The following is a 56,309-nucleotide window of genomic DNA, read 5'->3' as shown; positions in this document are numbered from 1 at the left end:
TAGGCGTTGACGTCGCTGTCATCATAGCGGACGTCGCTGAGCACCTCGATCGTCGGCGCCGGACCGGTCTTCGCCAGGCGGGCGAGACGGCGATAATCCTCGGCGGCCAGTTCGATGCCGGGGACGGCGGGCGTCTCGCCGCGTCCGAACAGATAGCCTTCGCCGTGGAGCAGCTTACCGTCGCGATAGCTCTGCGTGACATAAGCAACCGCGCCCTCGGCCTTCAGAAAGGCGTCGAGCTTCTGCGCGAAGTCGAGCCGCTTCAGCCGGCGATCGGCGCTTTCGGGATCATGCTCGGGCTGCACATAGACGTCGAGCTTGGCGATGTCCTCGCCCGACAGGCGGCGAAAGGGCGCGGTGCCGGGTTCGTCGCCGGTGCCGGGCAGCGAGACCATCACGATCTTGCCGCGCAAAGCCCCACGCCATTTGTCGAAATCCCGCTCGCGCTTCATCGGCGCGACGATCACGGGCGCGGTGACCGCGCCGTTGGTCGCCGGCGTCCAGGCGATCGGAATGGCGGTCAGTTGCAGCGGCCGGGGCGAGACCATTCGCACGCTCGCCCGCTCGATCGACCAGCCGCGCCCGAAAGGAAAGCCCTCCTTATGGACGTTCTTCAGGCCCCATTTGGCGAACTGCTCGGCGGTCCAGCCTTCCGCGGTGCGCATCGCGGGGCTGTTGGTCATGCGCGGGCCGATCACATCGGTCAGATGCTGGGCGGTCTGCATCACCTGGCTGTGATTCATGCCTTCATCGATGATGCGATTGGCGGCGACGCGATCCTGCGCAATGGCGCTGGTGACGGGCAACAGGGCGACCGCCGCGACTGCGGCGAGCAAATATGGGCGCATAGGACAGGAAACCCCCGAAACATTCCGTTATGGGTCAGAGGCTATGTCCCGATCGCTGGACATGCAAGCAACCGGATCAACCGCAATCCGCAGAAAACGTACAAAACGGCGTTGACAGGCGCGGCGAGCTTCGGCATTGGGCCCGCCTCGCTCCGGTGGAGCGACACCCCGGAAGGGTGGCCGAGTGGTTAAAGGCAGCAGACTGTAAATCTGCCCGCGTGAGCGTACACTGGTTCGAATCCAGTCCCTTCCACCATCCCCGCCTATCGGCTAGGGTCGATCACGGCGCTGGATATGAGCGGGTATAGCACAATGGTAGTGCAGCAGCCTTCCAAGCTGAATACACGGGTTCGATTCCCGTTACCCGCTCCATCCCTTCCGATCCTTATCGACGATGCGGGCGCATTCCCAGCATGGCGAGTGCTTGACCAACAAGGCAATTCCCGCCACTGCCGCCTCGCCCTGATACGGACGAGAAAGATTTTACCCATGGCATCGGTCGATTTCGACATCCCTCACGAACTGGGTCAGGCCGAAGCGCGCCGCCGGATCGAACAGGGCCTGCCCAAGCTGGAAGCGCATATTCCGGGTGGCGGGCAGGTCCAGTCCGAATGGCCCGCCGACGACCGGCTAATGCTGACCATCATCGCCATGGGGCAGACGGTGAAGGCCGACATGAACATCGCCGACCGGGCGATCACCGGCACGGTGGCGATCCCCATGATGCTGTCGATGATGGCCGGGCCGATCAGCGAATTCGTGAAGACCAGCGCGGAGAAGATGCTGGCCAAGGCTTGAGGTCGAGAATTCGGCCGTAGCGACGACAGCGACAGGCCAACGCGGCGCCTATCTTGAAGATGGCGGGGTTACGCCCATCTACAGACCTCCTTCCCTCTTGGAGAAAGGAGGTGCGAAATGAAGCTGATCACTTGGCTGCTCACGCACCATGCCGTGAAACTTGCCCCCTCCTTGGGGAGCCGATCGTTACCCGCGGCACAAGCCTGTACCTGGGCAGGGTCTGACGATAACTACGCCGCTTAAGGCTAGGGTACACATCGAGGGGAGCGGGACGCCGCCCCCCTCAACTGTTGGACGCTAAGGCCCCGCTTACCAAATTGCGTTAGGGCTTGACCGCATGCCCGAGACACCTGTCCTGCCTAGCCGCCCACCCCGCCCCATTTCGGCGGTGACGCATGGCGTGGGGCTGGCAGGACTGGCGGGGTCGCTGGCCTGGATCGCGATCGCGCGGTGGCAGCATCTCGACGGACCCTATGCGGCGCTCGTCCATCTGCTGGCGGTGGGCCTGCCGATGATCCTCTGGTCGCTAATGGTGGACAAGGTCCATCGCCATCCCTCGACCGGGATCGACTGGGCCCATCCCCGCCCCGCCCGCGAGACGCTGGACATCAGCCTGACCAAGCTCGTCGGCCTGTGGGCGACCTTCGCCGTGATCGGGATCATCTATGCGACGGGGCGCTTCTATTGGCGGGGCAATTTCGCCTTTGCCATGTGGTGTTTCGAATGGATAGCCCCGGCGCTGTTCCTGCTGTCCATTCCCTATGTGCTGTGGCTCGACCGGCGGCTGGTCGCCCCCAAGGACGGTGCCTGGATGCTGGGCGCCTGGCTGGCCGGACAGAAGGGCATCGAGGCGGAGGCGATCTACGCCCATTTGCGCGCCTGGGGGGTGAAGGCCTTCTTCCTGGCCTTCATGCTGGCGGTGGTGCCCGGCGGGTTCGGCAACTTCGTGCGCGGCGATCTGTCCGCCGTGCTGCACGATCCGGTGGCGCTGGCCAATTGGCTGATCACCTTGATGTTCGTGATCGACGTCGCCTTTGCGACCGTCGGCTATATGCTGACCATGCGGCCGCTCGACGCGCATATCCGCTCGGCCAACCCTTATGCGGCGGCGTGGATGGCGGCGCTGATCTGCTATCCGCCGACGATCATGATGGCCGATGGCGGCCCGCTCGATTACCGACCGGGGACCGCCGAATGGAGTTACTGGTTTGCAGGGCATCCGATCCTGCTGGCGGCGATCGGTGCGGTGCTGGTGGCGCTGACCGCCATCTATGCCTGGTCGACGGTGGCGTTCGGCATCCGCTTTTCCAACCTGACCCACCGCGGGATCCTGACCCACGGACCCTATGCCGTGTCGCGTCACCCGGCCTATCTGTCGAAGAACCTGTTCTGGTGGATCGCGATCATCCCCGTGCTCTCGACCGGGACCTGGGTCGATGCGGCGCGGAGTACCATCCTGCTGGGGGCGGTCAGCGGCGTCTATTACTGGCGCGCCAGGACGGAGGAGCGGCATTTGTCGGCCGATCCGGCCTATCGGGAATATTCGGAATGGATGGCGCGGTACGGGTTGGTACCGCGCTTCTTTGCCTGGTTGGCAGGGCGTCGAGGTTAGCGCTTCCCTTAGCCTTCGACTTCGGCACGATGCGCCGAAGTTTATCCTGAGCGGAGTTTGAGGATGTATCCCTCCACCCGTTCAGGCTGAGCGAAGTCGAAGCCCATGCTACGCCCTTAGAAACTCGCTTCGTCGTAAACCCGCGCTATGTCCCCGCCCCACTCGCCATGATAGCGGTCGAGCAGCACCTGCGCTGGCACCTTGCCCGAGCGGACGATCTCGCGCAGCGGGTCAAGGAAGCCGGTCTCATTATCGCCGGCCGCGTTCAACCGCGCCCGCGCCGCCAGCCCGGCATGGGCGATGTCCAACACCTCGCCGGCAATATCGCGCAGCCGCCCGCCGCCCGGCAGCGGCGCATCCAGCGCCAGTTCGGGGACCGAATCGCGCAACGCCTGCCGCTCGTTCAGCGACCAGCCCTTGACCAAATCCCAGGCCGCATCGAGTGCGGCATCGTCATAGAGCAGCCCGACCCACAGTGCCGGCAGCGCGCAGATGCGGCTCCAGGGGCCGCCATCGGCACCGCGCATCTCAAGGAAGGTCTTCAGCCGCACCTCGGGGAAGGCGGTCGACAGATGATCGTTCCAATCCTCCATCGTCGGCAACTCACCCGGCAGGACCGAAAGCTCGCCCTTCAGGAAGTCGCGGAACGACAGCCCCGCCGCGTCGATATATTTGCCATCGCGGTAGACGAAGTACATCGGCACATCGAGCGCATAGTCGGCATAGCGCTCATAGCCGAAACCATCCTCGAACACGAAGGGCAGCATGCCGGTGCGTGCGGGGTCGGTGTCCGACCAGATATGGCTGCGGAAGGACAGCTTGCCGTTAGGCTTGCCCTCGGTAAAAGGCGAATTGGCGAACAGCGCGGTGGCCAGTGGCTGCAGCGCCAGGCCGACGCGGAACTTCTTCACCATATCGGCCTCGGACGCATAATCGAGATTCACCTGGATCGTGCAGGTGCGCAGCATCATGTCGAGGCCGAGCGAGCCGACGCGCGGCATGTGCCGCAGCATGATCGCATAGCGCCCCTTGGGCATGATCGGCAGCTCGGCGCGAGTCTTGTCCGGCCACATGCCCAGCCCCAGAAAGCCCAGGCCCAGCTTGTCGCCCGCGGCCTTCACCTGCGTCAGGTGACGGCCGGTCTCGGCACAGGTCTCGTGCAGATTGTCGAGCGGCGCGCCCGACAGCTCGAACTGGCCGGCGGGCTCCAGGCTGATCGAGCCGTCCGCACCGGTCAGCGCGATCACGTTGCCGCCCTCCAACACCGGCGCCCAGCCATATTGCTCCAGCTCGCCCAAGAGTGCGCGGATACCCGCCGCTTCGTCGTAAGAGGGGGCGTGATGATCGCCCAGCGCATAGACGAACTTCTCATGCTCGGTGCCTATCCGCCAGCGATCGCTTGGTTTTTCGCCCTTTGCGAAGCTGGCGATCAGCTGATCGCGCGACTCGATGATGGCGCCCTTGGCGGTGCTCGCGGTCTTGGTGCTCATGAACCGCGCCTTACGCGGGCGGGCGCGAGGATGCCATAGGCTGAATCAACCCCAGTCGCCCGCCGCCGCCATCCAGAGCGATACGGCCGCCGCCGCCGCCGTATCGGCGCGCAGGATGCGGGGTCCCAGACCGATGCCAATGGCGGACGGGAGCGCGCGGATCGCCTCGCGCTCCTCGCTATCGAAACCGCCCTCCGGCCCGATCAGGATGGCCGCCGGCCCCTGATGCGCGCGCATCGCCTCCAACGCAGGCAGCCCGCCATTCTCGTCGGCAAAGAACAGCGCGCGTTCCTCAGGCCAGTCGCGCAGCAGCGCGGGCAGCTTCACCGGCTCGGCCACTTGCGGAAGCGCGGTCCGCCCACATTGCTCCGCCGCCTCGATCATATGCGCGCGCAGCCGCTCGGTATTGGGCTTGTCGACCACGGTGCGGCGAGTGACGACCGGGACCAGACGCGCCACGCCCAGTTCGCATGCCTTTTCCGCCAGCCAATCGACCCGCCCCTTCTTCAACGGCGCGGCGCATAGCCACAAATCCGGCACCGCCTCGCGCTCGCGCAACCGTTGGGTCACGTCCAGGGTCAGGTCGCGCTTTCCCACCGAGGCCGCGACGCCCAACCATTCGCCCGTCCGGTCGTCGAACAGCTTGACCGGATCGCCGACCTTCGTCCGCATCACCGACACCAGATAATGTGCGGCCGGACCATCGATGCGGATCGGCCCCTCGGCCAGTATCTGATCGACGAACAGGCGGGGGGTGGATTGCGGCGGCCAGGCGGGAGTAGCGGGCATGGGCCCCGCTTACACGCCTCGCGCACGCCATGCCACTTTTGCCGCTCGGTGCGTTTTCGGTTCAGGAGGTAACGATGGCGAAACATTATCAAGAGGAGCTGGAAGCGCTGCAACTGGCGCTGGTCCGCACCCAGATGGCGATGGCCGGATCGAGCGAGCGGGTCGTCATCGTGCTGGAGGGACGCGATGGGGCCGGTAAGGACGGGACGATCAAGTGCATCACCGAGCATCTCTCGGTCCGTGCCACCCGGGTCGTGGCGCTCCCCAAGCCCTCCGACCGCGAACGCACCCAATGGTATTTCCAGCGCTACGCCACCCATCTTCCGGCTGCGGGCGAAATCGTGATCTTCAACCGCAGTTGGTACAACCGCGCAGGCGTAGAGGTCGTCATGGGCTTTTCCACCGCCACCGAGCAGGAAGCCTTTCTGCGCGATGCCCCCGATTTCGAGCGAATGCTGGTCGAAAGCGGCATCAAGCTGGTCAAGATCTGGCTCGACATCTCCAAGAAGGAGCAGGAAAAGCGGCTGGAGGCGCGGCGCACCGATCCGCTGAAAGCGCTGAAGGTCTCGGACATGGACAAGGTCGCGCAGGCCAAATGGGCCGATTATTCGGCGGCACGCGACACGATGCTGATCCGCACCCATACGCCGTTCGCGCCGTGGCACGTGGTCCGCGCCGACGACAAGAAGGACGCGCGGATCGCGATCATCCGCCACATCCTCCACCGCATCGCCCCGCCCGACATTGCCGCCGACGTGCCGCTGCCCGATCCGGACCTGCTCTTCCCGTTCGACATGGCGGCGCTGGAGGATGGGCGGCTGGCGAAGTAGCGAATCTTTCGTGGCGGCGGCGCAGGGACATTAGGCCGATCTTTACCGGCGAATGGTCTTATCGGGCGGAGACTCCCTGCGTCGAGGATTATGCCGAATGCCGCCTTCTTCCCCTCGGATCGCTGCAACGCTGATCGTCCGGAACGAGGCCCGCTGCATCGCGCGTTGCCTGAACAGCGTCGCGCCTTGGGTCGACAAGATGGTGGTGCTCGACACCGGTTCCACCGACGACACCGTGGTGATCGCGAAGGCCGCCGGGGCCGAGGTGCATCACCTGCCCTGGCCGGACGACTTCGCCGAGGCGCGCAACCACGCTCTCGCCTGCGCCGATGCCGACTGGAACCTGATGCTCGACGCCGACGAGTGGATCAGCACGGGCGGCGAGGAACTGCGTCGCTGGTGCGCGGGGCCGCCACGCCTGGGTTTCGTCTGTATCGAGAATTATGTCGACGGTAGCCCCGATCCCACGCGGTGCTGGATTCCGCGATTGTTGCCACGCGGCGTCCATTATGAAGGGCGCATCCATGAACAGGTCGCCTCTTCCCTGCCCCGTGAACGTATTCCCGTACATGTCGGCCATGATGGCTATCTCGCCCAGCAAAAGGCGAAAAAGCGCGACCGCAATCAGGCGCTGCTGCTGCGCGAACTCGCCGAGCAGCCGGAAAACCCCTATCTGATGTTCCAATTGGGCATGGAAGCCCAAGGGCAGGCCGATTTCCAAACGGCATGCGATTATCTGGGACAAGCCTTGGCCAGAGCCCCGCGCGATGCCGGTTGGCGGCATGCGTTGGTGGTCAGTGCCATTCCGCTGATGTCCCATGCAGGCCGGCTGGCCGACGCGATCGCGCTGGCCGATGCCGAATTCGGACAATGGCCCGATTCGCCTGACTATTTCTATGTCCTGGGGGACGTCCTGTTCGATCAGGCTGTGGCCGATCCAGCACAAGCGGTCGACCATTGGCTGCCCATGGCACAGGGGGCCTGGGAACGCTGTCTCACCATCGGTGAACGCCCTGACCTGGACGGCAGCGTTACCGGGCGTGGCAGCTATCTGGCGCAGCAGAGTCTGGACATCGTCCGCTCGCAACTCGCGACGCTGGCCGCCTAGCGCCGTCGGCGGACGAGCCACCACAATAGGCCCAGCCCGATCAGCGCCAGCAGGACGACACCGCCCACCATCCCCGCCACGCGCAGGATCGCCCAGAACAGCGCCTCGACGAAACGCCCGACCGCGACCGACAGGCCGATCACTGGAAAAGAGGCCCACAGCCCGTCACCGCCCCGTCATAGCGGCAGGCGGCCCCTTGCGCCACGCGGGTCAGCGCAGAGGCGCGATCATCGCCTTCACGCTATCGATGGGCAGTGACATCAGCGCCGCAGCACAATCGTCGATGCCATAGGACAGGAACACCCGGCCGTCATGGGCCGCCAGCCCCGAACAGAATTCGAGACCCCGTTTTTCAAAGAAGAACGGCTCCGACAGCCCCGTCACACGCCAGTCGCGGGCGATGCGGACGAAGCGATGCGGATAAAAGGGGCCTGCGGAGAAGCTGGCCTTGAGCTGCCGACAGGCGAGATGCGCGACGCAGAGCCAGCCATCCTCCCACGGAATGAGCTGCGACGATCCCGACCATCCGACCAACGGGCGGATCGGCTGATCGGTCTGGTGGATCAATTGCAGCGCGTCGTCTGTCACCTGATACACCTCCATCCTGTCCAGCCGATAGAGCAGGGCCAGCCGATCCTCCTCGACCGCGGGCATCCAGTTCTTCTCGCGCGCGCAGCCATGAGGTGACGGCAGCGAGAGCGACCGACCGATCGCGCCATCGTCGACGGGGGCGATCGCCATGACGTTGCTGCTGCCCTTCCAATTGGGCTTGCTGGCGCCGCGCGCATCGGGCGCCACCTGATCGGGGCCGAGACGGCAGGCGCTCCAAAGTCCGTACACCATATCCTTCCAGAAGAAGAGCCGTGGATCCTCAAAGCCATTGCGCGCATCGGGCGACGCGGCCTTGGCCTCGTCATCGTCCAGCCGGACGGCGGAGCGGACTCCCAGATCCTCGTCATAGCCGAGCAGCCAGTTATCCGACGACAGCCGCTCAATACCGCCGGGTACGATATAGGCGCCGTCCGCCAGCATCCGGTAATTGGGGCTGCGCACCATGACGGTCCAGGGCCCTTCCGCCCGGTCCGGCGTGCGCAGGATCGTGGGATTGCACAGCCGTTCGACACCCTCGATCCGGATTTCCTGGTGGCGTGCATCGTGTTGCTTGATCAGGCACGTCGCGCGCGCGACGATCGACGCTTCCTTCATTTGCCCGAGCCGGAAACGGCCATGCCGCCCGATCCGCCGAATCAATCCCCGCATCATCATTCCCCATTGTCGCGATCGGGCACCGAGCGGGGCGGATCGCGATTCCTCGCCCCGCCTAGCGCATCGGCGATGCCCGGCGAGATGGCTTTGTCATCGGCCAACGCCGCGATTGACCAGCGTTGATACAGATGCCGCCGCACCCGAACCCCCTTGCATGGCCCGACCGGCCCCCATAGGCCCGGACCATGACGATCGAGATCGTACCCGATAGCGAGCATAAGGGACTGGTCGGGCGGCTGCCGCCCCGGTGGCGTGGACTGGCGTTGCTGGCGCGGTTCGATCGACCGATCGGCTGGTGGCTGCTCTTCTGGCCCGGTGCCTGGGCGATCGCGCTGGCCGGCGGACTACCGGAACGCTGGCCGATGCTGCTGTGGTTCCTGGTCGGTGCGATCGCGATGCGGGGCGCGGGCTGCGTCTTCAACGACATTGTCGACCGCGACCTGGATGCCAAGGTCGCGCGGACGCGGGCACGGCCGATTCCCTCGGGGCTGGTGTCGGTAAAGCTCGCCGCGATCTGGCTGGTCGTGCTGTGCCTGATCGGGCTCGTCGTCCTGGTGCAGTTGCGCCCGCTGGCCGCGATCGTCGCGCTGGTCAGCTTGGCGCCGGTCGCCGCCTATCCCTTCATGAAGCGGATCACCTGGTGGCCGCAGGCCTGGCTGGGCATGGTGTTTAGCTGGGCCGCACTGGTCGGCTGGGCGGAGATTGCCGGGGCACTGACCACGCCGCTCTGGCTGCTCTATGCCGGATCGATCGCCTGGGTGATCGGCTATGACACCATCTATGCGCTTCAGGATCGTGAGGACGATGCATTGATCGGCGTGCGATCCTCCGCACTGCGCATGGGCGCGCATGTGAAGCCGGGGGTCGGAGCCTTCTACCTCATCGCCATCCTGTGCTGGGCGGCGGCGATCTGGCTGGTCCGGCCGGACGTGCTGGCGGTCGCCGCGCTGATCCCGGTGGCGCTGCATCTGGGCTGGCAGGTCGTGACGCTGAAACCCGACGACGGCGCGGGTGCGCTCTACCGGTTCCGGTCCAATCGCTTTGCCGGGTTGCTGATGGCGTTGGCCTGCGCGGTAGTGGGGAGTTCGATCTGAATCCTCCCCGCACGGGGTGCGGTGCTGATCTCGCGCAACGCTTTGGCGGGTTGTCGCGTTTGCCAAACTCCGCCACATCTCAAGGTCGATGACCGTAGCCACGCCCGCCACCCGCTCGCTTGCCGAAAGCCATCGTTCGATCGCGATCCCGGAGGGCGCGTCCTTCCTGCGGCGGTTGTTCGCCTTTGCCGGACCCGGTTATTTGGTCGCGGTCGGCTATATGGACCCGGGCAATTGGGCGACCGACATCGCGGGCGGATCGGCCTATGGCTATGCTTTGCTGTCGGTCATCCTGCTATCCAACATCATGGCGATGATCCTGCAGGCGCTGTCGGCGCGGCTGGGCATCGCCGCGGGCCTGGACCTCGCCCAGGCGTGCCGCGCGGCCTATTCCAGGCCGGTCTCGCGCATCCTGTGGCTGCTCTGCGAGATCGCGATCATCGCCTGCGACTTGGCGGAGGTGCTGGGCACCGCCATCGCGCTGCAATTGCTATTCGACCTGCCTTTGGTCTGGGGCGTAATCATCACCGGGCTGGACGTGTTCCTGATCCTTGCGCTGCAACGATACGGCTTTCGCAAGATCGAGGCGTTCATCATCGCGCTGCTGATGATCATCGGCGGCTGTTTTCTCTATGAATTGATCGCCTCGCGTCCCGATCCGGGATCGGTGCTGGCCGGTTTCATCCCCACGACGCGGATCGTGACCGATCCGGCGATGCTCTACATCGCGATCGGCATCTTGGGAGCGACGGTGATGCCGCATAACCTGTACCTCCATTCCTCGGTGGTACAGACGCGCGCCTTTGGTCTCACGACCGAGGGCAAGCGCGATGCCATCAAGATGGCGACGATCGACAGCACGGTCGCCTTGTTCTTCGCCTTCTTCATCAACGCCGCGATCCTGATCGTTGCGGCTGCCACCTTCCATGTTGCGGGCCGCACCGATGTGGCGGAGATCGACCAGGCCTATCGCCTGCTCGCCCCGATGCTGGGGGTCGGCGGGGCCAGCGTGGTGTTCGGCGTGGCGCTCCTCGCCTCGGGGCAGAATTCGACCGTCACGGGCACGCTGGCCGGGCAGATCGTGATGGAGGGATTCCTCGACCTGCGCCTTGCCCCCTGGCTGCGGCGGCTGATCACCCGCGGGCTGGCCATCATTCCCGCCGTACTGGTGGTCGGTGCCAGCGGACAGGCGGGCGCGACGAAACTGCTGGTGCTCAGCCAGGTGATCCTCAGCCTGCAGCTCCCCTTCGCGGTGGTGCCCTTGGTCCGCTTCACGGCGGACAAGGGGATGATGGGGCCGTTCGCCAGCCCGATCTGGCTGCGCATTCTGGCATGGATCATTGCCGCAGTGATCATCGGCCTCAACCTGACCCTGTTGTGGGGGCTGGCGACGGGCTGATCCCCTTTCGCGGATGCGAAGGAATGCCGCGTGACTTCACTTCCCGCGCGGCTAAGCTGGCGATGACTGGACCCATAGGGATCGCCGAATCAATGACGACCACGATCACCACCCTGCATGTCGATGATACCGGGCCGCTGGCCGACGCCATCGTCGATACGCTGGTGCACCGGATCGGCAAGGATGCCGCCAATGCCCGCCCGCATGACTGGCTGGCCGCGACTATCCTGACCGTCCGCAACGACATTATCGAGCGCTGGATGGCCTCTACCCGCGAAGCCCATGCGGCGGGCGCCAAGCGCGTCTATTATCTCAGCCTGGAGTTCCTGATCGGGCGGCTGCTGCGCGATGCGCTGTCCAATCTGGGGGTAATGGCGCAAGTGGCGGGCGCGCTGCTATCGCTGGGCGTCGACCTGGCCGAGCTGGAGGAGATGGAACCCGACGCCGCGCTCGGCAATGGCGGCCTGGGACGGCTGGCGGCGTGTTTCATGGAGAGCCTCGCCAGCCTCGACCTGCCCGCCTATGGCTATGGCATCCGCTATGTGAACGGGATGTTCCGTCAGCGGATCGATGACGGCTGGCAGGTCGAACTCCCCGAAACCTGGCTGAGCCACGGCAATCCCTGGGAGTTCGAGCGGCGCGAGAGTGCCTATTTCGTCGGCTTCGGCGGCGAGGTGGTGGGCACCGAGACCGGCGCGGTCCACTGGAAACCCGCCGAAGCGGTGGAGGCGATCGCGGTGGATACTCCCGTGGTCGGCTGGCGCGGCAAGCGGGTCAACACGCTGCGGCTGTGGACCGCGCAGGCGATCGACCCCATCCGGCTCGACCGGTTCAATGCGGGCGACTATACCGGCGCGCTCGCCGGACAGTTGGCAGCGGAGACGCTGGTCCGCGTCCTCTATCCATCGGACAGCTCACCTGCGGGCCAGGAGCTGCGGCTGCGGCAGGAATATTTCTTCTCCTCGGCCTCGCTCCAGGACATCGTCCGGCGGCATATCCAGTATTTCCACGATATCCACACCCTGCCCGACAAGGCGGCGATCCAGCTCAACGACACCCATCCGGCGGTCTCGGTTGCGGAACTGATGCGGCTGCTCATCGATCATCACGATCTGGGCTTCGACGAGGCGTGGGACATCACCCGCCGCACCTTCGGCTATACCAACCACACGCTGCTGCCTGAGGCGCTAGAAAGCTGGCCGCTCCACCTGTTCGAGCGGTTGCTGCCGCGTCACATGCAGTTGATCTATGCGATCAATGCCAAGCTGCTACGCGAAGCCCGCGCGATGGAGGGCGTGGACGACCGCGCCATCGCCGCGATCAGCCTGATCGACGAGGGCGGCGAGCGGCGCGTCCGCATGGCCAACCTGGCCTTTGCGGGCAGCCACAGCGTCAACGGCGTCGCTGCGCTCCATACCGAGCTGATGAAGAAGACGGTCTTTGCCGACCTCCACCGCCTATATCCGACGCGGATCAACAACAAGACCAACGGCATCACCCCGCGCCGCTGGTTACAGCAATGCAATCCGCAACTCACCGCGCTGATCCGCGAGGCGATCGGGCCAAGTTTCGAGGATGACGCCGAAAAATTGATAGCGCTCACGGAATTCGCGCAGGATGCGAATTTCAGGGAACGCTTTCTGGCGATCAAACGTTCCAACAAGGTGGGGCTGGCAAATTATCTCAAAGAGACGACCGGGTTGCGCGCGGACCCTGATGCGTTGTTCGACGTCCAGATCAAGCGCATCCACGAATATAAGCGCCAGTTGCTTAACATCATAGAGACGGTAGCGCTCTACGATCAGATCCGCAGCCATCCCGAGCGGGACTGGACACCCCGCGTGAAACTGTTCGCGGGCAAGGCGGCGTCGAGCTATCACAATGCCAAGCTGGTCATCAAACTGGCCAATGACGTGGCGCGCCGGATCAATTCCGACCCCAGCGTCGGCCATCTGCTGAAGATTGGTTTCGTCCCCAATTATAATGTCAGCCTAGCCGAGAAGATCATCCCCGCCGCCGATCTGTCCGAACAGATCTCGACCGCAGGCATGGAGGCGTCGGGCACCGGCAACATGAAGTTCGCGCTGAACGGTGCTCTCACCATCGGCACGCTCGACGGCGCCAATGTCGAGATCAAGGAGCATGTCGGCGACGATCATATCGTCATCTTCGGCCTGACCGCCGACGAGGTCGCCGCCCAGCGCCGCGACGGCTACAACCCGCGCGCGGTGATCGAGGGCAGCCCGGAACTGCGCCAGGCCGTCTCCGCCATCGCCTCGGGCGTGTTCTCGCCCGACGATCCCGGCCGTTATGCCGGGTTGATGGGCGGGCTGTACGATGGCGACTGGTTCATGGTCGCCGCCGATTTCGATGCCTATGCCGCCGCGCAGCGCAGCGTCGACGCCCGCTGGCAGGACCAGGCGGGCTGGGCGACCTCGGCCATCCACAATGTCGCGAAAGTCGGATGGTTCTCCTCCGATCGCACCATCCGGCAATATGCCGAGGAAATCTGGAACGTGATGTGAAGCCACCCCGTGCCGCTCTGGATGCCCTGATCGAGGGCCGCAACGCCGATCCGTTCGCGTTGCTGGGACCTCATGAAGGGCCGGGCGGTACGTTCCTGCGGGCGCTGGTGCCGGGCGCGGAGGAGGTCGCGGCCTTCGACCTGTCCGGTACGTCCCTGGGTGAATTGCAAAGCGTCGATCCGCGCGGCCTGTTCGAGGGAGCGGTCGAAGGCCCTGCCCAGCCGGTGAAGTACCGCGCGCGGGGCCACGGGGCGGAATGGTGGATCACCGATCCGTACAGCTTCGGCCCTGTCCTGGGCCCCCTTGACGATTTCCTGATGGGCGAAGGCAATCACTTCCGCCTGTACGACAAGATGGGCGCGCACCTGATCGAGCATCAGGGCGTGGCAGGTGTGCACTTCGCGGTCTGGGCCCCCAATGCCGAGCGGGTCGCGGTCGTGGGCGACTTCAACGACTGGAATCCCGGCCGCCATGTCATGCGCCGCCGTCTGGACGTCGGGGTGTGGGAAATCTTCATCCCCGATATTGGCGAGGGCCGCGCCTATAAGTTCGCGATCACCGGCCCGCATGGCGCGGAACAGCCGATGAAGGCCGACCCCTTCGCCTTCGCCGCCGAGCTTCGCCCCAAGACCGCCTCGATCACCACCGCCCCGCCCCAACATGTGTGGAAAGACGCGCCCCATCGCGAGCATTGGGCTACAGTCGATCCGCGACGCGTGCCGATCAGCATCTACGAGGTTCACGCCGGATCTTGGGACCGCGACGAAAATGGCTGGTATCTGAGCTGGGACGCGCTGGCGGAGCGACTGATCCCCTATGTTGTCGAGATGGGGTTCACCCATATCGAATTCCTGCCCATCTCCGAGCATCCCTACGACCCCAGCTGGGGCTATCAGACGACCGGGCTTTATGCGCCATCGGCACGGTTCGGCGATGTCGAAGGCTTCTCGCGCTTCGTCGACGGCGCACACCGGGCGGGGATCGGCGTGATCCTCGACTGGGTGCCCGCCCATTTCCCCACCGACGCGCATGGCCTGTCGCATTTCGACGGCACCGCGCTCTACGAGCATGAGGACCCGCGCCAGGGTTTCCATCCCGACTGGAACACCGCCATCTATAATTTCGGGCGGCGCGAGGTGGCGAGCTTCCTGGTCAACAATGCGCTGTTCTGGCCCGAGCGCTATCATATCGACGGGCTGCGCGTCGATGCCGTCGCCTCGATGCTCTACCGCGATTACAGCCGCAAGGACGGCGAGTGGGTGCCCAACGAGCAGGGCGGCCGCGAGAATTGGGAAGCGGTCGAGTTTCTCCGCCAGGTCAACCGCCAGGTGTACGGCCAGCATCCCGGCGTCTTCACCGTCGCCGAGGAATCCACCGCCTGGCCCGGCGTCTCGGCGCCCGCGCATGACGGCGGGCTGGGCTTCGGGTTCAAGTGGAACATGGGCTTCATGCACGACACGCTCCAGTACATGGCGCGCGAGCCCGTGCATCGGCGGCACCATCACGGCGAGATCCTGTTCGGCCTCCACTATGCGTTCGACGAGAATTTCGTCCTGCCGCTCAGCCATGACGAGGTGGTGCACGGCAAGGGCAGCCTGCTGACCAAGATGGCGGGCGACGACTGGCAGAAATTCGCCAATCTGCGCGCCTATTATGCCTTCATGTGGGCCTATCCGGGCAAGAAGCTGCTCTTCATGGGCCAGGAATTCGCCCAGCGCGAGGAATGGTCGGAAAGCCGTGCGCTCGACTGGCATCTGCGCGCCAGCCACGCGCATGAAGGGGTCCGCTCGCTGGTCCGCGACCTCAATCATCTCTATCGCGACACGCCCGCGCTCCACGCCCGGGATTGCGAGCGCGAGGGGTTCGAGTGGCTGGTCGCCGACGACAGCGCCCATTCGGTCTTCGCCTGGTTGCGCAAGGCCCCGGGCGAGAAGCCGGTCGCCGTCATCGCCAATATGACGCCGGTCGCGCGCGCGCCCTATCGCCTGCCGCTGCCGCATGACGGCCGCTGGACCGAGGTGCTCAACTCCGACGCGACCCAATATTGGGGATCGGGGCTGGGCAATATGGGCGGCGTGGATGCGACCGATGGTGCGGCCTGGGTGACGCTACCCCCGCTGGCCACCGTCATCTTACGCTTCGACGGCTGACACGCCATCAGATTTTACCTGGAATACCAACGCGCCGATCAAGCGTTGCGACACTAACATACGGACAGGAGACGGAAAATGGACCTGAGGCGCGGACAACCGCTGGCGCGCGATGCCATGGCCTATGTGCTGGCGGGCGGCCGCGGCAGTCGCCTCATGGAAATGACCGATACCCGCGCCAAGCCCGCCGTCTATTTCGGCGGCAAGGCGCGGATCATCGACTTCGCCCTGTCCAATGCCATTAACTCGGGTATCCGCCGCATCGGCGTCGCGACCCAATACAAGGCCCACTCGCTGATCCGCCACCTTCAGCGCGGCTGGAACTTCCTGCGCGACGAACGTAACGAGAGCTTCGACATCCTCCCCGCCAGCCAGCGGATCAGCGAATTCCAATGGTATGAAGGCACCGCCGATGCGGTCTTTCAGAATATTGACATCATCGAGAGCTATGCGCCCGAATTCATGGTCATCCTGGCAGGCGACCATGTCTATAAGATGGACTATGAACTGATGCTCCAGCAGCATTGCGACAGTGGTGCCGACGTCACCGTCGCCTGTCTGGAGGTCACCCGCGCCGAGGCGAGCGCATTCGGCGTGATGCATGTCGATGAGACCGACCGCATCGTCGCGTTCGTCGAAAAGCCCGCCGATCCGCCCTCCATCCCCGGCAACCCGGACGTGTCGCTGGCGTCGCTGGGCATCTATGTCTTCCGCACGTCCTTCCTGTTCGAACAGCTCCGCCGCGATGCCGCCACGCCCGGCTCGAGCCGCGATTTCGGCAAGGACATCATCCCCTATCTGGTCGAGCACGGCAAAGCCCAGGCGCACCGCTTCTCCGCCTCCTGCGTCCGCTCGCATGACGAACCCGGCGCGTACTGGCGCGATGTCGGCACGGTCGACGCCTATTGGGAGGCCAGCCTCGACCTGACCGATGTGGTACCGCAGCTCGATCTGTACGACCGGAGCTGGCCGCTCTGGACCTATGCCGAGATCACCCCGCCTGCCAAGTTCGTCCATGACATCGACGGCCGGCGCGGATCGGCGGTGGCCAGCCTGGTCGCGGGCGACTGCATCGTGTCGGGGTCGTCAATCCACCGCTCGCTGCTGTCCACCGGCGTGCGCACCCACAGCTTCGCGATGCTCGACGAGGCGGTGGTCCTGCCCTTCTGCCATATCGGGCGCGGCGCGCGGTTGCGACGCGTGATCCTCGACCGCGGCGTCAAGATTCCCGACGGGCTGGTGGTCGGCGACGATCCGGTGCTCGACGGACAGCGTTTCCGGCGGACCGACAAGGGCATCTGCCTCATCACCCAGCCGATGATCGATCGTCTGGCCAACTGAAAGTCCCCATGACCCTCTCCGTCCTGTCGGTCGCCTCGGAGGCGTTCCCGCTCATCAAGACCGGCGGCCTCGCCGATGTCGTGGGCGCGCTGCCCGAGGCGCTGGCGCCGCACGATATCGCCGTGACCACGCTGATCCCTGGCTTCCCCAAGGTGATGCGGGCGATCGGCGAGGATGCGCCCCGGGTCCATCACTGGACGCATATCATCGGCACCGACGCGTGGCTGCGCGAGGCGATGATCGGCGCGCACCGGTTGCTCGTGATCGAGGCGCCACAGCTCTGGGAGCGCGAGGGGCTTCCTTATGTCGATACCGCCGGCAACGATTGGCCCGACAATTGGCGGCGGTTCGCGGTGCTGGCGCGGGCGGGGGCGGACCTCGCCTCGGGCGCGGTGCCGGGTTACGAGTTCGACCTGCTCCATGCGCATGACTGGCAAGCGGCGCTGGCCCCGGCCTTCCTTCATTACGCACCCGGCCCCGGCAAGGTCGCCAAGAGCATCGTCACCATCCACAATATCGCCTTTCAGGGATCGTTCGCCGCGCACCACTTCCCCGATCTAGGCCTGCCGCCGGAAGCATGGTCGGTCGACGGCGTCGAATATTATGGCCAGATCGGCTATCTGAAGGCGGGCCTGCGCACGGCCGACGCGATTACCACGGTCAGCCCGACCTATGCCGAGGAAATCCACCGCGTGCAGTATGGCATGGGGCTGGAAGGTTTGATCGCCGCCCGCGCCGAGTGCGTCAGCGGCATCGTCAACGGCATCGATCCCGCCATCTGGAGCCCCAAGGCCGACGCCGCCCTGCCCGCCCCCTTCACCGTCGCCACGCTGGACGACCGCATCGCCAACAAGCGCGCGGTGGAGAAGGCGTTCGGGCTGGACGAGGATGACAGCCCGATCTTCACCGTCATCAGCCGCCTGACCTGGCAAAAGGGCATGGACGTGCTGGTCGAGGTGATCGACGATCTTGTCGCGCTCGGCGGACGGCTAGTGGTGTTGGGCACCGGCGACCCGGCGCTGGAGATCGCCTTCGCCACCGCCGCGCTGCGCCATCCGGGCCGCGTCGCGGTGCGGATCGGCTATGACGAGCCGGTCTCGCATCTGCTCCAGGGCGGGTGCGACGCGATCGTCATCCCCTCGCGCTTCGAGCCGTGCGGGCTGACCCAGTTGTATGGCCTGGCTTATGCTTGCGTCCCCGTGGTCGCGCGGACCGGCGGGCTGGCCGATACGATCATCGACGCCAACGAGGCCGCGCTGGCCATGGGCGTGGCGACGGGCTTACAGTTCGACAATGTCACCACAGACAATATCGTCGCGGTGCTGCGTCGCACAATGAGACTCTATGCCGACCAAGACCAATGGCGGACCATTCAGGTCAATGGCATGAACGCCGATTATAGCTGGCACCATAGCGGCCGCCACTATGCCGAACTCTATCGATCCGTCCTGGGGAACCCATGATCAAGACCGTCGCGACCGAGCCCTATCTCGACCAGAAGCCCGGCACCTCGGGCCTGCGCAAGAAGGTCCGCGTCTTTCAGCAGCCCAATTATGCCGAGAATTTCGTCCAGTCGGTGTTCGACGCGCTGGGCGACGAAAAGGCCGGCCAGACGCTGGTGATCGGCGGCGATGGTCGCTTCCTGAACCGCGAGGTGATCCAGGTCGCGATCCGCATGGCGGCGGCGAACGGTTTCGCCCGTGTCGTTGTGGGGCAAGGCGGCATCCTGTCGACCCCGGCGGCGAGCAACGTGATCCGCCAGCGCAAAGCCTTGGGCGGCCTGGTCCTGTCGGCCAGCCACAATCCGGGCGGTCCCGACGAAGATTTCGGCATCAAGTACAACATCTCGAACGGCGGTCCCGCGCCGGAGAAGGTGACCGACGCGATCCACGCCAACACCAAGTCGATCAGCCGCTGGCTGACCGTCGAGGCGGCGGACATCGACCTCGACACGCTGGACGCGGTGACGGTCGGCGGGATGACGGTCGAGGTGATCGACCCGGTCGCCGACTATGCCGCGCTGATGGAAAGCCTGTTCGACTTCGCCGCGATCCGACGCGCGGTTGAGGGCGGCTTCACCATGTCGTTCGACGCGATGAGCGCGGTGACCGGGCCTTACGCGACCGAGATCCTCGAAAACCGGCTGGGCTTCGCCAAGGGCACGGTGAAGAACGGCACGCCGCTCCCCGATTTCGGCGGCCATCACCCAGACCCCAATCTGGTCCATGCGAAGGAGCTGTACGACCGGATGATGGCGGCGGACGCGCCCGATTTCGGCGCAGCCTCGGACGGGGACGGCGATCGCAACCTCATCATCGGGCGCGGGCGCTTCATCACGCCATCGGACAGCCTGGCGATGCTGGCGGCGAACGCGCATCTGGCGCCAGCTTATGCGGGCGGGCTGAAGGGCATCGCCCGCTCGATGCCGACCAGCGCCGCTGCCGACCGCGTCGCCGAGAAGCTGGGCATTCCGGCGTACGAGACGCCGACCGGCTGGAAGTTCTTCGGCAATCTGCTCGACGCCGGGACGGCGACCATCTGCGGCGAGGAGAGCGCGGGCACGGGTTCGGATCATGTACGCGAGAAGGATGGGCTGTGGGCGGTGCTGCTCTGGCTCAACATCCTCGCCGCCTCGGGCAAGTCTGTCGACCAGATCGCCCGCGATCATTGGGCGACCTATGGCCGCAACTATTATGCGCGCCACGATTATGAGGGCGTCGAGAGCGAGCGCGCCGATGCGCTGATGGCCGATCTGCGCGGCAAACTGGCCACTCTGCCGGGCGAGAGCTTCGCCGGGCTGACGGTCGAGACGGCGGACGACTTCGCCTATACCGACCCCACAGACCAGTCGGTCAGCCGCAACCAGGGCATCCGCGTGCTGTTCCAGGGCGGCAGCCGCGTCGTGTTCCGCCTGTCGGGCACCGGCACCAGCGGCGCGACGCTGCGCGTGTATCTGGAGCGCTATTCGGCCGAGGAACTCGACCGCGAGACGCCCGAGATGCTCGCCGACATCATCGCGGCAGCGGACGAGATCGCCGGGATCACCCAGCATACCGGCCGCACCGAACCCGATGTGGTGACGTAATTGGCAGGGGGGGGAGAGCAAAGCGCTCTCCCCTTTCCGCCCCGGCGAAGGCCGGGGCCCAGTCGCCGCCACGCTGGTCGAACACCGGAGAGTGGGCACAACTGGCCCCCGGCCTTCGCCGGGGTGGTCATGATGAGTAGGATGGGGCCGTCATGACGAATCAGCCCTCTCCTCGCCTCGGCGCGCAGCCGGTCCCCGGCGGCACCCGTTTCGCCGTCCATTCGACCGCCGAGCGGGTGGAGCTGTGCCTGTTCGACGGCGAGCACGAACGCCGCATCGCCATGACCCGCGACGGAGAGACGTGGAGCACCACCGTCCCCGGCACCGACCATCTCTATGGCTACCGGGCGCACGGAGATTACGATCCGGCACGCAACCTATGGTTCGATCCCACCAAGTTGCTGGTCGATCCTTACGCACTGGAACTCGACCGCCCGTTCGTCCAGTCTCCCCGCCTTGCCCGCTATGGCGAGGACACGGCCGATATCGTGCCCCGCGCCCGTGTCGTGGCGCCATTGACCGGCTCCCCCTTGTCGCCCCTCTTCCGGCGCGGCCAACTGGTCTACGAACTCAACCTGCGCAGTTTCACCATGCGGCACCCCGCGATCGCGCCCGAGCAACGCAGCACGCTGGCCGCGCTCGCCCACCCGGCGGTGATCGACCACCTCCGCAAGCTGGGCGTCGCGGCGGTCGAGTTGATGCCGATCACCGCCGCCATCGATGAACGCCATCTGCCACCGCTCGGGCTGCGCAATGCCTGGGGCTATAATCCGGTCGTGCCGATGGCGCTCTGCCCGGAGCCGGTGCCGGGCGGGGTCGCCGAACTGGTCGCCACCGTCGCCGCGCTGCGCGAGGCGGGGATCGGGGTGATCCTCGACCTCGTCTTCAACCATATGGGTGAGAGCGACGTGCAGGGCGGCACCCTGTCCTTCCGGGGGCTCGATCCGGAGGTCTATGCCCGCGCGCCCGATGGTATGCTCATTAACGATGCCGGGACCGGCAACACGCTGGATGCCAGCCGCCCGAGCGTCCGCGCGATGATCCTCGACACGCTTCGCCATTTCGCGCGAGCAGGGGTGGACGGTTTTCGTTTCGACCTGGCCCCGGTCCTGGCACGTGGGCCGGGCTTCGATCCCAACGCACCGATCTTTGCCGAGATCGCCGCCGATCCCATCCTGGTGACCCGCGTCATGATCGCCGAGCCCTGGGACATCGGCCCCGGCGGATACCAGCTGGGCCACTTCCCCGACCATTGGCTGGAATGGAACGACCGCTACCGCGACCAGGTCCGCCGGTTCTGGCGCGGCGACGGGCGCCCGGGCGATCTGGCGACGCGGGTGGCGGGCTCGGCGGATGTGTTTGCCGGCCCCGCGAGCCGCTCGGTCAATTTCGTCGCCGCGCATGACGGCTTCACCCTGGCCGACATGGTCGCCTATGCCGAACGTCACAACCACGCCAATGGCGAAGACAATCGCGACGGGCACGCCGACGAGATATCGTGGAACCACGGCGTCGAAGGACCGACCGACGATCCCGCCATCCGTGCCGCGCGCAACGCCTCGGTCCGCGCGATGCTCGCCACGCTGTTCCTGTCGCGCGGCACCCCGATGCTGACCGCAGGCGACGAGTTCGGTCGGAGCCAGCGGGGCAATAATAACGGCTATGCGCAGAACAACGAGACGACCTGGCTAGACTGGCAGAACCGGGACGAGGCGCTGGAGAATTTCGTCGCGGCACTAAGCGCCTTCCGTCGGGACACGCCCATCGACTGGACGGATTGGCTCGCCGATGCCGAGTGGCGTACGCTGTCAGGCGATCCGATGGGCCCCGAGGACTGGGACGGCGACGGCTTTGCGCTGCACCTACCCCTTGGCGACGAAAGCCTGATCCTCCGCTTCGACCGCCACCACGGCGTCTCCGCCATGCGCGGCGTGGTGATCGAGAGCTAAGGCGTCGCCATCGGCCCCATCAGATTGTGGTTCAGATGCCCCATGATCCAGATCGACCCCAGCAGCACCAGCGTCACGATCAACACGCCGAACAGCAGCGCCAGCACATTGTTGCTGTTGTCCGGCCCGGTCGTGATGTGCAGGAAGAAGACGAGGTGCACCCCCATCTGGCCGATCGCCAGCGCCAGCAGCGCGGCAGGCACGGCGGGCCCCCAGATGATATCCATCTGGACCAGCGCAAAGGACGCCGCCGTCAGCACGGCCGCCGCGGCCAACCCGATCACATAGCTGCGGACGCCGCCCGCGATCGAATCATGTTCGCTTTCTTCGCCCGGCGCGGTTTCGTCGCGGGCCATTTCCTCGTCGGGCCGCTCGCTCATCCGCGCACTCCCATCAGATAGACCATGGTGAACAGCGCCACCCAGATGATGTCGAGCGCATGCCAGAACAGGCTGAAGCACAGGATGCGGCGCAGGATATCCTCCCGAAACCCCTTGGCCCAGGTCTGCGCCATCATCGTCGTCAGCCAGAGCAGCCCGAGCGTGACGTGAAAGCCGTGACAGCCGACCAACGCGAAGAACGCCGACAGGAACGCACTGCGCCCCGGTCCATTGCCCTCGCCGATCAGGTGGAGGAACTCATGGGCCTCGAGCGCCAGAAAGCCTGCGCCCAGCAGCGCGGTCACCGCCATCGCGATCTGGAACCAGCGCATGTTGCGCGCCAGCGTCGCGATCCCCGCCAGACCGCAGGCGAAGCTGGAGAGCAGCAGCAGCGCCGTCTCGGTCTCGACCAGCGGCAGTTCGAACAGGTCCTTGCCCGAAGGCCCACCCGCCGTCGCGTCGTGCAGCACGGCATAGGCCGCGAAGAAGCACGAAAACAGGATGAAGTCCGACAGCAGGAAGATCCAGAAGCCGTAGGACACGATGATCCGCTTGGGTGCCGGACCATCGGGATTGGGCTCGGTGGCGCGGCCCAGCTTGTTGGGATCATGGGCCTTGGCGGTCTGGCTCATGACAGCGCCTCTTCGGGCAGATCGAGGAGCGTCGCCTTACTCCGGCGACGGGCCTGATCGAGCCGCTCGACTTCCTCGACGGGGATTTCATATTCCGCCTCGTCGCGCCAGGCGAAGACGACGAAGGTTCCCCAGGCCCCGAAGAACCCCAGGATCACCAGCCACCAGATGTGCCAGATCAACGCGAAACCCATCGCGGTGGCAAAGAAGGCGGCGACGACCCCGGTCGGCGAGTTGCGCGGCATCTCGATCGGTTCGTAATCGGGACAATCCGACAGGCGGTGGTTCTCGCGCGCCTTGGCCTTGATGCCCCAATAGGCTTCCTCGCCCTTCACATCGGGCAATACCGCGAAGTTGAAGACCGGCGGCGGCGAGGTGGTGATCCACTCCAGCGTCCGTCCGTCCCAGGGGTCGCCGCTTTCATCGATCCGGTCGCCCCGCGTCTTGATCGAGACATAGAGCATCCGGATCTGGCACGCGATCCCGGCCAGGATGAGCAGCGCGCCGAACCCCGCCGCGATCAGCCAGGGATGCCAGCCGGGCACGTCATAATGCTGCATCCGCCGCGTCATGCCCATCAGGCCCAGCACATAAAGTGGCATGAAGGCGAGGTAGAAGCCGCTGATCCACAGCCAGAAGGCCCGCTTGCCCCAGGTCTCGTCCAGCGTGAAGCCGAACATCTTGGGGAACCAGAAGGTGAAACCCGCGAACGCCCCGAACAGCACGCCGCCGATGATGACGTTGTGGAAATGGGCGACCAGGAACAATGAGTTGTGCAGCACGAAGTCGGCCGGAGGCACCGCCAGCATCACCCCGGTCATGCCGCCGATCACGAAGGTCACGATGAACCCGATCGACCACAGCATCATCGAGGTGAAGCGGATACGCCCGCCATACATGGTGAACAGCCAGTTGAAGACCTTCACCCCCGTCGGCACCGCGATGATCATCGTCGTGATGCCGAAAAAGCCGTTCACATCGGCGCCTGCCCCCATGGTGAAGAAATGGTGCAGCCAGACCATGAACGACAGGATGCAGATCACCATGGTCGCGATGACCATTGAGCGATAGCCGAACAGCGGCTTGGACGAGAAGGTCGAGATCACCTCGGAGAAAATGCCGAAGGCGGGCAGGATCAGGATATAGACCTCCGGATGCCCCCAGGCCCAGATGAGGTTGACGAACATCATCTGGTTGCCGCCCATTTCGGGGGTGAAGAAATGGAAGCCCAGATAGCGGTCGAGGAGCAGCATCGCGAGGCATGCGGTCAGCACCGGGAAGGCCGCGACGATCAACAGGTTGGACGCCAGCGACGTCCAGGTGAACATCGGCATCCGGCTATAACCCATGCCCGGCGCGCGCATCTTCAGGATGGTGGTGACCATGTTGACGCCCGCGAGCAGCGTGCCCACCCCCGATATCTGGAGCGCCCAGCAATAATAATCGACGCCGACACCGGGCGAGAAGCGCAGCTCCGACAGGGGCGGGTAGACCAGCCAGCCGGTCTTGGCGAACTCGCCGATGACCAGGCTCATATTGACGAGCAGCGCACCGCTGCACGTCAGCCAGAAGCTGACCGAATTGAGCGTGGGAAACGCCACGTCGCGCACGCCCAATTGCAGCGGCACGACGAAGTTCATCAGCCCGATCATGAACGGCATCGCCACGAAGAAGATCATGATCGTGCCATGCGCCGAGAAAATCTGGTCATAGTGATCGGGCGGCAGATAGCCGTCATTGCCGTACGCGATCGCCTGCTGCGAGCGCATCAGCAGAGCATCGGAGAAGCCGCGCAACAGCATGACGCCGGCCAGCAGGCAATACATGACGCCGATCCGCTTGTGATCGACGCTGGTGATCCACTCGCTCCATAGATAGGGCAGATGACCACGCCGCCACACCCAGATGACGACGCCCAGCAGCACCGCACCGATCACCCCCGCCGATATCAAGGGCAGTGGTTCATGAAACGGGATCGAATCCCAGCCGAGCTTGCCGGTGAAACTCATTGCTCGCGCCCGTCCTTGGCCTGTTCACCCTCGGGCGCGCCGTTCTTCATGACGATCTGGTCGTACAGCCTGGGCTGAAGCCGGGGATAGCTGGCGGGGCGGACATTGCGGCTGGGATGTGCCATGGCGACAAATTCGTTCCAGTCGAGCGTCTTGCCCCGCCCGGCCTTCGCCTGCGCGATGAAGTGGTCGAACATACCCTGCGGCACCGCATCGACGAAGAAGTCCATATCAGCAAAGCCCTCCCCGCTATAATGCGCCGACAGACCGCGATAGCGCCCGGCCTTGTCCGCGCGCAGGTGGAGCGTCGAGTCCATGCCCGACATGGCGTAGATCTGGCTGCCCAGTTGCGGCACGAAGAAACTGTTCATCACCCCCGCCGAGGTGATGCGGAACCTGACCGGCGTGCCGACCGGCACCACCAGCCGGTTGATCGTGGCGATCCCCTGTTCGGGATAAAGGAACAGCCATTTCCAGTCGGTCGCGACGACCTCGACGGTCATCGTTTTCGTCTTGGACGCGATGGGCTTGGGCGGATCGAGATCATGACTGCCGATCCAGGCGATGCCGCCCAGGAACATGATGGCGAGCGCCGGCACGGACCAGACCAGCAATTCCAGCCGCCCCGAATAGGCCCATTCGGGCAGGTGCTTGGCACGGTCATTGCCGGCACGAAACCACCAGCCAAAGGCGAAGGCCAGCACGATCACGGGCACGACGATGGCCAGCATCACCGCCAGCGAATTGAAGAAGATACTGCGCTCACCCGCCGCGATCGGACCTGCCGGATTCAGGATGCCGGGTTCGCAAGCGGCGAGGACGAGGCAAGGGCCCATGCACGTGACGCGCGCAACATCAGCAGCCAGGCGCGATTTACGGACCATCGAGCCCATGAACGGCAGGCCAAGGCTTTCGTTCCGCAGCCGAAAATAGGGACTCAGGCGGCCAGGCGGCCCGGCTCCCCTTCTCCATCGTCATTGGCCGGGGAACCGGGACGACGTGCCCGGATCGTGGTGCGGCCGGCGCGGCGCCAGAGATAGTGGCGAAGGACGGGAAGGCGCGCGACCATCGTCCTCGACAGCAGGCCGGCCATCGCCAGTTCGACCACCCCACCCCATTCGATGGTCGACGCCAGCATCGCAATCTCGCCGACCGACCCACCGGCGCCGGCCAGCAGGCGGATTTCGTCGACCTCGAACCAGATCGCAAGGCCGATCAGCGCCGCGCCACCGAGAATGACCGCCCATTGCCGGGGCGTCGACCGATTGAAGAGCCGCGCGGGTGGATCGACCAGCCCTCGTGCCAGCCACCGACTGATCGGCAGCGCCGGAGCGCTCCGTAACAACAACGTCACCGCCAGCAACAATGCGGCGATCATGATCGATCCACCCAAGATATCCTCCCCATTGGGTATCGGCGAAATGGGGCGTCATCCTCGTTTCGCCAATGGCATGACGCACCACCGCCGCTTATGATCGGGGGATGACCGTCATCCTGCGCAGTGCGCTGTTCCTGCCCGCTTCCAACCCCCGCGCGATCGCCAAGGCGCGTCAGCTCGACAGCGATGCCGTGATCCTCGACCTGGAAGATGCGGTCGCGCCGGATGCCAAGCTGGCGGCGCGGGGGATGGCGGTCGCGACTGTCCGTGAGGGTGGTTTTGGCGAGCGGCCGTTGGTCGTGCGGAGCAATGGCCTGGATACGCCATGGGCCGCCGACGATCTGGCGGCACTGGCGAGCGTGCGGCCGGCGGCGGTGCTGATCCCGAAGGTCGATGGCGTCGCAACCCTGGTTGCGGCCCGGCAAGCGCTGGGGCCGGGCGTCCCGCTCTGGGCGATGATCGAGACATGCCAGGGCATCCTCTCGCTCGGTGCGTTGGCCGAGGCGGCAGCGGAGCTGGAGCTGACCTGTCTGGTCACCGGCACCAATGATCTGGCCAAGGACATGCGTCTGCCCTCCCCGCCCGCACCCGAGGCGTTGCGACCGCTACGCACCCAGATCGTTGTCGCGGCGCGGGCCGCAGGCCTGGTGGCGCTGGATGGCGTGTGCAACGCCCTCGATGCGCCCGATCGACTGGCCGAGGAATGCGTCGACGGGCGGCGGCTGGGGTTCGATGGCAAGACGCTGATCCATCCGAGCCAGATCGCCGCCGCGCATCGCGGCTTCGGCCCCGGCGAGGCGGAAATCACCTGGGCGCGAGCGGTCGTTGCGGCCTTTGCCGATCCGGCACATGCCGGACTGGGCGCGATCCGGCTGAACGGGCAGATGGTCGAGCGGCTGCATCTGGCCGAGGCGGAACGGGTGCTGGAGATTGCGAAGGTCGATTAGGCCCTGCCCCTCCCCTGCGAGGGGGGGAAGGCAGAAGGCCTGACGGAGGTGTGTCACCGGTTGCGAGAGCAGTCCCACCTCACCGCTGCCGACACTCCCTTCACCCTGCATCGCATGGTCCCCCTCCCCTTGCAGGGAAAGATTATGGGCCCACGCTTCTGAATAGGCGGTCAGCCGCTTAGCGGCCGACCCAGTCCGCCACCTGCTGCGCGACCTGGTTCGCCGCCTGGTTCAGCGCGGGGCCGACGCTCTGCGCGTCGATCTTGCCCACCGGCACGCGCGCCTCGAAGCGGCGCTTCTCGATCGCGGTCTGCCCGTTACGCATCAGCGAGGCGTCGAAGATCACCACGGCGTCGTGGCGCACCGCGTCCATGCCGAACTGGCGCAACTCACCGGCCAGCCGATCGCCGGAATCGACCACCGATTCACGCGCCGACAGCACCACCCGCCCCTCACGCGCGGTCAGCGTGTCGGAGACGAGCCGCGCGAACAGTCGTGCCGGCGGCTCGGCCCATTGCGCGTCCTTCACATAGGCGATGCTGGTCGCATTTTCCTGCACCGGCACGCGTGCGGTCGCCAGTTCCTGCGGCGTGGTCGGCACCTGGATCGTGATCGACTTGGCGCGCGCCGAATCCTGGGTCTGCCCCACGGTCGGCGCCGACTGCGCCTGCAGCGTCATCAGCGAGGGCGGCGGCTTGGCGCCAAAGCTGATGCAACCGGCCAGCGGAAGCGATGCCATCAGAACGATCAGCGGAGTCTTCATGACGGTCCTCATCGGCTTCCTCACTTGCCCTTATAGTCCGGCAGCTTCTGCTGCCCGATCAGCGACCCGGCGCCCTGCTGGTCGACCTTTTCGGCGACGGCGGCCAGCGACTGGGTCATCACGCGCAGGTCGCGGACCAGCCGGTCGACCTCGGGCACCGTCTGCTTGGAGAAGGTCTGAAGGCCCGGCCGCGCATCGCCGATCGCCGAGTTGAGCGTATCCGCGCTCTTCTGCGCCGAGGCGATCGCCTTGTTCAGATTGGCCATAGTCGGCTTGACCTCTTCGGCCAGGATGCCGTTGGTCGTCGCCGCGAGCTGACCGATCGACTGCGCCGCGTCACCCGCCTGCTGGATCGCCACGCGGGTCTGCGCCAGCGTCGCCGCGATCTCCGGCCCGCGATCGGCCAGCGCATCGGTCAGGCGGTTGGTGTTTTCCAGGATGCCCGCGATCGACGCCTGGTTACGATCCGAGAGTAGTCCGGTGAGCCGCTCGGTCAGCGTCGACAGCCGCTCGAGCAGCTGCGGCGCGGAATTCAGGATCGCGCCGATACCGCCCTGCTTCGTCGGAATGACCGGCACGCCATAGGGACAGACGCTGCGGTTTTCCGGCTGCGGACAGGTGATCGGCGGCGCGCCCTTCCGCGCGCCGTCCAGCGAAATGGTGCTGGTGCCGGTGAAGCTGGCCGAGATCGACGCGGTCGTGCCTTGCAGGATCGGCGTCTGCTCGTTGACCGACACGCGCACCCGCACGAATTGCGGGTCGGGCCGCCACAAGGCGATCTCCTTCACCTGCCCCGAGGGCACGCCCGAATAGGTGACCGCCGAGCCCTTGGCCAGGCCGTCCACCGATTGGCGGAAGAAGATGTCATATTCCTTTTCCGAGGTACCGCCCAGCCGGGCGATCCACACGGTGAAGATCGCCAGCACTGCGAGCAGGATCAGCACGACAGAGCCGACAAGGACGTGGTTTGAACGGGTTTCCATCAGCGTGTCCCTGGTTCGCCTCTCGCATGGGCATCGGCCAGTGTTCCCTGCGAATGCTGGCCGGTGGATGTCGCTTCGACTTCGGTGGGGTGGCGGGCGGCGTCAGCCTCTGCCGAGCGCGGTGCCATGTCGGTTACCTCGCCCTTGGCGGCGATCGCGGCACGGCCGCGCGGGCCCTTGAAATATTCCTCGATCCACGGATGGTCGAGCGCGATCAGCTCGTCGATCGTGCCGACCGCGATCACCTTCTTGTCGGCCAGCACCGCCACCCGGTCGCAAATGGCATAAAGCGTGTCGAGGTCATGGGTGATCAGGAAGACGGTCAACCCCAACGTCTTTTGAAGCGACGCGATCAACTGGTCGAACGCCGCCGCGCCGATCGGGTCGAGGCCGGCGGTCGGCTCGTCGAGGAACAGCAGTTCGGGGTCGAGCGCCAGTGCGCGTGCCAGGCCGGCGCGCTTCTTCATGCCGCCGGACAGTTCGGCGGGATATTTGGGGCCGGCGTCGGCTGGCAGGCCGGTCATCACGACCTTGTAGGACGCGATCTCGTCCATCAGCGCCTGGGGCAGATCGCGGTAGAACTCGCGCAAGGGCACCGCGACATTCTCCGCGACCGTCAACGTCGAGAAGAGCGCGCCGCCCTGGAACAACACGCCCCAGCGCTTGCGCACCTCGGTCGCCTCGGTCGCCTCGCGGCCGATGGTCGGTTCGCCGAACACGGTGATCTCGCCTTCGTCGGGCGTCTGAAGCCCGATGATCGTGCGCATCAGCACCGACTTGCCGGTGCCCGACCCGCCGACCACGCCCAGAATCTCGCCCTGACGGACGTCGAGGTCGAGCCCGTCATGGATGATCTGCTCGCCGAAGCTGTTGCGCAGGCCCCGGACCTGGATGATGTTTTCCGCGCGGTCCGCCATCAATCCCATCCGAGCCAAGTGAAGAACACCGCGAAAAAGGCGTCGAGCACGATCACGAGGAAGATCGCCTGCACCACCGCTGCGGTCGTGCGCAGACCGACCTGTTCGGCGTCCGACTTGACCTGCATCCCCTGGAAGCAGCCGGCGATGGCGATGATCGCGCCGAAGACCGGTGCCTTGATCAGCCCGACATACAGATCGGTGATCGGCACTACTTCGCGGATGCGCGCGATGAAGGTCACCGGCGGAATGCCAAGCGACACCGCCGCCAGGAAACAGCCGCCGATCATTGCAATCAGCGAGGAGTAGAAACCGAGCAACGGCATCAGCGTCACCGCCGCGATGGTGCGCGGCAGGACCAGCGCCTCCATCGGCGACACGCCGATAACGCGCATCGCGTCGATTTCTTCCGTCAGTTTCATCGTGCCGAGCTGCGCGGCAAAGGCCGAACCCGAACGGCCCGCGACCATGATCGCGGTCATCAGCACGCCGAGCTCGCGCAGGGTAAGCCGGCCGACCAGGTTGATGGTGAACACCTCCGCCCCGAATTGGCGAAGCTGCACCGCCCCCTGCTGCGCGATGACGATGCCGATCAGGAAGCTCATCAGGCCGATGATGGCGAGTGCCGAGACACCGACCGTTTCGAACTCATGTACCACCGCGTTGAAGCGGAAGCGCCGGGGGTGGCGCAGCACGGCAAAGCCCGCAATCACCGTCGCGCCCATGAAGCCGAGCAGACCGTACAAGGTCTTGAAGGCGGTGATGACGGCGTCGCCCACTTCGCCCGCCACGCGCGCGAAAGGGCTGATCGGCTGGGGCCGCATCGCCACCGGCTGATCCGCCTCGACCACCTTGTCGACCAGATTGCGCTGGTTCTCGTCCAGCCCCTCGATCGCGGCGTCGTTGCGGGCGGCGAAGCGGTGGACCAACCAGGCACCGACCGTATCGATGCGGTCGACCTGCGACAGGTCGATGCGCTGGACCGACGCCTCCTCGCGATCGAGCCGCTCGGGCAGGTCGCCCAGCGTCGCCAGCGACAAATTGCCGGTAAAGCGCAGGGCGCCCCCGTTCGCCGGATCGAGCTGATAATCGGCCTTGGCGTTCATCACCTGCCTCTTTGCGGGAAAGCTGGGGCATCGACAAGGCGCTTCGTTCCCGCGACGAATCGACCCGGATGCGTAATTATACGATTGAGTGACGTTTTCAAAGCAACCTGTCCACGACATGAAGGACCAGGCCGACGCTGCCACCGACCAGCGTCCCGTTGATCCGGATATATTGCAGGTCGCGGCCGACCGCATTTTCCAGCCGACTGGTGACGGTATCGGCGTCCCATCCGCGTACCGTCTCCGACACCAGTCGGACGATGCCATCGCCATAATCGGCGGCGATGCCCACCACCGCGCGGCGGACGAAGCGGTTGATGGTCGACGCCAGCCTGGGGTCGGACTGCAGCGTCTGGCCCAGTTGGCGCAGCGTCTCGCCCAGCTTGCCCGCCGTCACCGCCTCCGGATCGCGCGCCAATCGCAACAGCCCTTCGCGCGCCTGTTCCCAAAGGCCATCCAGCCAGCGCTGCATCGCCGGATTGGCAATCAGGTCGTCCTTCATCGCCTCCACCCGCGCGCGCATGGCGGGATCATATTGCAGGTCCCAGGCCAGGCGATCGAGCCCTTCCTCGATCTTCAGACGGATCGGATGGCCGGGGTCCTCGGCCATGTCGTGGAGCAGCTTGTCGAGGCCGTCGATCAGCTTGTCGGCCACCGTCTCGTCCAGCCCGGTCCAGCGCAGGATAGCCCCGGCCCGCTCATGGACCATCGCGCGTACCACGGGCTCATTGGCGGCGAGCGCCTGTCCCGCCCAGCGGATGACCGATTCCATCAGCGGCACATGCCGCCCTTCGGCGATCGCGGCCTTGAGCAGCTGGCCCAGGATCGGGGACACCTCGGTCGCGCGCAGCCGTGCGCCGATGCCGGCCTTCACCATGCCGCCCAGCCGCTGCGGATCGAAGGCGGTCAGCATCTCGGCGAACAGGCGGGAGGCACCGCGACGTATGCGCCCACCCTCCTGCGGCGGCTGCGCCAGCCAGCGCCCGGCGGCGCCGGCCACGTCGAGCCGGATCATTCGCCGCGCAACGACGCGGGGAACGAGGAAATTGGTGCGCAGGAAATTGGCCAGCGTTTCGCCGATCCGGTCCTTGTTGCGCGGCACGATCGCGGTGTGCGGAATCGGCAGGCCCAGCGGATGGCGGAACAGCGCGGTCACCGCGAACCAATCGGCGAGCCCGCCGACCATTGCCGCCTCGGCAAAGGCGCGGACGAAGCCCCAGGCAGGGTGGATCGGCTGGAAATAGCGGGCGATCAGGAACAGCGCCGCCATGGTGACCAGCAGACCGGTCGCCACGACCCGCATCTTCCGCAGGGCGGGTGGAACGGTCTGGCTACCCCCCGATCGCATGGCGACTTCCATCGATCAGAACAATTCGCGAGCGACGGCTTTGTTCAAGCGGAAACTTTCCCGAGCGTAACGGAGCGGAGGAGCAATCCGCCCTGGCACGGGGAGGTGGCAGGGAGTCAGCCCCGACGGAGGGGGGCTTCCACACAGGTCGTCCCTTGCGGCGCTCCCCCTCCACCATCCTCCGGATGGCCCCCCTCCCCCGTACCGGGGAGGATCGATTCCATCACTCCGCCGGATCATATCCCAGCTTGCCGGGGGCGGGCGGTAGCGCGGGGCCGCCCGTCGGGCCCTCGATCACCGGGCCACCGCCCAGTTCGTCGCCGGGCTTGTAGGTCAGCAACCGCTTGCCGAGCCGCGGCCCGATCCAGCGCTCCACGCCGACCGCCAGGCTGAACGCCGCCGGCACGATCAGCAGGGTGAGCAGCGTCGACATGGTCAGACCACCGATCACCGTCACGCCCATTGGACTGCGCCACGATCCATCACCGCCCAGCGACAGCGCGGTCGGCACCATGCCGGCGACCATCGCGACCGTGGTCATCACGATCGGCTGGGCGCGCTTGTGCCCGGCGTCCAGCACCGCCTCATAGACGGGAACGCCCTTGGCGATCTCCTCCAGCGCGAAGTCGATCAGCAGGATCGAGTTCTTGGCGACGATGCCCAGCAGCATCAGCAGGCCGATATAGACCGGCAGCGACAGCGGATTGCCCGTCACATAGAGCGCGATCAACCCGCCCAGCGGTGCCAGCAGCAGCGACGCCATGTTGACGAAGGGCGGCAGGAAGCGGCGATAGAGCAGCACCAACACCGCGAAGACCATGAAGATGGCCGAGATGATCGCGGTGAAGAAGTTCTGCATCATCTCCGCCTGCATCTTGGCCTGGCCCAGCACCATCTCGCTGACCCCCATGGGCAGGTTCTTCATGATGGGCAGGTCGTGGACCTTCTTCATCGCGTCGCCGCTGATGACGCCCTTGGCCAGATCGGCCCCGACCGTGACTTGGCGGCGCTGGTTGACGCGGTCGATCTGGGTCGGGCCGGCGCCCAGGCCGATATCGGCGACGACGCTCAGGGGCACCGATCCGCCCGTCTGGGTCTGGACCGGCAGGTTCTGGATCGTCGCCATCCGGGCGCGTGCATTCTGGTCGAGCGCGACGCGGATCGGCACCTGACGGTCGGAAAGCGAGAAGCGCGCCGAATTCTGGTCGATATCGCCCAGCGTCGCGATGCGGATCGCGCTCGACAGCGCCTGGGTCGTCACGCCCAGATTGGCCGCGAGGTCGAGACGGGGGCGGATGACGATTTCGGGCCGGTCGAGATTGCCGACGATGCGCGGCGCGACGAGCCCGGGCAGCGTGCCCATCTGCTCGACGATCTTGTTGGCCGTCTGACGCAGCACGGCCGGATCATCGCCACCCAGGGTGATGGTCAGGTCGCGGCCGCTCGAGCCCCAGCCAAATTGCGACTGGAAGGTCACGCGCGCATCGGGGATCGCCGCCAGTTGCGGCGCCAGCGAACGTTCAAAGTCGGTGCTCTTCATCGAGCGATCCTCTTTCAACGTCGCGACGACACGACCATTGCCGACACCGGTCCGCGAATAGACCGATTCGACGTCCGGCTGCTTCCTGAGGAACTGCGCCACCTGCCGAACCACCACATCGGTCTGCCCCAGCGTGGTGCCCGGCACCATCTCGATCTTGGCCACCGCCTGGTCATTGTCCTGCGGCGGCTGGAAGGTCTTGGGAATGATGATGAACATCGCGACGGTCAGGGCGAAAGCGCCGAAGCCGATACCGATCACCCACAGACGATGGTCGCGGAACCGGCCGAAGAAACGCCGGAAGAACCCGCGCCGCACCCCATCGGCCGGCCGATCATAGCGCAGCGACCAGCGCAGCGTCGCCATATAGGCGTCCATCAACCGGCCCTCGCCATGGCTGGCATGGCCCGCCGATTTCAGGAAATAGGCCGCGATCATCGGCGTGATCATGCGCGCCACCGCCAGGCTCATCAGCACAGAGACGACGACGGTCAGGCCGAAATTCTTGAAATATTGCCCCGGCACGCCCGGCATCAGCGCGACCGGCAGGAAAACCGCGACGATCGCCATGGTGGTCGCGAGCACCGCCAGGCCGATCTCGTCGGCTGCGTCGATCGACGCCTGATAGGCGGATTTGCCCATGCGCATGTGGCGCACGATATTCTCGATCTCCACGATCGCATCGTCGACCAAGACGCCTGCGACCAGGCTGAGCGCCAGCAGCGTCATCTGGTTCAGCGTGAAGCCCAGCAGGTCCATGAACCAGAAGGCCGGGATCGCCGATAGCGGGATGGCGAGCGCCGAGATCACCGTCGCACGCCAGTCGCGCAGGAAGATGAAGACGACGATGACCGCCAGTACTGCGCCCTCGATCATCGCATGGATGGCGCTTTCATATTGCTGCTCGGTGTACTTCACGCTGTTCGAGCGGAGGACGAACTTCACCTCCGGATTACGCTTTTCCAGTGCCTTCAGCTTCTCGACCGCGCCGTTGAAGACGCTGACGTCGGAGGCGCCCTTGGCGCGCTGGAAGTCGAAGCTGATCACCTGCCGCCCGTCGACCGCCGCCTGCGAACGCTGTTCGGCATAAAGGTCGCGGACGGTGGCGATGTCGGCCAGCCGCACGGTACGCCCGCCGCGCACATTGATCTGGGTCTGCCCCAGATCATAGGCGTTGCGCGCATTGCCCAGCACGCGAACCGCCTGTTCGGTGCCCGCGATCTCGGCGCGGCCACCGGCGGCGTTCAGGTTGGTCATACGCAACTGCGCATTGACCTCGCTCGCGGTCAACCCCTGCGCCTGAAGCTTCAGCGGATCGAGGATCACGCGGATCTCGCGCGTCACGCCGCCATTGCGGATGACCTTCGAGAGGCCGGGGACCGACAACAGCTCCTTGGTGACGTTGTTGTCGATATACCAGCTAAGCTGTTCGGGCGTCATGTTGGACGCCACCGCCGAATAGCTGGCCAGATCGTTATCGGTCGAATCGACCCGGATCACCTGCGGTTCGAGAATGCCGTCGGGCAGCATCGAGCGGATCTGGGTGATCGCGTCGCGCGCATCGCTGACCGCGCGGTCGATCGGCGTGCCGATATCGAGCTGGACCAGCGTCTGCGACGTCCCCTCGGTCACGGTCGAGGTGATCTGGTCGACGCCCTGCAAGTTCCGCAACGCCGCCTCGACCCGCTGGGTGACCTGCGTCTCCAGCTCGGTCGGTGCCGCACCCGGCTGGTTCACCACAACGACGACGATCGGAAAGTCGATATCGGGGTCGTTGTTGACGTCCATCCGCATGAAGCTGACGATCCCCGCCAGCGTCAGCGCGACGAACAGGACGATCGGCGGAACGGGGTTCCGGATCGCCCAGGCGGAGATGTTGCGGAAACTCATGTCACTTGGCCTCCCGGCCCGCGAGGATCGGGTGGACCTGCTGGCCCGGTGCCAGGAAGCCGCCCGCCGAACGCACCACCCGTTCGCTGCCGTTCAGGCCCGAGGCGATGGTCACGCCATCGTCCGACACCTGCCCGATCTTCACGTCGCGGCGCGCAACCTTGTTATCCGGCCCGACGATATAGACGAAACTGCCCTTGTCGTCACTCTGGATCGCGGAGTCGGGGAGCTGCGGCGCCTGGGCCGATCCGCCGCGGATCGTCGCCGCGGCGAAACCGCCGGGACGAAGCGCCGGGTTATAGGACAAGGCGATGCGCGCCACGCCCTGACGCGTCTGCGGGTCGATGACCGGCGACACCTGCCACACTTCGCCCTTGAAGCTCTGGTCGCTGCCGACCGGCTTGACCGTGGCGGGGGCACCGACGCTCAGGCCGACCAGATCGGATTCGGCCAACTGCGCACGCAGCTCCATCTGCCCGCCCATCGCCATGCGGAACAGCACGCCCGAACCCGAGCTGACGATCTGCCCCGGCTCGGCGGCGCGGGTCAGGATCAGGCCGGCGGCGGGCGCGCGGATGTCGAGCCGGCCGTTGCGTGCCTGCGCTTCGCGATAGGTCGCCTGCGCCGCGCGGACGCGGGCGGCGGCGGCATCGCGAGTCGCGGTGCGGCGTTGGAGATCGGCCTTGGAGATGAAACCGCGATCGACCAACTGCTGCGCACGATCGAGTTCGGCCTGGGCGATCTGCTGGTCCGACTGGGCGACCGCGATCTGTGCATTGAGCGCCGAGGCGGTCTGGGTCTGGACCGAGCGATCGACCGTCGCCAGCACCTGGCCGGCGGCCACCCACTGGCCCGGCTCGACCAGTACGCGGGTCACCATGCCCCCTTCGCCCGCGACGCCGACCGGCATCTCGCGGCGCGCCGCCAGCGTACCGGTGGCCGAGATCAGCCGGCTGACCGCCTGCTGGCCGGGGACGATGACGGTGATGTTGGGAACCTGAGTTCCCGCACCGGCGGTGGCGCCCGCGTCATGCTTCTTGCCGCCCAGGAAGAACCAGGCGGCGAGGCCAAGGATCAACAGGACCGCGACGATCGCGATCCAGCGCGAACGCTTCTTGGGCGCAGGCCCTTCCAGCCCCAGATGCTGGCCGTCGCCGCCGATCGCCGCCGTTTCGTAATTCATGTTCGTCACTGATCCCCGATCCGCATCCTCTATGTCGCTCCACCACACAGGATGCGCCATTTTGATGCTGTATTATCGAAATACATCACTCTCCTCAAGCGCCTTTGCGTATGCCCAAATTAAGGCGGCTCTGAGGTGAACGCAGCGCGTTCATCGCACGTTTTGCCGCATCAGGCCAAAGACTTGTCCGCATCAAGGGAGACAATGATGAACAAGATTCTGCTGACCGCCCTGCTGGCCCCCGCCGCCATCCTGTCGGGTGCCGCGCATGCCCAGACCGCTCCGGCGCCGACCAGCGTCGAGCCGCTGATCCCCGCCGTCGGCACCGTGCTGGACGTTTCAGCCGAGGGCCGCACCACCCGGGTCCCGGACCTGGCGACGATCCGCGCCGGCGTGGTCAGCCAGGGGCCGACCGCCGCCGCCGCGCTGTCCGACAATGCCGCAAGGATGCAGCGGGTGCTGGCCGCCGTGAAGCGCGCCGGCGTCGCCGATCGCGACATCCAGACCGCGACCGTTCAGCTTCAGCCGCAATATCGCTATGGCGAGAATGTGCCGCCCGTGATCACCGGCTATCAGGCGACCAACACGCTGAGCATCCGCTTCCGCGACATAGCCAAGTCGGGCAGCGTGCTCGACGCGCTGGTCGCGCAGGGGGCCAATCAGATCGACGGCCCCAATTTGTCGCTCGACAATCCGGACGCCGCGCTCGACGAAGCCCGGGCCGACGCGGTGAAGCGCGCCCGGGCTCGTGCCGAACTCTATGCCAAGGCGGCGGGCATGCGGGTGTTGCGCATCGTGTCGATCTCCGAGAATGGCGAGAATGCCGGCGGCCCCGAACGCCCGATGATGCTGCGCGCGATGGCCGCCGACGCCATGCCGCAGACCAAGATCGCCCCCGGCGAACGCGACGTGACGGTCAACGTCTCGGTCCGCTTCCTGCTGGGCTGATCCCATCCCGCCCCCATCGCCTATACGGCATGGGGGCGGTTTCCCCCGACGACAGGGCAGGATTGAGATAGCGACCTTGGCTTCCGGTCAAGCCAGAAGCATCCACCGTCATGGCAAGCATCGCGAAGCAATGCGGAGCCACCGCGAAGACGTTTCCCCTCGCTACGCGGCCCTCACCGACAAACCCGAAACACGAAAAAAGGCCGCCCGGTCGCCCGGACGGCCTTTTTGTTTCCTTCGTCAGGCGTGTGCGACTTAGCGCACCCGACCGCGACGAACGACGTTCACGATCGCCAGCAGGACGACAGCGCCCAGCAGCGAAACGAGGAACGAATACAGCGACAGACCGGCATTGTTGATCGAGCCGCCAGCAAAGATCAGTCCGCCGATGAACGCGCCGACGATACCGACGACGATGTTCAGGAAGATGCCCTGCTGGGCATCAGTACGCATGATGATGCTGGCCAGCCAGCCGATGACACCACCGATGATAAGCCACAGGATAATACCCATTGTCTTTCCCTCCGTTGGGCCCGCGAGCGGGACGCTGGGAGAAGACGTGCGAATGGGCTTTATTGTTCCGTCCCCGTACCGTCGATTCGACGAGTTGTTCGATTTGTCAATATTTCTGCTGGCGTTCGTAGAGCGAACGGTAATGCTGGATACGGGTAACGCGCAGGCCGGGCATGCCCGAACGATCGATCGCGCGCTGCCATCCGGCGAACTCCTCGACCGTCAGGCCATAGCGATCGCACACCTCATCCACCGAGAGCAGACCGCCATTGACGGCCGCCACCACCTCCGCCTTGCGACGGACGACCCAGCGCGTCGTGCTGGGCGGCGGCAGGGTTTCGAGCGTCAGCGGTTCGCCGAGCGGCCCGATTACCTTCGCAGGACGGATCTTCTGGTTCTCGATCATCATAAACCTCGTCGGGGCTCCCTACCCCATATCGTTTACCAGGGCCTTTATGAACACGGGCCTTTGAACATCACCTATAGCCGTGCGGTTAACACACCATTCACTCGCTATTCACTCGCCCTCCACTGCGTCAAGGCCCGCGCCATGGGGCCGTTGAACGCACCGTCGAGCGGCGCGAAAAGGGCCGGATCGGGGGCAGCGCGCATCAGGCTCGCCTGCACCGCGGCGGTCAGGCTGGCCGCCTGGCGCGCGGTAACCCCGACCATCAGCACCGCCAGATCGGGCGGCAACACGGTGAGTTCGGTATCCCGATCGAACCGGTTGAAGCTGAGGTCCAAAAGCGCAATCCATCCCTATCTGGTCAGGTCCCCTGCATATTGGTCGGATATGAAAACACGGTAAAGGTCGTGAACTCTTCCCCTTTTTTTGAAGGACGGCCATCCCCACCCGTCTCGTCAAAGCGCATTTTTTGCATGACCCATCCGAAAGGCGTATGGGGACGGCCATGGAGCAGATGGTGGATTTTCAGCTTGGGGGCGATCCCCGGGCCAAGCGGATCGTGGTGGCGATGTCGGGCGGGGTCGACAGCTCGGTCGTCGCCGCCCTCGCCCATGCGACGGGGGCCGAGACGATCGGCGTCACCCTGCAACTCTATGACCATGGCGAGGCGGTAGGCCGCGCCGGGGCCTGCTGCGCCGGCCGCGACATTCGCGACGCGCGCGCGGTGTGCGACCGGCTGGGCATCGCCCACTATGTCTTTGATCATGAAGACAGTTTTCGGACCCAGGTGGTCGACCGCTTCGCCGATGAATATCTCGCCGGGCGCACGCCGATCCCATGCGTCCAGTGCAATATGGGCCCCAAATTCACCGACCTGCTGAAGCTGGCGCGCGACCTGGGCGCCGACTGCCTGGCGACCGGCCATTATGTTCGCCGGGTCGAGGGCACGCACGGCGCGGAACTGCATCGTGGGGCCGATCCGGCGCGCGACCAGAGCTATTTCCTGTTCGCCACCACCCAGGAGCAGTTGAACTTCCTGCGCTTCCCGCTCGGCGCGCTGCCCAAGTCGCGGGTGCGCGAGATCGCCGCCGAACTGTCCTTGAGCGTCGCGGCCAAGCCCGACAGCCAGGATATCTGCTTCGTCCCCGATGGCGACTATGCGGGCCTCGTCAAAAAATTACGTCCGGAAGCGGATACGCGGGGCGACATCATCGACCTGTCCGGTGCCAAGCTGGGCGAGCATCGCGGGCTGATTCACTATACGGTGGGCCAGCGGCGCGGGCTGGAGATCGGCGGCAGCCCCGAGCCGCTCTATGTCGTCCGGCTGGAGCCCGACACCAAGCGCGTCGTCGTCGGCCCGCGCACCGCGCTGGCGGTCGAGGCGGCGCGGCTGACGGGCATGAACATATTGGGACCGCTGGACGGCCCGCTCTTCGCCAAGGTCCGCTCGATGGCCAAGCCGGTTCCGGCGCGCATGGTCGGCGACCGGCTGGTCTTCGATGCACCCGAATATGGCGTGTCGCCAGGCCAGGCGGCGGTGCTGTACGACGGCGACCGGGTGCTGGGCGGCGGCTGGATCGCGGAGACCGAGGCGGCACGCATCGCCGCCTGAGGCGTTTGTCTCGGCATGACCGGACCCGATATCGAAGAGTTGCGCCGCCAGATGGAGGCGGCCGCCGAACGCCTCGATTTCGAGGAGGCGCGGGCCCTGCGCGACCGGATCAACCTGCTCCGCGGTGGCGCGGCGGATGCCGAGGTCGACACCAGCGGCCTGACCCGCCAGCGGCCGGGCGCCATGGGACTGGGCACCAGCCAATCCCGCCCCGAACGCCCGGTGGGCTGGGTACCGCCCAAAAAGCCCGATCCCATGACCAAGGGGCGCGGGCGACGGCGGGGTTAGCGGCTAAGCCTTATCCCTTCCCTTCCAGCAGAGGAATGGGTCATGCCCCCCTCTCAAAACGCATCGTTCGTCGGGACGAAGAGCAGGATGCCGACCTGTCGCGCGGGCAATTTGGTATCACTCGGATGGTTGATGCCGTCATTCACCGGCACCTCGGGAAAGTCGAACGGTGATACACCCTCCAGGCAAGCGACGTTGACGCCATATTGGTTCCGGTTCGAGCGCCTTTGATGATGGGTGTAGATACCGCAGCACGAACAGAAGAAATGCTCGGCCTGAACCGTGTTGAAGCGATAGCTGGTGAGAAATTCCTCTCCCTGGGTGACGACGACACCGCCCATGTCCGCCGAAACGGCAACAGCGCCCCGCATCCGGCAATAGGAACATGTGCAACGGCGCACCGTGCGGAAACCGTCGCTCAGCGTCGCTTCGAAAAGCACTTTTCCGCAATGGCACTGGCCAGCGAAACGCTGCTTCATCGCATTCATCATTCGCTTCCTACAACGCCCTTCCCGCGAGATGCCCGATCGCCGCCGTCGCCGACATCGCCAGTGCCCCCCAGATCAGGACGAGGATGGAACCATTTGACGGATTGGCCCCGCCCGCGATCGCGCTGACTGCACCGAGTGCGGCCAGACAGGCCAACACGCCCGCCACGATCCCCACAGAGCCGCACCGTGCGGCACGGGGATCGCGGAACACGATGCGCGCCACTGGCCGTCACGCCGACGCCAGACTGGCGGTCGACGACAGGCCGGCATTGGCGCCGAGCACCGACGCGCGCAGCCATCCCGCACGGTCGATCCGATGTCGCTCGCGATGGGGAGGTTTCACGACCGCACAGCGAAACTGTTGCGATATTCCGGCTTCACCGCCGCGACGATCGCCCGCGTCACGGGCAGGGTCACTTCGTAAAATCCCTCGGCATAGGAGCCGGCGACATAGGGATCGGCGATCAGGCCGATGCGGTCGATCGCGCGGCCATTGGTGGACCCCAACAGCACGGTGAGGTCCTTGACCGGCGGGCAGATGTTCATCGACGACACATCGCCCGCATTGCGCCGCCGCTGCTCGATCTTGAGCTTGCCGCAATAATCGGTACGGATCGCGGCCTGAAGCGCGGGCAGCGAAGCGAAAATCGCCTTGGAGGCCAAGGCACGCCCGGCCTTCTTGTCCCACAGCACCGTCGAGGATGCCGGCTGGCCGTGTGCGCCGCCGGTATAGTCATAGCTCTCGCCCGACAGGCTGAGGAAGCGCGGCGTGTCCGTCACCAGCTTCCACGTCTTTTCATAGGAATAGCGGCGATAGGGATAGCCGGACTTTGCCGCCTCGCGCCGCCCGGCGGCTCCGTCCCGCGCTGTCTTTGAGCGGATGCGCGCCTTCTCGGCCTCCAGCCAGGATTTCATACCCGGAATGCGCGCGGCGGCGGCGGGATAACTATAGCCGAATTCATAGTCGACGGTCGTCGTCTTGGTCGACACGCCCTGCGCCGTCACCGGACCACTGGCCCCGACCAGAGCCAGCGCGATCATCACCTTCCGCATCACCCGTCTCCCCTCGAAACGCCCGCGCGATAGATCAGATGGTCTGTACGGTCGATGACCGGCGGGGTTCCGCTTGTCGCTGCGCACATGAGAACGTATATCGAACAAATGGCGCAACTCGATACCCGTGAGAAGCTGGCGATCCTGGCCGATGCCGCGAAATATGACGCATCCTGCGCCTCTTCGGGCACGTCCAAACGCAACAGCCGCGACGGCAAGGGGATCGGATCGACCGAGGGGATGGGGATCTGCCACGCCTATGCGCCCGATGGCCGCTGCATCTCGCTGTTGAAGATCCTGCTGACCAATAGCTGCATCTTCGACTGCCATTATTGCATCAATCGCAAGTCCTCCAATGTCCGCCGTGCGCGCTTCACGGCGCAGGAGGTGGTGAACCTGACGCTGGCCTTTTACCGGCGTAATTATATCGAGGGGCTATTCCTCTCCTCGGGCATCATCAAATCATCCAACTATACGATGGAGCAGATCGTCGAGGTCGCACGGTCCCTGCGGGAGGATCATGGCTTTCGCGGCTATATACACCTGAAGACGATCCCCGATGCCGATCCCGAACTGGTCCGACTGGCGGGGGTCCATGCCGATCGTGTGTCGATCAATGTCGAGCTGCCGACGGTCGGCGGGCTCAAGCGCCTCGCCCCCGAAAAGGACGCCACCCGCATCGAAGGCGCGATGGCCGATGTGAAGACCGCGATCGACGATCGGCAGGACGCGGCCAAGAAGTACAAATCCGCCCCCGGCTTCGCGCCTGCGGGCCAGTCGACCCAGATGATCGTCGGCGCCGATGCCGCCACCGACCGCGATATCGTCGGGCGCGCCGCGACGCTCTATGATCGTTTCCGTCTGCGCCGCGTCTATTATTCGGCGTTCAGCCCGATCCCCGATGCCTCCGCCGTGCTGCCGCTGCAACGTCCGCCGCTGATGCGCGAGCATCGGCTGTACCAGTCCGACTGGCTGATGCGCTTCTACGACTATCAACCGCGCGAAGTGGCCGCCGCCGCCGATGAGGCGACGGGCATGCTGCCGCTCGATATCGATCCCAAGCTCGCCTGGGCGCTGAAATTCCGTCAGCATTTCCCCGTGGACGTGAACCGCGCGCCTCGTGAGATGCTGCTGCGCGTTCCCGGCCTGGGGGTGAAGGCGGTCGATCGGATCATCGCCTCGCGCCAATGGCGGCGGCTGCGGCTGGAGGATGTCGGGCGGCTGACCGTGTCGATCGCCAAGCTCCGCCCTTTCCTGATCACCGAGGACTGGCGCCCGGTCGCGCTGGCCGAGCGGGCGGATTTGAAACCCTTGGTCAAACCCAAGCGGGAACAGCTCGAACTTTTCGCTTGAGTGAGAGTGACTCGCGGATGAAACGCCCGCCGCGCTTCGCCGTTGGGCCTCGCGAAGGAGATTCGATCATGGCCACCGCCGATATCTATGCCGATCTGAAGCGCGACCACGACAAGCAGCGTGAGATGCTGAAGGAACTCGCCGAGCTGAAGGGTGACGGCGCCAAGCGCAAGAAGCTGTTCGAGGCGTTCCGCATCGAGATTCAGAGCCACGCCGCCGCCGAGGAAGAATCACTTTATGCCACCATGCTGGGCGAGCCCGAACTGCGCGATGACGCCCGCCATTCGGTGTCCGAGCATAAGGAGATCGACGATCTGCTCGGCGAGATGATGGACCTCGACTTCGCCTCGGACGAATGGGAGTCCAAGTTCTTCCATATGCGCCATCGCTATGAACATCATATCGATGAGGAAGAGGAAGAGATGTTCCCCGCCGCCGAGAAGGAGCTCGACGACGCGACGGAGGAAAAGCTGGCCGAGATTTACGAAGAGCGTAAGCCCATCGAGGCGAAGGAAGCCAAGGCCAACCCGCCCGGTGGAGACGAGCGCGATTGATTTGGACGGACCTTAATCCTCCCCGGCACGGGGAGGGGGACCATGCGGAGCATGGTGGAGGGGGAGAGCCACAGGGGATGACCTTTGCCGCACACCCCCTCCGTCAGGCCTTCGGCCTGCCACCTCCCCGTACCGGGGAGGATTGAAGCGCCATGCGCATCATAACCCTCCCCGCCCCCGACGACTTCGACGCCTGGCGCGACGCGGCGCGCGGTCTGATCGCCGACAGCGTGCCCCCCGATCAGGTCGTGTGGCAGGTGGGCGAGCAGCCCGACGACCTGTTCGGCACGGTCGCCGACGACAGCACGACCACCGCCGCCCCCCGCTTCAACGTCTCCCGCGCCTTTATCGACCTTGCACGCAGCGTCATCCTGTCCAACGATCCCGAACGTTTCGCACTGCTCCACACCGCGCTCGACCGGCTGCTCAGACAACCCCGACTGATAGAGGATCAGGCCGATCCGCTGATTCGCCGTCTCGACCGGCTGACCAAGGCGGTGCGGCGCGACATCCACAAGATGCGCGCCTTCCTGCGCTTCCGCGAAACCGAGGATGATGACGGCCCGCGCTATGTCGCCTGGTTCGAGCCCGAACATCACATCGTCCGCGCCAATGCGGCCTTCTTCGTCAACCGCTTCACCATCATGCGCTGGTCGATCCTGACGCCCGAGGTATCGCTGCACTGGGACGGCAAGACGCTGTCCGAGGGCCCCGGTGCCAGCAAGGCCGACGCGCCCGAGGGCGACCCGACCGAGGCGGTGTGGAAGACCTATTACGCCAGCATCTTCAACCCTGCGCGTGTGAAGATCGGCGCGATGCTCAAGGAGATGCCGCGCAAATACTGGAAAAACATGCCGGAAACCGCGTTGGTCCCGCAACTGATCGCAGGCGCGCAGGCACGGGAGACGGGGATGATCGATACGGCGAAAGTGGATGTCCGGTCCGGGCGCGGTGGCAATGCACAGGCGGCCTGGGCGGCGTTGCGTGACGAAGCGATGGGCTGCACCCGCTGCCCGCTCCATGCCCCCGCGACGCAGACGGTGTTCGGCGAAGGTCCGGTCGACGCCTCCCTGATGTTCGTCGGCGAACAGCCGGGCGACCAGGAGGATCTGGCCGGCCGCCCCTTTGTCGGCCCCGCAGGACAGGTCTTCGACCGTGCAGTGGCGGAGGCGGGGATCGACCGCGCGACGGCGTATGTCACCAACGCGGTCAAGCATTTCAAATTCGAGCCACGCGGCAAACGCCGCATCCACAGCTCACCCAATGCGGGCGAAATCCAGGCCTGCCGCTGGTGGGTCGAGCAGGAGCGCCTGCTGATCCAGCCCAAGGTCACGGTCGCGCTCGGCGCCACGGCGGCGCGGTCGCTGTTCGGCAAGGTCATGACGATCGGTCGCGAACGCGGCAAAGCGCTGACCCTGCCCGATGGCGGCACCGCCTTCATCACCGTCCACCCCAGCTATCTGCTGCGCCTGCCCGATCCGGCGGCGAAGGAGGTCGAATATACGCGGTTCGTCGAGGATTTGAAGCTGGCGGCGAACGCGCTCGGATAGGCCTCCGCCCCGTCGCTTGACTTTAGTCCCGCTCCATCGAACCCTGGCACGGTGTCACGGATCGGGAGGAAGCAGGCATGAGGGGGGCTCGCATCGCGGCGACGGCATGGGCTGCCATCTGCGGCATCGCCTTGGCTGCGGCGGCGCCTGTACCACAGACGATATCGCACCCCGCGTCGCCGACATTGGTGATCGACAGCGACATCGCCCGCTTCTGGATCGCGTTCGATGCGATCAACGCGACCGACGATCCTGCGGAACGGCTGCACCTGATCCGCACTCTCTATATCGAACCGGGCACGCCCGGACTCCATGCCCTGATGGCCGCGCGGCGCTATACCGATCAGCAATATGTCGACGCCATCGCCCGCTGGCCCAAATTCTGGACTTCGGTCCGCCCGCTGACGGCCCGGTCACGGGCGGCGGTGGCGACGCTGAACGCCGATGTTGCCCGTTTCCGGCGGCTTTATCCCGAACTCCGTCCCGCCTCGATCACCTATGCCATCGGCGTGCTGCGCACCGGCGGCACGACCATGGCCGACAAGGTGCTGATCGGGGCCGAACTCGCTCTGGGCGATGAGACGGTCGACGTGTCGGAGCTTCCCGAGCCGATGCGGTCACGACTGGCGACCTTCTTCCGGTCCCGCCCCTTCGCCAACAACGCACAGAATAATATCCACGAATATGTTCATACCCAGCAGCAGGAGACGCAAGGCAATCTGCTACAGCAATCGCTGCGCGAAGGCGTGGCGGAGCTGGTTGCCGAACGGATAACCGGCCGCAAACCCGCACTGCCGGTCTACCGTTATGGTCCCGCCCATGAAGCAGAGGTCAAGGCGCGCTTCATCGCCGAGATGGCCAGCGACAATTACGACAATTGGCTATGGAACAGTGCCGCGAATCCTTTCGGGGTCAGCGATCTCGGCTATTTCGTCGGCTATCGGATCGCACGGCGCTATTACGACGCTGCGCGGGACAAAGGGGCAGCAGTCAAGACATTGATCGAACTGCCCTATGATGATGCGGCCATAATCCGCGCCTTTGTCGACCGGACGGGGTATTTTCGGGGAGCCTAAGCCCCCTCACATCTCCCGCGGATCGGGCCCGATCCGCCCGTCCGCATCGTCCAGCGCATCGATCGCGGCCATATCATCCTCGTCCAGCGTCAACTCGGTCGCGGCGAAATTGTCCGCCATATGCGCTGCATCCGCCGCCTTGGGGATCACCGACAGGCCATGCGCCAGATGCCAGGCCAGCACCACCTGCGCGGTCGAGCGGTCATGCTTTTCAGCAATTGCCACGATCTCCGGCGTGGTCAGCAATTCGCCGCCCTGCCCCAGCGGACTCCAGCTCTGGGTCACGATGCCTTTGGCCTCATGATAGGCGCGCGCCTCGCGCTGCTGGAAACGCGGATGAAGTTCGATCTGGTTGACCGCCGGCACCACGCCGGTCGCTTCAATGATCCGGTCGAGATGCTCGGGCAGGAAATTCGACACGCCGATCGACCTGGCCTTGCCCGCCTCGCGAAGCGCGATCAGGCTTTGCCATGCCTCGACATAGCCATCCTCGGCCGGCACCGGCCAATGGATCAGATAGAGATCGACCGCCTCGACACCCAATAGCGCCAGGCTCTCGTCCAGCGCCGCCACGGCATCGCGATGGCGATCATTCCACAGCTTGGTGGTCAGGAACGCAGCTTCGCCGCGAAGCCCATCGCCGACGCCACGTTCATTGCCATAGATGGCGGCGGTGTCGACCAATTGGTATCCGGTATCGAGCCCACGCCGCACCACGGCGGCGACCTGCGAGTCCGGGATTTGATAGGTGCCCAGCCCCAATTGGGGCAGGCTGCGGCCGTCATTCAGGGTCAGCTTGGTCATGCCGTCCCAAACCGATCGCTCCCGCGCGCGGTTCCGATTGACCGCCGCCGGGGGATCGCGCAAGTCGCTGGCCCCATGGTCGAACATATTCTTTCCGCGCTGGCGAGCTTCGCCATCTGGGTCATCTCGACGGGCGGCTATCTGGGCATCATGCTGCTGATGGCGATCGAGAGCGCCTGCATTCCGCTGCCCTCGGAAATCATCATGCCGTTCGCCGGCTATCTGGTGTCGACCGGTCAGTTCAACCTCTACCTCGCCGCGACGGCGGGCGCGCTGGGGTGCAATCTGGGCTCGGTCGTTGCCTATGAGATCGGCAAGCGCGGCGGCCGGCCGGTGGCGGAGCGCTGGGGCAAATATCTATTGATCGGGCCGGGCGAGCTGGACGCCGCCGATCGCTTCTTCGCACGCTATGGTTCGATCGCGGTGCTGATCGGGCGGTTGCTGCCGGTCATCCGCACCTTCATCGCCTTTCCGGCGGGCGTGGCGCGGATGAAGCTCGTGCCTTTCCACCTCTATACCTTTATCGGCAGTTGGCCTTTCTGTCTGGTGCTGGCGATCGTCGGGCGCGAACTGGGCGAGAAATGGGATTCGGACCCGCGCGTAAAAGCCTTTTTCCACCGTGCCGACCTGGCGATCGGGATCGTGCTGGTCGCGTTGATCGCTTTTTATGTCTGGCACCGGGTGCGCGGGCTCAAGCGCCACGCGCGCTGAACCAGCCACGCCGCCAGCGGGATCGCGACCGCGGCCCATAGATATAGCCCATTCCATGTCGACCACCCCCACCATTCGGAGGGGATGGTGCGCAGGTCGCCGACCCGGAAGCGCAGCTGGATCACCGCTTGCCACCAGGCCCAGCGATATTCCGGCGGCGCGAAAATCTCGGCCGCCGCGATCGTCAGATTGATCGCGATCGATCCCGCCAGCAGGAGGGCGAGGCCCGCGCGCTGCCATGCCCGACGCAGTGACGCCCAGACCGGCGCCAGCCCCAGTGCCGCCACCCCGGCCAGCGGCATGGCGTGACGCGGGCCCGTGGCATTGCCGCCGTCCCAATAGACATAGGCCGCGTTGACCAGCAACGCGACGATCGCCACCCCGGCGGCGGTCAACGCCAGCCCGCGCGTCTCCCGCGCCTCGGCCAATTGCCACAGCCCGACCGGCGCCAGGATCAGGACCGGTGCGACCCAGATCAGCCCGCGCGTCGGGCCGATCAGGATTTCGCGCAGCACCGCGATATGCGGCACGGTCAGCCCGAACAGCCCCTGCTGCATCCCCTCGAACCCGACGACGCCCGAATAGCCGATCCGGAACGGCGTGCCGAAAGCGAAGAGATTATAGGCGAACAGCGGCATCACGCCGATCAGCCCGGCGGCCAGGAATGGCCAAAGCGATCGCGGCCGCGCGCGATGCCGCCACAGCGCCCAGGCGCCGATGACCGATCCCGCCAACACCGCCTGATACTCGACCACCACCGCCCAGCCCAGCGCCAGCCCGGCTACCGCCAGCCAGCGTCCGCCACCTCGCGCCACGCCGGCCAGCGCGATGACGAACAGCGCCGCGACCGCCGCATGGCCCAGCAACGTCGTGGAATAGCCCCAGATCGGCGTTCCGAGCGCGTAACCCTGCGCCGCAAACAGCGCCGCCCCGATACTCCCGGTGACGGTCAGGGCGAGATCGAACAGCATCACTGCCGCGATGGCGGTCAACAGGGCCGATCCGGTGGCGGCCGCGACCCGCGTCCGCAGCTTCAGATAATCGACAAAGCCCAGGTCGGCGGCGCTCGGCATGTGCCGATCTGCCCGGTCGCCCATCACCGCATTCGTCATCGCCACCGCCGGCATCGCCATCAGCGTCATGCCCGGCGCCTTGTCGAGATAGGCATGGGCCCCGAACTGCGCCTTGTCGATGGTCAGCGGCGCGAAGGGATCGATGGTCGCGGTGCTATCCTCGACCATCCGGATCGCGGCGAACAGGCGGGTGGCGTTATTGGGGTTGAGCTCCCACGAGCCGAACCACGCAGCGGAGAACCAGACCAACAGGAACAGCCCGAACCGGAGCCCTCCCAAGCCTTGCCAGCGTGCCATAGCCCCTGCCTCTTGCTGTTCGCTCGGGGCCGTATCGGCGCACCACCGGCGAGACAACCTTCTTCATCCTCCCCTGTAAGGGGAGATCGCGCGCCGAGGGCCTAGCGGAGGGGTGTCACCGCCGGCCCGGACAGACTCTGCGCGCGACCCGCGACACCCCTCCACGATAATTCGCATAGCGCCCTCCCCTTACTGGGAGGATGAAGAACGGCCTTATCCCCCGCGCCCATCCGGGATGGGCAACGACGTCGTCGACTTGATCTCCGACAAGGCGACCGTCGAATTGATCTCCTGCACGCCGGGCAGGTTGGACAACCGTTCGAAGAACAGCCGCTCATAGGACTCGATATCGGCCGCGACGATCCGCAGCATGAAATCGACCGAGCCCATCAAGACATGGCATTCCATGACCTCGGGCACCTCGCGGATCGCAGCGGTGAATTTATCGAGATTGGCGCGGCCATGCGCGTTCAGCTTCACCTGCGCGAAAATCTGCGCCTTAAGCCCAATCTTGGTCCGATCGACCAGCGCCACCCGCCGCTTGATGATCCCGTCGCGCTCCAGCCGGTCGATCCGCCGCCAGCAGGGCGAGGCGGAAAGCCCCACCGCCTCGGCGATCGCCGCCGTCGACAGACTCGCGTCCTCTTGCAGCAAAGCGAGAATACGACGTTCCCATATATCTAGCTCATGCGGCATGATCATCCTCATAAGCCGATCCAGGGGGATGATCTATCCCCCATCCGCCGCTCCACTCCTATATTGCGACCGGTTTCTTTTCGCATCCTCCGCTAGATTCCCTCCATCAGATTGAGGAACCAGACGATGCGATTGCCCCACGACCCGCACAGCCTGCCGCCCGAAGAGGTGGTGCCGTTCCGCGATGCCGAGACCGGGGCGAGCGGGGTCATCGTCCTGCACTCGACGGCACTGGGGCCGGCGGCCGGCGGGTGCCGCCTGTGGCGCTATGCCAGCGATCAGGACGCGGTGGTCGATGCGCTGCGGCTGGCGGAGGGCATGGCGCTGAAGAATGCGCTCGCCGAATTGCCGTTTGGCGGCGGCAAGGCGGTGCTGCGCAGCCCCGAGCGACCGCATGACCGCGCCGCGCTGTTCCGCGTCTTTGGCCGTGCGGTGCGCGATCTGAAGGGTCGCTATGTCACCGCCGAGGATGTCGGGACGAGTGTCGAGGATATGGAGGTGGTGGCGAGCCAGACGCGCCATGTCGCCGGCCTTCCGCTACGCGACGGTCGACCGGGTGGCGACCCCTCGCCCTGGACCGCGCTGGGTGTGGCGAACGCGATGCGGGTCGCGGTGCGGTACCGGCTGGACGCCGATCTGTCCGAGGTGACGGTGGCGGTTCAAGGGCTCGGCCATGTCGGCTTCGCGCTGTGCGAATTGCTGCATGACATGGGCGCGAAGCTGATCGTCGCCGAACCGCGCAGCGAAGTTGCGGCGCGTGCCGCCGACCGGTTCGGCGCGATGGTCATGAGCAGCAAGGCCTTGTTGAGCGCCCGGGCGGACGTGTTCGCGCCCTGCGCCTTGGGCGGCGTGCTGGATGTGGAGACGGTCGTGCAACTGCGGGCACCGGTCGTGTGCGGCGCGGCCAATAACCAGCTGGCGAACGATGACATGGCCGTCCGCCTGGCGGAACGTGACGTGCTTTATGCGCCGGATTTCCTGGTCAATGCCGGCGGGATCATCAATGTCGCGGGCGAATATCTCGGCTGGAACGCATCCGAGGTGCGGCAGCGGGTGACGAATGTGGGACAGCGGCTGAAGACCACGCTCGCGCTGGCGGCGCGTGAGGGGATGACGCCGCATGACGCCGCCCGCACGATCGCCATGAACCGGATGGCGCAGGCACGGCGGGTGGAAGCGGTGGCGGCGTAAGATTCTACAGCTTCCGCTCGGCTCTCCGCCCAGGCATCAAACCCGTTCACGCTGAGCGAAGTCGAAGCCTATGCCCTGTCCTCGCCTGATGCCGATATGCCGTCGGCCTTGCCATGGGCGCGTCGGTCAGTGCGCTCCGTGGCCTTCGACTTCGCTCAGGCTGAACGGAGGGAGAGATGTTCATCCTCCCCTGTAAGGGGAGGTGGCAGGCCGCAGGCTCGACGGAGGGGTGTCTCGGTCAGCGAGCCAGTACGCCGCCCCCGAAGGAAACCGTAACGCGATCAGCGGTTGCCCGCTTCCTCCTGCCGCCGGCGATCGGCATTGGCCGCGCGGTTCTCGCGGACGCGCTGGGCGAAACAGCCGGTGGCGCCGCCCGCGCCGACCGCCGAGCAGCTTCCGATGCTGTTGACGCCCACGCCCTCGTTCACCGTACCCGTGGCGCGCACCGCCCAGCTTTCATTTTCGGGCGTCACCTGAAGCTCGCGCAGTTCCTTGGGCACGCGGAACTGTTCCTCGGCCCCGCGCCGGACGCAGACGACGATCTCATTGCCGTTATTGTCGGTCGGGCAGCGCTCATTGCCGAACAGGGTCAGCACGCCATTGACCGGCGCATTACGCGATACCTCGCCCGGCCCTTCGATCGGCTTGGGCTTGATCGCGCCGGGGGCGGCGATCTGCTGCGCCGTCGCGGTGCCGGTCATGGTGAGGGTGGCCAGCAGGACTGCGGCCCAGGTCCGGTTCATCATCCTCTCTCTCCCGTTGGTCCGGCTCAGATACGCTTGGCCGCAGCGATGGCGAGTTTGCAGCCCGCCCGGATCATGCCGTATAGCAGCGGATAGGCGATCGCCTCCTCCGCGCCCGCGCCCAGCGCATGGTCGCGATGCTCCAGTTCCTCGGCCTGGAAATCGGCGATCGCCTCCGACAATTCGGGATCGCTGTCGCCCAGCTCGTCAAGCTGTGCCTGATAATGTTTGTCGATCTCGGTCTCGACCGCCGCGGTGCAGGCCATCGCCGCCTTGGGACTGATCGCCGCGGTGATGGCGCCCAATGCGAAGCCCGCCTTGTCCCAAAAGGGCTGGAACAGCGTCGGCCGCACGCGGCGCTCGGCGATCATCCGATCGAAAAAGGCGCGGTGGCGTTCTTCCTGCTCGGCCATGTGATGGATCGCACGCGAGGCGGGGTGCCGGTCACCCAGCACCGCGAGCTGCCCGGCATAGATGCGGGTCGCGCCATATTCCCCGGCCTGGTCCACCCGGACCATCGCCTTCATCGGTTCGCGCCGGTCGCCCGGCATCCAGCGAAGCTGGCTCATCGCGCCTTCCTCATCAATAACAGGATCGCCACCGCACCGCCCAGCGAGAAGATCGCGTTGAACCCGGCCAGCGAAATGCCGCCCAGCGTCCATTGCGCCACGTCGCAGCGGATGACCGGCGCCTTCATGATGGCGTTCAGCCGGTCGGTCGCGCTCAATCCCGTCAAATCCACGGTCGAGGTGCAGGCGGTGAAGCCCTGCCACCAGCCATATTCGACCCCGGCATGCGCCACACCAATCGCCCCCGACACTGCAATCAACAACGCGGCAAGGATGACAAGCGATCCGCGAATGCTCCGCTGCGGCACGAAGAAGGCGAGGAGCGCGGGCACCAGTGCGGCATAATGCGGCCAGCGCTGCCAATGGCACATCTCGCACGGATACAGTCCGCCGATCAGTTGACTACCCCAGGCACCGGCCAGCAGCGCGGCGGGCAGCAGCAAGGCGATCCAGTTCGCCATGCATTCGTTGCGGGTGCGGGGCACGGCCATCGTCACTTCACCGGCGGCTTGGTCGCGGCGGCGACCTGGGCGGGGCCGCCCAAGCGGGCGATGGTCTTCAGCGCATAATAAAGCTGGAAGTCCTCGACCCCCTGCTTCTTCAGCGCCTCGGGCGTGGCGGCGAAGCGCGGATCGTCCTTGTTATCCTCTTCCAGGATTTTGTTGTCGGCCTTCACCTCGTTGATCAGGTGGCGGCGCAGATCGGCCTCGCGGAAGACGGGGCGCGTCTTGTAATCGGGATCGGAAATCTGCGGCACCTTGATGTCCGGCTCGATCCCGCCCTCCTGCACCGACCGGCCCGAGGGGGTATAGTAGCGCGCGGTGGTCAGGCGCAGCGCGGTTTCGGGGCCAAGCGGCAGCAGCGTCTGCACCGAGCCCTTGCCGAAGCTGCGCTCACCCATGACGATCGCGCGGTGATGATCCTGCAGCGCGCCCGCGACAATCTCCGAGGCGGAGGCGGTGCCGGAGTTGGTCAGCACGATGATGGGCAGGCCGTGCGCATCGTCGCCGGGCTTGGCGTAATAGCGCTCGATGTCCGACTTCTCGCGACCGCGCTGCGACACGATCTCGCCGTGATCGAGGAAGGCGTCGCTGACCGCGATCGCCTGGGTCAGCAACCCGCCGCCATTGTCACGCAGATCGACGACATAGCCAAGCGGCCGGTGCCCCAGCGCCTTGTCGATCGCCATGATCGCCCCGCGCGTGTCGGCGCCGGTATTTTCGGAGAAGGTGTTGATGTTGATATAGCCGACATCGCCCTTCACCTCCCACTTCACTGGGCGCTGGACGATGACCTCGCGGGTCAGAGTCAGTTCGATCGGCTTGTCGCGACCGGGGCGGACGAGCGTCAGGCGGATCTTGGTGCCGGGCTTGCCGCGCATCTGGCCGATCGCCTCGTCGAGCGACTGGCCGTAGATCAGCTTGCCGTCGATATGGGTGATGTAATCGCCCGACTTCACGCCGGCGCGGCCCGCTGGCGTATCCTCCTGCGGCGCGATGACCTTGATCGCGCCATCCTCCATCGAGACGGTCAGGCCCAGGCCGCCATAATTGCCCTCGGTCTGAATCTTGAGGTTGTCGAAGTCGAGCGCGTCGACATAGCTGCTATGCGGATCGAGCGCAGCGAGCATCCCCTGGATCGCGCCTTTGATCAGCGTGTCGTCATCGACCTTATCGACATAATCGGCCTTGATCCGGTTATAGACGTCGAGAAAGCGATCGAACTGGCGCACGGTGGAGCTGTCGACGGCGGCCATCGCGGAGGTCGTGATCGGCACCATGGCAAGCGCGCCGACGATCGCAGTAGCAGTCAGAAACGGACGTTTTACAAGCGGACGGGGCATCGAGGGTCCTGGACCAGGGAATATGGCGGCCTTTGTAACCGGAAGCCGGCTGCAATCAAAGCGCAACCGTGCTGAACGGGGGCTGAGCGGGTGGGGTGCGGATTCCCTTAGTCTTCGACTACGCTCAGGCTGAACGGATGTGGGGGCGTGCGTCCATCTGCGCTTTCGGCCCGATCCTCACAATCATTCGCGCCGAGCGACGCCCAAGCCTACACCCCCCTCACCCCAGCAGCGCGGCAATGTCCATCGGACGGCCATCGCGGCGCAGCTCCACCGTGACGCGCGGCGCGGCGCCGCCCCGACCACCGCCGGCGCGACCTAGCACCGCGCCGGTTTCGACCCGCTCCCCCGAGTGCACGGCGATGCCGCCCAGCCCAGTCACAAGGCTGGTCCAGCCCTCGCCATGGTCGAGGATGACGATCCCGCCATAGCCCCGGAACGGGGCGGCATAGCGGACCGTCCCGGCCGCAGGCGCTACCACCGTCGCCGATGGCGCGGTTGCCAGGGTGATGCCCCGCGCCCGCACACCGGCATCCGAAATCTCACCAAAGCCGCCCGCCACGCGGCCCCGCACGGGCAGACGATAGGTGCCGGCCGCGATCTCCGGCCCCTTCACGCCCGGGGCCAGCGGCCGCGCTACGGGCCCCGCCAACCGGACCAGTTCGCCGGCCGTCGCCTGCGCCGTGCCTCGCTCGGCCATCCGGTCGACGATATCGCGTGCCGCCTCGCCCAGCGCGAGCGCGCGGTTGGATTCGTCGATCGCACTCTGTCCCAGCTGATCGGCCCGGCCGCGATGCAGAGCCTCCAGCCGGGCGAGCGTCTGACGCTGGCTCTCCAGCTTGGCGGAGGTGGCGGACAGCGCCTGCGCCGCCACGGCTGCTTGCGCCTGGACCCGGCGGGTGGCGGCCAGTTCACGCCGTATACTGGCCGAACGCTCGGCAATGACGGGAGCGATGGTCGAAAAGACCGCGCGGACATGCGCCAGGTCGGCGACCGTTCCCGGCTGCGCCACCGCCGCGATGGGGGGCCGCGCCGCCATGTCCTGCATCGCTGCCAGTAGATGCGCGAGCGGCGCCTGCTCCTGCGCCAGCCGATCGCGCTGGCGTTCGAGCAATCCGGCAACCAGCGCGACGCGGGCGCGGGCTGCGCGCACCTCCGCCTCGGTCGCGGCCACGCGT

54 protein-coding genes, 2 tRNA genes and 1 pseudogene (1 of these 57 running past the window's edge) are annotated in these 56,309 nt (G+C 65.8%); 24 read left to right on the top strand and 33 right to left on the bottom strand.

Translation table 11 applies throughout. The features are described from left to right. Positions 1–848, bottom strand: partial view of a M20/M25/M40 family metallo-hydrolase gene (locus SP6_RS00270; protein WP_007405738.1) — the 5' portion only. Its footprint begins 763 nt before the window's first position; 848 of the gene's 1,611 nt are visible here — the first part of the coding sequence; the start codon lies at positions 846–848; its stop codon lies beyond the left edge, outside the window. A gap of 170 nt (positions 849–1,018) precedes the next feature. On the opposite strand from SP6_RS00270, the gene SP6_RS00265 reads away from it, so the two are divergent. The 4 genes from SP6_RS00265 to SP6_RS00250 all read left to right on the top strand — a co-directional run bounded on the left by SP6_RS00265 (position 1,019) and on the right by SP6_RS00250 (position 3,258). After that, positions 1,019–1,104 (top strand) — tRNA-Tyr (locus SP6_RS00265). A 42-nt stretch (positions 1,105–1,146) separates the two neighbouring features. Then, positions 1,147–1,220, top strand: a tRNA-Gly gene (locus SP6_RS00260). Positions 1,221–1,337: 117 nt separating this feature from the next. Beyond that, complete coding sequence (locus tag SP6_RS00255; RefSeq protein ID WP_007405643.1) at positions 1,338–1,646, top strand: polyhydroxyalkanoic acid system family protein; 309 nt, start codon at positions 1,338–1,340, stop codon at positions 1,644–1,646. A gap of 337 nt (positions 1,647–1,983) precedes the next feature. Further along, positions 1,984–3,258, top strand: coding sequence for a methyltransferase family protein (locus SP6_RS00250; RefSeq protein ID WP_113667437.1), 1,275 nt, complete (start codon positions 1,984–1,986; stop codon positions 3,256–3,258). 116 nt (positions 3,259–3,374) lie between these two features. Here the strand turns inward: SP6_RS00250 and SP6_RS00245 are convergent, their stop codons facing one another. Together SP6_RS00245 and SP6_RS00240 are read right to left on the bottom strand one after the other, a co-directional pair. Further along, positions 3,375–4,748, bottom strand: a complete 1,374-nt coding sequence (locus tag SP6_RS00245) for a glutamate--cysteine ligase (RefSeq protein ID WP_007405707.1) — start codon at positions 4,746–4,748, stop codon at positions 3,375–3,377. 45 nt (positions 4,749–4,793) lie between these two features. Continuing rightward, on the bottom strand, positions 4,794–5,537 hold the full coding sequence (locus SP6_RS00240) for a 16S rRNA (uracil(1498)-N(3))-methyltransferase (protein ID WP_007405691.1): 744 nt from the start codon (positions 5,535–5,537) through the stop codon (positions 4,794–4,796). 74 nt (positions 5,538–5,611) lie between these two features. Here SP6_RS00240 and ppk2 point away from each other — a divergent pair, with 74 nt between their 5' ends. After that, positions 5,612–6,367 carry a polyphosphate kinase 2 gene (gene ppk2 / locus SP6_RS00235; RefSeq protein ID WP_007405748.1) on the top strand — a complete coding sequence of 252 codons (756 nt, stop codon included), beginning with the start codon at positions 5,612–5,614 and terminating at the stop codon, positions 6,365–6,367. A gap of 97 nt (positions 6,368–6,464) precedes the next feature. Beyond that, positions 6,465–7,475, top strand: coding sequence for a glycosyltransferase family 2 protein (locus SP6_RS00230; RefSeq protein WP_007405664.1), 1,011 nt, complete (start codon positions 6,465–6,467; stop codon positions 7,473–7,475). Here SP6_RS00230 and SP6_RS20700 read toward each other — a convergent pair. The 3 genes from SP6_RS20700 to SP6_RS20695 form a co-directional block, all read right to left on the bottom strand. After that, complete coding sequence (locus SP6_RS20700) at positions 7,472–7,618, bottom strand: MYXO-CTERM sorting domain-containing protein (protein ID WP_007405694.1); 147 nt, start codon at positions 7,616–7,618, stop codon at positions 7,472–7,474. The two genes, SP6_RS00230 and SP6_RS20700, sit on opposite strands and share 4 nt — an antisense overlap. A gap of 67 nt (positions 7,619–7,685) precedes the next feature. Continuing rightward, positions 7,686–8,735, bottom strand: a complete 1,050-nt coding sequence (locus tag SP6_RS00220; protein ID WP_126053197.1) for a hypothetical protein — start codon at positions 8,733–8,735, stop codon at positions 7,686–7,688. Positions 8,736–8,737: 2 nt separating this feature from the next. Next, positions 8,738–8,881 (bottom strand): hypothetical protein, encoded by a 144-nt coding sequence (locus SP6_RS20695; RefSeq protein WP_007405639.1) that lies wholly within the window; start codon positions 8,879–8,881, stop codon positions 8,738–8,740. Positions 8,882–8,926: 45 nt separating this feature from the next. Between SP6_RS20695 and ubiA the strand changes: the two genes are divergently transcribed. The 8 genes from ubiA to glgX all read left to right on the top strand — a co-directional run bounded on the left by ubiA (position 8,927) and on the right by glgX (position 22,284). Beyond that, the gene (gene ubiA, locus SP6_RS00215) at positions 8,927–9,835 is read left to right on the top strand and encodes a 4-hydroxybenzoate octaprenyltransferase (RefSeq protein WP_007405669.1); all 909 of its coding nucleotides are present in this window, start codon (positions 8,927–8,929) and stop codon (positions 9,833–9,835) included. A gap of 88 nt (positions 9,836–9,923) precedes the next feature. After that, positions 9,924–11,234, top strand: coding sequence for an Nramp family divalent metal transporter (locus SP6_RS00210; RefSeq protein ID WP_007405665.1), 1,311 nt, complete (start codon positions 9,924–9,926; stop codon positions 11,232–11,234). A 92-nt stretch (positions 11,235–11,326) separates the two neighbouring features. Then, positions 11,327–13,759 carry a glycogen/starch/alpha-glucan phosphorylase gene (locus tag SP6_RS00205; RefSeq protein ID WP_007405724.1) on the top strand — a complete coding sequence of 811 codons (2,433 nt, stop codon included), beginning with the start codon at positions 11,327–11,329 and terminating at the stop codon, positions 13,757–13,759. Next, a complete protein-coding gene (gene glgB / locus SP6_RS00200; protein ID WP_007405634.1) occupies positions 13,756–15,909 on the top strand; it encodes a 1,4-alpha-glucan branching protein GlgB in 2,154 nt (717 codons plus the stop codon). Before SP6_RS00205 ends, glgB begins: the two co-directional genes overlap by 4 nt. Before the next feature lie 78 nt (positions 15,910–15,987). Then, a complete protein-coding gene (gene glgC, locus SP6_RS00195) occupies positions 15,988–17,250 on the top strand; it encodes a glucose-1-phosphate adenylyltransferase (RefSeq protein ID WP_007405722.1) in 1,263 nt (420 codons plus the stop codon). 8 nt (positions 17,251–17,258) lie between these two features. Then, positions 17,259–18,713 (top strand): glycogen synthase GlgA, encoded by a 1,455-nt coding sequence (glgA, locus tag SP6_RS00190; RefSeq protein WP_007405656.1) that lies wholly within the window; start codon positions 17,259–17,261, stop codon positions 18,711–18,713. Beyond that, positions 18,710–20,335: an alpha-D-glucose phosphate-specific phosphoglucomutase gene (locus SP6_RS00185; RefSeq protein WP_007405726.1), complete on the top strand. Its 1,626-nt coding sequence runs from the start codon at positions 18,710–18,712 to the stop codon at positions 20,333–20,335. The genes glgA and SP6_RS00185 overlap by 4 nt, the downstream gene beginning before the upstream one ends. 152 nt (positions 20,336–20,487) lie before the next feature. Then, positions 20,488–22,284: a glycogen debranching protein GlgX gene (gene glgX, locus SP6_RS00180; protein ID WP_007405660.1), complete on the top strand. Its 1,797-nt coding sequence runs from the start codon at positions 20,488–20,490 to the stop codon at positions 22,282–22,284. Here glgX and cyoD read toward each other — a convergent pair. From cyoD to SP6_RS00155, 5 genes are all read right to left on the bottom strand, one after another. Next, on the bottom strand, positions 22,281–22,664 hold the full coding sequence (gene cyoD, locus SP6_RS00175; RefSeq protein WP_007405668.1) for a cytochrome o ubiquinol oxidase subunit IV: 384 nt from the start codon (positions 22,662–22,664) through the stop codon (positions 22,281–22,283). The two genes, glgX and cyoD, sit on opposite strands and share 4 nt — an antisense overlap. Beyond that, positions 22,661–23,296 carry a cytochrome o ubiquinol oxidase subunit III gene (cyoC, locus tag SP6_RS00170; RefSeq protein ID WP_007405674.1) on the bottom strand — a complete coding sequence of 212 codons (636 nt, stop codon included), beginning with the start codon at positions 23,294–23,296 and terminating at the stop codon, positions 22,661–22,663. The genes cyoD and cyoC overlap by 4 nt, the downstream gene beginning before the upstream one ends. Next, positions 23,293–25,305, bottom strand: a complete 2,013-nt coding sequence (gene cyoB / locus SP6_RS00165) for a cytochrome o ubiquinol oxidase subunit I (RefSeq protein ID WP_007405651.1) — start codon at positions 25,303–25,305, stop codon at positions 23,293–23,295. The genes cyoC and cyoB overlap by 4 nt, the downstream gene beginning before the upstream one ends. Beyond that, entirely contained in the window at positions 25,302–26,141 is an 840-nt protein-coding gene (gene cyoA, locus SP6_RS00160) for a ubiquinol oxidase subunit II (protein ID WP_158005326.1), read from the bottom strand. The genes cyoB and cyoA overlap by 4 nt, the downstream gene beginning before the upstream one ends. A 101-nt stretch (positions 26,142–26,242) precedes the next feature. Continuing rightward, complete coding sequence (locus SP6_RS00155) at positions 26,243–26,683, bottom strand: hypothetical protein (RefSeq protein WP_007405703.1); 441 nt, start codon at positions 26,681–26,683, stop codon at positions 26,243–26,245. A gap of 104 nt (positions 26,684–26,787) precedes the next feature. Between SP6_RS00155 and SP6_RS00150 the strand changes: the two genes are divergently transcribed. After that, positions 26,788–27,630 (top strand): HpcH/HpaI aldolase/citrate lyase family protein, encoded by an 843-nt coding sequence (locus SP6_RS00150; RefSeq protein WP_007405695.1) that lies wholly within the window; start codon positions 26,788–26,790, stop codon positions 27,628–27,630. Between the two features lie 178 nt (positions 27,631–27,808). Here the strand turns inward: SP6_RS00150 and SP6_RS00145 are convergent, their stop codons facing one another. The 7 genes from SP6_RS00145 to SP6_RS00115 all read right to left on the bottom strand — a co-directional run bounded on the left by SP6_RS00145 (position 27,809) and on the right by SP6_RS00115 (position 37,360). After that, complete coding sequence (locus SP6_RS00145; protein WP_082052383.1) at positions 27,809–28,393, bottom strand: ABC-type transport auxiliary lipoprotein family protein; 585 nt, start codon at positions 28,391–28,393, stop codon at positions 27,809–27,811. A 20-nt stretch (positions 28,394–28,413) separates the two neighbouring features. After that, positions 28,414–29,376: an MlaD family protein gene (locus SP6_RS00140; protein ID WP_007405701.1), complete on the bottom strand. Its 963-nt coding sequence runs from the start codon at positions 29,374–29,376 to the stop codon at positions 28,414–28,416. Beyond that, on the bottom strand, positions 29,376–30,293 hold the full coding sequence (locus tag SP6_RS00135) for an ABC transporter ATP-binding protein (RefSeq protein ID WP_007405715.1): 918 nt from the start codon (positions 30,291–30,293) through the stop codon (positions 29,376–29,378). Before SP6_RS00135 ends, SP6_RS00140 begins: the two co-directional genes overlap by 1 nt. After that, positions 30,293–31,399, bottom strand: coding sequence for an ABC transporter permease (locus SP6_RS00130; RefSeq protein WP_007405742.1), 1,107 nt, complete (start codon positions 31,397–31,399; stop codon positions 30,293–30,295). The genes SP6_RS00135 and SP6_RS00130 overlap by 1 nt, the downstream gene beginning before the upstream one ends. Positions 31,400–31,496: 97 nt before the next feature. Beyond that, entirely contained in the window at positions 31,497–32,702 is a 1,206-nt protein-coding gene (locus SP6_RS00125; protein WP_037569078.1) for a DUF445 domain-containing protein, read from the bottom strand. A 268-nt stretch (positions 32,703–32,970) separates the two neighbouring features. Next, positions 32,971–36,177 (bottom strand): efflux RND transporter permease subunit, encoded by a 3,207-nt coding sequence (locus SP6_RS00120; protein ID WP_007405667.1) that lies wholly within the window; start codon positions 36,175–36,177, stop codon positions 32,971–32,973. Position 36,178: 1 nt separating this feature from the next. Further along, on the bottom strand, positions 36,179–37,360 hold the full coding sequence (locus SP6_RS00115) for an efflux RND transporter periplasmic adaptor subunit (protein WP_007405633.1): 1,182 nt from the start codon (positions 37,358–37,360) through the stop codon (positions 36,179–36,181). 204 nt (positions 37,361–37,564) lie between these two features. Between SP6_RS00115 and SP6_RS00110 the strand changes: the two genes are divergently transcribed. Then, positions 37,565–38,308, top strand: coding sequence for an SIMPL domain-containing protein (locus tag SP6_RS00110; RefSeq protein ID WP_007405733.1), 744 nt, complete (start codon positions 37,565–37,567; stop codon positions 38,306–38,308). Between the two features lie 255 nt (positions 38,309–38,563). Here SP6_RS00110 and SP6_RS00105 read toward each other — a convergent pair whose 3' ends face one another. The 3 genes from SP6_RS00105 to SP6_RS00095 all read right to left on the bottom strand — a co-directional run bounded on the left by SP6_RS00105 (position 38,564) and on the right by SP6_RS00095 (position 39,565). Beyond that, positions 38,564–38,821: a GlsB/YeaQ/YmgE family stress response membrane protein gene (locus tag SP6_RS00105; RefSeq protein ID WP_007405751.1), complete on the bottom strand. Its 258-nt coding sequence runs from the start codon at positions 38,819–38,821 to the stop codon at positions 38,564–38,566. Between the two features lie 106 nt (positions 38,822–38,927). After that, positions 38,928–39,227 (bottom strand): CtrA inhibitor SciP, encoded by a 300-nt coding sequence (gene sciP / locus SP6_RS00100; RefSeq protein WP_037569132.1) that lies wholly within the window; start codon positions 39,225–39,227, stop codon positions 38,928–38,930. 107 nt (positions 39,228–39,334) lie between these two features. Next, positions 39,335–39,565, bottom strand: a complete 231-nt coding sequence (locus SP6_RS00095) for a hypothetical protein (protein WP_007405684.1) — start codon at positions 39,563–39,565, stop codon at positions 39,335–39,337. Positions 39,566–39,732: 167 nt separating this feature from the next. On the opposite strand from SP6_RS00095, the gene mnmA reads away from it, so the two are divergent. Then, entirely contained in the window at positions 39,733–40,839 is a 1,107-nt protein-coding gene (gene mnmA / locus SP6_RS00090) for a tRNA 2-thiouridine(34) synthase MnmA (protein WP_037569133.1), read from the top strand. A 15-nt stretch (positions 40,840–40,854) separates the two neighbouring features. Then, positions 40,855–41,127 (top strand): UvrB/UvrC motif-containing protein, encoded by a 273-nt coding sequence (locus SP6_RS00085; RefSeq protein ID WP_007405671.1) that lies wholly within the window; start codon positions 40,855–40,857, stop codon positions 41,125–41,127. A gap of 53 nt (positions 41,128–41,180) precedes the next feature. Here the strand turns inward: SP6_RS00085 and SP6_RS00080 are convergent, their stop codons facing one another. From SP6_RS00080 to SP6_RS00075, 4 genes and pseudogenes are all read right to left on the bottom strand, one after another. Continuing rightward, positions 41,181–41,606, bottom strand: a complete 426-nt coding sequence (locus tag SP6_RS00080) for a GFA family protein (protein ID WP_227876530.1) — start codon at positions 41,604–41,606, stop codon at positions 41,181–41,183. Positions 41,607–41,625: 19 nt separating this feature from the next. Next, positions 41,626–41,829: a VIT1/CCC1 transporter family protein gene (locus SP6_RS21405; RefSeq protein WP_227876531.1), complete on the bottom strand. Its 204-nt coding sequence runs from the start codon at positions 41,827–41,829 to the stop codon at positions 41,626–41,628. Between the two features lie 4 nt (positions 41,830–41,833). Then, positions 41,834–41,961: pseudogene (locus tag SP6_RS21745) on the bottom strand (VIT1/CCC1 transporter family protein); the annotation flags it as partial. Then, positions 41,958–42,671: a DUF4163 domain-containing protein gene (locus tag SP6_RS00075; RefSeq protein WP_037569079.1), complete on the bottom strand. Its 714-nt coding sequence runs from the start codon at positions 42,669–42,671 to the stop codon at positions 41,958–41,960. The gene SP6_RS00075 and the pseudogene SP6_RS21745, both read right to left, overlap by 4 nt. A 108-nt stretch (positions 42,672–42,779) precedes the next feature. On the opposite strand from SP6_RS00075, the gene SP6_RS00070 reads away from it, so the two are divergent. The 4 genes from SP6_RS00070 to SP6_RS00055 all read left to right on the top strand — a co-directional run bounded on the left by SP6_RS00070 (position 42,780) and on the right by SP6_RS00055 (position 47,204). After that, entirely contained in the window at positions 42,780–44,024 is a 1,245-nt protein-coding gene (locus SP6_RS00070; RefSeq protein ID WP_007405744.1) for a putative DNA modification/repair radical SAM protein, read from the top strand. Positions 44,025–44,092: 68 nt separating this feature from the next. Beyond that, positions 44,093–44,578, top strand: coding sequence for a hemerythrin domain-containing protein (locus SP6_RS00065; protein ID WP_007405696.1), 486 nt, complete (start codon positions 44,093–44,095; stop codon positions 44,576–44,578). Positions 44,579–44,730: 152 nt separating this feature from the next. After that, positions 44,731–46,128, top strand: coding sequence for a UdgX family uracil-DNA binding protein (locus SP6_RS00060; protein ID WP_007405629.1), 1,398 nt, complete (start codon positions 44,731–44,733; stop codon positions 46,126–46,128). 77 nt (positions 46,129–46,205) lie between these two features. Beyond that, complete coding sequence (locus SP6_RS00055; RefSeq protein ID WP_042468265.1) at positions 46,206–47,204, top strand: DUF2268 domain-containing putative Zn-dependent protease; 999 nt, start codon at positions 46,206–46,208, stop codon at positions 47,202–47,204. Between the two features lie 6 nt (positions 47,205–47,210). On the opposite strand, the gene SP6_RS00050 is transcribed toward SP6_RS00055, so the two are convergent. Continuing rightward, positions 47,211–48,008 carry an aldo/keto reductase gene (locus tag SP6_RS00050; protein WP_042468278.1) on the bottom strand — a complete coding sequence of 266 codons (798 nt, stop codon included), beginning with the start codon at positions 48,006–48,008 and terminating at the stop codon, positions 47,211–47,213. 75 nt (positions 48,009–48,083) lie between these two features. Here SP6_RS00050 and SP6_RS00045 point away from each other — a divergent pair, with 75 nt between their 5' ends. Further along, entirely contained in the window at positions 48,084–48,719 is a 636-nt protein-coding gene (locus tag SP6_RS00045; protein ID WP_007405712.1) for a DedA family protein, read from the top strand. Here SP6_RS00045 and SP6_RS00040 read toward each other — a convergent pair. Then, the gene (locus tag SP6_RS00040) at positions 48,674–50,089 is read right to left on the bottom strand and encodes a glycosyltransferase family protein (protein WP_007405638.1); all 1,416 of its coding nucleotides are present in this window, start codon (positions 50,087–50,089) and stop codon (positions 48,674–48,676) included. The two genes, SP6_RS00045 and SP6_RS00040, sit on opposite strands and share 46 nt — an antisense overlap. Positions 50,090–50,302: 213 nt before the next feature. Then, positions 50,303–50,785, bottom strand: coding sequence for an Lrp/AsnC family transcriptional regulator (locus tag SP6_RS00035; protein WP_007405702.1), 483 nt, complete (start codon positions 50,783–50,785; stop codon positions 50,303–50,305). A 126-nt stretch (positions 50,786–50,911) separates the two neighbouring features. On the opposite strand from SP6_RS00035, the gene SP6_RS00030 reads away from it, so the two are divergent. Beyond that, the gene (locus tag SP6_RS00030; protein ID WP_007405655.1) at positions 50,912–51,976 is read left to right on the top strand and encodes a Leu/Phe/Val dehydrogenase; all 1,065 of its coding nucleotides are present in this window, start codon (positions 50,912–50,914) and stop codon (positions 51,974–51,976) included. 281 nt (positions 51,977–52,257) lie between these two features. Here SP6_RS00030 and SP6_RS00025 read toward each other — a convergent pair whose 3' ends face one another. From SP6_RS00025 to SP6_RS00005, 5 genes are all read right to left on the bottom strand, one after another. Beyond that, the gene (locus SP6_RS00025; RefSeq protein WP_227876532.1) at positions 52,258–52,719 is read right to left on the bottom strand and encodes a hypothetical protein; all 462 of its coding nucleotides are present in this window, start codon (positions 52,717–52,719) and stop codon (positions 52,258–52,260) included. A 26-nt stretch (positions 52,720–52,745) separates the two neighbouring features. Continuing rightward, positions 52,746–53,288 (bottom strand): demethoxyubiquinone hydroxylase family protein, encoded by a 543-nt coding sequence (locus SP6_RS00020; RefSeq protein ID WP_037569080.1) that lies wholly within the window; start codon positions 53,286–53,288, stop codon positions 52,746–52,748. After that, complete coding sequence (locus tag SP6_RS00015) at positions 53,285–53,779, bottom strand: disulfide bond formation protein B (protein WP_007405678.1); 495 nt, start codon at positions 53,777–53,779, stop codon at positions 53,285–53,287. The genes SP6_RS00020 and SP6_RS00015 overlap by 4 nt, the downstream gene beginning before the upstream one ends. A 2-nt stretch (positions 53,780–53,781) precedes the next feature. Then, positions 53,782–55,131, bottom strand: coding sequence for a S41 family peptidase (locus SP6_RS00010; RefSeq protein ID WP_037569082.1), 1,350 nt, complete (start codon positions 55,129–55,131; stop codon positions 53,782–53,784). A 220-nt stretch (positions 55,132–55,351) separates the two neighbouring features. Next, the coding region (locus tag SP6_RS00005) for a murein hydrolase activator EnvC family protein (RefSeq protein WP_042468262.1) at positions 55,352–56,309 on the bottom strand (958 nt) is incomplete at its 5' end.

The sequence above is a fragment of the Sphingomonas paucimobilis NBRC 13935 genome (assembly GCF_000739895.2).
GTDB lineage: Bacteria > Pseudomonadota > Alphaproteobacteria > Sphingomonadales > Sphingomonadaceae > Sphingomonas > Sphingomonas paucimobilis.
Note: the sequence above shows the minus strand (reverse complement) of the source record. Positions and strands in the feature narration are given on the sequence as shown.

Excerpts from the sequence above, each read along its gene's own strand:
- SP6_RS00185 (WP_007405726.1), top strand. The coding sequence starts at position 18,710 with ATGATCAAGACCGTCGCGACCGAGCCCTATCTCGACCAGAAGCCCGGC.
- SP6_RS00245 (WP_007405707.1), bottom strand. The coding sequence starts at position 4,748 with ATGAGCACCAAGACCGCGAGCACCGCCAAGGGCGCCATCATCGAGTCG.
- SP6_RS00055 (WP_042468265.1), top strand. The coding sequence starts at position 46,206 with ATGAGGGGGGCTCGCATCGCGGCGACGGCATGGGCTGCCATCTGCGGC.
- SP6_RS00080 (WP_227876530.1), bottom strand. The coding sequence starts at position 41,606 with ATGAAGCAGCGTTTCGCTGGCCAGTGCCATTGCGGAAAAGTGCTTTTC.
- SP6_RS00070 (WP_007405744.1), top strand. The coding sequence starts at position 42,780 with ATGGCGCAACTCGATACCCGTGAGAAGCTGGCGATCCTGGCCGATGCC.
- SP6_RS00030 (WP_007405655.1), top strand. The coding sequence starts at position 50,912 with ATGCGATTGCCCCACGACCCGCACAGCCTGCCGCCCGAAGAGGTGGTG.
- SP6_RS00255 (WP_007405643.1), top strand. The coding sequence starts at position 1,338 with ATGGCATCGGTCGATTTCGACATCCCTCACGAACTGGGTCAGGCCGAA.
- mnmA (WP_037569133.1), top strand. The coding sequence starts at position 39,733 with ATGGAGCAGATGGTGGATTTTCAGCTTGGGGGCGATCCCCGGGCCAAG.
- SP6_RS00035 (WP_007405702.1), bottom strand. The coding sequence starts at position 50,785 with ATGCCGCATGAGCTAGATATATGGGAACGTCGTATTCTCGCTTTGCTG.
- SP6_RS00240 (WP_007405691.1), bottom strand. The coding sequence starts at position 5,537 with ATGCCCGCTACTCCCGCCTGGCCGCCGCAATCCACCCCCCGCCTGTTC.
- cyoD (WP_007405668.1), bottom strand. The coding sequence starts at position 22,664 with ATGAGCGAGCGGCCCGACGAGGAAATGGCCCGCGACGAAACCGCGCCG.
- SP6_RS00155 (WP_007405703.1), bottom strand. The coding sequence starts at position 26,683 with ATGATCGCCGCATTGTTGCTGGCGGTGACGTTGTTGTTACGGAGCGCT.
- SP6_RS00220 (WP_126053197.1), bottom strand. The coding sequence starts at position 8,735 with ATGCGGGGATTGATTCGGCGGATCGGGCGGCATGGCCGTTTCCGGCTC.
- SP6_RS00140 (WP_007405701.1), bottom strand. The coding sequence starts at position 29,376 with ATGGAAACCCGTTCAAACCACGTCCTTGTCGGCTCTGTCGTGCTGATC.
- SP6_RS00040 (WP_007405638.1), bottom strand. The coding sequence starts at position 50,089 with ATGGCACGCTGGCAAGGCTTGGGAGGGCTCCGGTTCGGGCTGTTCCTG.
- SP6_RS00230 (WP_007405664.1), top strand. The coding sequence starts at position 6,465 with ATGCCGCCTTCTTCCCCTCGGATCGCTGCAACGCTGATCGTCCGGAAC.
- SP6_RS00250 (WP_113667437.1), top strand. The coding sequence starts at position 1,984 with ATGCCCGAGACACCTGTCCTGCCTAGCCGCCCACCCCGCCCCATTTCG.
- SP6_RS00135 (WP_007405715.1), bottom strand. The coding sequence starts at position 30,293 with ATGGCGGACCGCGCGGAAAACATCATCCAGGTCCGGGGCCTGCGCAAC.
- SP6_RS00210 (WP_007405665.1), top strand. The coding sequence starts at position 9,924 with ATGACCGTAGCCACGCCCGCCACCCGCTCGCTTGCCGAAAGCCATCGT.
- SP6_RS00075 (WP_037569079.1), bottom strand. The coding sequence starts at position 42,671 with ATGCGGAAGGTGATGATCGCGCTGGCTCTGGTCGGGGCCAGTGGTCCG.
- glgA (WP_007405656.1), top strand. The coding sequence starts at position 17,259 with ATGACCCTCTCCGTCCTGTCGGTCGCCTCGGAGGCGTTCCCGCTCATC.
- SP6_RS00120 (WP_007405667.1), bottom strand. The coding sequence starts at position 36,177 with ATGAGTTTCCGCAACATCTCCGCCTGGGCGATCCGGAACCCCGTTCCG.
- SP6_RS00025 (WP_227876532.1), bottom strand. The coding sequence starts at position 52,719 with ATGAACCGGACCTGGGCCGCAGTCCTGCTGGCCACCCTCACCATGACC.
- glgC (WP_007405722.1), top strand. The coding sequence starts at position 15,988 with ATGGACCTGAGGCGCGGACAACCGCTGGCGCGCGATGCCATGGCCTAT.
- SP6_RS00110 (WP_007405733.1), top strand. The coding sequence starts at position 37,565 with ATGATGAACAAGATTCTGCTGACCGCCCTGCTGGCCCCCGCCGCCATC.
- cyoC (WP_007405674.1), bottom strand. The coding sequence starts at position 23,296 with ATGAGCCAGACCGCCAAGGCCCATGATCCCAACAAGCTGGGCCGCGCC.
- SP6_RS00060 (WP_007405629.1), top strand. The coding sequence starts at position 44,731 with ATGCGCATCATAACCCTCCCCGCCCCCGACGACTTCGACGCCTGGCGC.
- glgX (WP_007405660.1), top strand. The coding sequence starts at position 20,488 with ATGACGAATCAGCCCTCTCCTCGCCTCGGCGCGCAGCCGGTCCCCGGC.
- cyoA (WP_158005326.1), bottom strand. The coding sequence starts at position 26,141 with ATGGGCCCTTGCCTCGTCCTCGCCGCTTGCGAACCCGGCATCCTGAAT.
- SP6_RS00145 (WP_082052383.1), bottom strand. The coding sequence starts at position 28,393 with ATGAAGACTCCGCTGATCGTTCTGATGGCATCGCTTCCGCTGGCCGGT.
- SP6_RS00045 (WP_007405712.1), top strand. The coding sequence starts at position 48,084 with ATGGTCGAACATATTCTTTCCGCGCTGGCGAGCTTCGCCATCTGGGTC.
- SP6_RS00115 (WP_007405633.1), bottom strand. The coding sequence starts at position 37,360 with ATGAATTACGAAACGGCGGCGATCGGCGGCGACGGCCAGCATCTGGGG.
- SP6_RS00065 (WP_007405696.1), top strand. The coding sequence starts at position 44,093 with ATGGCCACCGCCGATATCTATGCCGATCTGAAGCGCGACCACGACAAG.
- SP6_RS00015 (WP_007405678.1), bottom strand. The coding sequence starts at position 53,779 with ATGGCCGTGCCCCGCACCCGCAACGAATGCATGGCGAACTGGATCGCC.
- SP6_RS00205 (WP_007405724.1), top strand. The coding sequence starts at position 11,327 with ATGACGACCACGATCACCACCCTGCATGTCGATGATACCGGGCCGCTG.
- SP6_RS00020 (WP_037569080.1), bottom strand. The coding sequence starts at position 53,288 with ATGAGCCAGCTTCGCTGGATGCCGGGCGACCGGCGCGAACCGATGAAG.
- SP6_RS00085 (WP_007405671.1), top strand. The coding sequence starts at position 40,855 with ATGACCGGACCCGATATCGAAGAGTTGCGCCGCCAGATGGAGGCGGCC.
- cyoB (WP_007405651.1), bottom strand. The coding sequence starts at position 25,305 with ATGAGTTTCACCGGCAAGCTCGGCTGGGATTCGATCCCGTTTCATGAA.
- sciP (WP_037569132.1), bottom strand. The coding sequence starts at position 39,227 with ATGATCGAGAACCAGAAGATCCGTCCTGCGAAGGTAATCGGGCCGCTC.
- SP6_RS00105 (WP_007405751.1), bottom strand. The coding sequence starts at position 38,821 with ATGGGTATTATCCTGTGGCTTATCATCGGTGGTGTCATCGGCTGGCTG.
- SP6_RS00125 (WP_037569078.1), bottom strand. The coding sequence starts at position 32,702 with ATGCGGGTCGTGGCGACCGGTCTGCTGGTCACCATGGCGGCGCTGTTC.
- ppk2 (WP_007405748.1), top strand. The coding sequence starts at position 5,612 with ATGGCGAAACATTATCAAGAGGAGCTGGAAGCGCTGCAACTGGCGCTG.
- SP6_RS00050 (WP_042468278.1), bottom strand. The coding sequence starts at position 48,008 with ATGACCAAGCTGACCCTGAATGACGGCCGCAGCCTGCCCCAATTGGGG.
- SP6_RS00130 (WP_007405742.1), bottom strand. The coding sequence starts at position 31,399 with ATGAACGCCAAGGCCGATTATCAGCTCGATCCGGCGAACGGGGGCGCC.
- SP6_RS00150 (WP_007405695.1), top strand. The coding sequence starts at position 26,788 with ATGACCGTCATCCTGCGCAGTGCGCTGTTCCTGCCCGCTTCCAACCCC.
- ubiA (WP_007405669.1), top strand. The coding sequence starts at position 8,927 with ATGACGATCGAGATCGTACCCGATAGCGAGCATAAGGGACTGGTCGGG.
- SP6_RS00010 (WP_037569082.1), bottom strand. The coding sequence starts at position 55,131 with ATGCCCCGTCCGCTTGTAAAACGTCCGTTTCTGACTGCTACTGCGATC.